Here is a 57,671-nt window from a genome sequence, read left to right as displayed (position 1 = left end):
GATCTGTTACTGATACAGGTCCGAATGACGGTAAACCGTGCCGTGCTGGAGCAACTGGAGCAATTTGATCTGGGACGCTTGCGCGGTCTGGCCGCAACAAATAGCTTTCGCAGTCACTACGCGCGGCCGCGTGACTATACTCCTGAGCCGCATTAATTTCCCACCACATTCATTCATCAACTCATGCGCATCAATATTCAGTTTCGTGACCGGGTTGGCATCGCACATGAAATTCTCGCTGTGTTGGCCAGGCGCGGCCTGAATGTCATTGCGGTGGAGGTTGATCCGCCGCATATCTATATCGACAGCCCGGAGCTGCTCGAATATATGCTTCCTGATTTACAGGAAGATTGCCAGAAGGTGGATGGTGTTGGTCAGATTGAGGTGATTGATGTGCTGCCGGGAATACGTCGGCGCTTGCATCTGGACACCATGATGGCGGTCATGGAGGACCCGGTGCTGGCAGTTGATGGCAGCGGTAATCTGGTCATTGCCAATGTTGCTGCGGCGGCTGTTGCGGGCATGGATGAAGCGGCGCTGTGCAGGCTGACCCTGAGTCAGGTGCTGGATGATGCGGCGCTGCAAGAGGAGCTGATTGCGAACGGTTTTCGTATTCCCAGCCGCGAAGTGACTTTGTATGGCGAACCTTTCTTTATGGATGTGACGCCGGTATCGGAACCCTTGCTTCCTGAGCTGGCACCTTTATCGCGCTCCGTTGGTGCCGTGCTGACGTTTCATGCACCGACCCGCATCGGCGGCAGAATTCATGCCTTGCAGAATTCCGCCGGCAGTGGCTTTGACTTATTGATCGGCGAGTCCGAGCAGATGCGCGTTTTGAAAAAGCGTGCAGCCCGAATGGCGGTGGTGGATGCGCCATTGCTGATTACAGGTGAAACCGGCACGGGTAAGGAGTTACTTGCGCAAGCTTGTCATGGCGTCAGCAACAGAAGTAATGCTCCTTTTCTTGAGTTAAATTGCGCAGCCTTGCCTGAGAGTCTCGCCGAAAGCGAGTTGTTCGGCTACATGTCCGGTGCATTCACCGGTGCGCAGCGTGGAGGCAAACCTGGTTTGTTTGAAATGGCCGATGGTGGCACCGTTTTTCTGGATGAAATCGGTGAGATGTCATTGTATCTGCAAGCGAAATTATTACGCTTTTTAAATGATGGTAAGTTTCGTCGTATTGGCGGCGATAAAGAAGTCAGAGTGGACGTGCGTATCATCAGTGCGACACACAGGAATTTACCCAAGATGGTACAAGAAGGCTTGTTTCGTGAGGATTTGTTTTACCGCCTGAATGTTCTTCATCTGGAGATGCCAGCGTTACGTGACCGGCCTGATGATATTTTGCTGCTGGCCGGGCATTTTATTGAGCGAGCCTGCACACAGTCACAAAAACCGGTTTGTCGCCTGAATTCGTCTGCCTGTGCGGCGCTGGTATCGAATCGCTGGCCGGGCAACGTCCGCCAGTTGCAAAACGTCGTGTTCAGGGCAATTACGATGTCGGATCAGCGGGTGCTTGGCGCTGCGGATGTGGATTGGGCTGAGGGCAGCATCAGTGCTGATGAGGTCAATCTGGAGACGGCGGAGAACTGGGATTTGTCGGTGTCCGCGTTTGAACGGGCGCTGCTTGAACGGCTTTACCCGCAATATCCTTCGAGCCGTAAGTTGGCCGCCCGACTGGCGACTTCCCATTCCATGATTGCGACAAAATTACGCAAATACGGCATACCGCAAAAGCGTTAATTTAAAGCGTTTTCTTCGGGGTCTTCCGGCAAGTTGACAGCGGGAATGGAGTATTTTTCTTCAGCCCAGGCGCCAAGGTCGATTTGCTTGCAGCGTTCTGAGCAAAATGGACGCCAGAGGTTGCTTTCTTTCCATTCCACCTTGTTGCTGCAGGTGGGGCAATTAACAAACGTAGCCATATTCAGAAATTAAAAATTACAGAGTGTGAGATCGAAGGCAATATCGCCCTCAAACGCTTTGGGTTTCATATCGCCGTCTTGTGACATGAAGCGTATCCAGAGCATATATTTGTTGGCTGAAATTTCAGGAATGGCACCAGTCTCACGAGCCACGTTGACGCGCAGGAGTTGATACACTTTTCCCTGTAACATCTGCTGATAACTACCAGTTTGCGCAATGACTTTGCTTGTTGTGCCGGACTCACGTAACAGGCGCAAAACCACATTGATCGCATCAAATAGCGGGGCAATCGGTGCAAACCAGGCTGTGATGTCGGCAAATCGCTTTTCAGTCGTGTTTTTTTGCCACGCGTGATAGCTGGGTAAATCGAACTCACATGCGCCACCGGGAATGATGGTGCGGCCACGTATGCTCATCAGCCATTCATTGTCACGAATATTTTGTCCGGTCTTACCGGTACAGGCAATAAGAGCGCTGCTGACGCGATCGACATCGTCGAGCACTTTATCCAGCATTTCTGCCTGCACATTGGGATTGGACTTGAAACCGATCAGCGTGTGTTTTTGTCGCTCAAGTTCTTGTAATAAGTCGGATTTGAGATCGGCACGACCTGCCACTTCCAGCATTTCAAAAATGGTTGCAAGCGCGATGTGATGTTGCAGAGGGTCTGGCTGATGCAGAAAAAAAGTAAATTTTTCGTACAGGTCTTCCAAACGCAATAGCGTTCGAATACGCTCGTTGAAAGGGTATTCGTAAACAATCAAAATAGTTTCCCTGTTTAAATTTATGCCAACTCTAGCCTCACGTGATTCTGAACCATACTGTCAGAAAATACAAATGCCACGTGAATTTTTTTTGTTCTTAACGGGAATTATCTGATGGCGCTATTTTGTGATGATTGTTTGTTGATAATTTTGCCAGAGATGCATAGTGCTCATGCAGTGCACGGACTTCGGCTTTTACTGAACTCAGATCACCGTCATTAAAGATAAGATCATCCGCGGCTTCTTGTCGTTGCTGGCGACTTGCCTGGGCTCGCATGATGGCGCGTACTTGTTCTTCACTTAAATTATTTCGCGTCATCACTCGCTGAATCTGGGTTTGTTCTTCGCAGTCAACAACCAAAATACGACTCACCTTGTTGCGCCAGGTTGCTGATTCGATGAGTAAAGGGACGACAAAAATAAGATAAAGACCAGTTGCCGCGCCGGCAGCTTTTTCGGTTTCCTGATGTATCAGCGGATGAAGGATATTTTCCAGCTTTTGTTTTGCGTTGCTATCGGCAAAGACCAGCTCACGCATGCGCGTCCGGTTCATGGCGCCATCGTCAGTCAGATAGGCTACGCCAAACTGTTCGCGTATCACTGGCATGGCGATGCCACCTGATTGGGTCAGTTGATGTGCAATGACATCGGTATCAATAATACTCGCACCGAAGTCGGCAAACATATTGGCAATGGTTGTTTTTCCACTGCCGATGCCACCTGTCAGACCAACAGTAAATCTCTCAGACATCAGAAGGTATTCAGGTACATGGCTGATAGCTGTTTCCCCCAGAATAAAGCAATCAATCCGGCACCCGCGAGGTAAGGTCCGAAGGGAAGTGGGGTATTTTTCCCCATTTTTGACATGATGATGAGAGCAATGCCAACAACGGCACCGACAACGGATGACAGTAATATGATGACAGGCAGCATACCCCAACCCATCCAGGCTCCCAGGGCTGCCAGCAGCTTGAAGTCGCCATAGCCCATGCCTTCTTTTCCAGTCGCCAATTTAAATACCCAGTAAATTGACCACAGAGATAAATAGCCTGCCACTGCGCCTATCACCGCTGAAGGCAATGAGGTGAACGTGCCATTCAGATTGACCAGCAAGCCCAGCCAGAGCAATGGCAGCGTCAGATCATCCGGTAGCAATTGCGTATCCGCATCGATCAATGTCATCGCAATCAGGAAGTAAGTAAAAAACATCGCAGATAAACCCGCAATGCCGCTGCCAAAGTGCCAGATCATGCCTGCGCTCAGCAAGCAAGTGATCAGTTCAACGAGTGGATAGCGAATAGAAATCGGCGCTTTACAACCTGTACATTTCCCGCCGATGACCAGATAGCTGATGATGGGAATATTTTCAAGCGCAGTGATTTTATGTCCGCAATGAGGGCACGCCGAGCGCGGTATGGTCAGGTTATAAGGTTCTTGATGGGGTAATTCCTGCCCGGTTTCGTTCGCAACATAGTTATCTGACTCTCGCTGCATCATTTTTGGCAGACGATAAATCACCACATTCAGAAAGCTGCCAACTAACAACCCGAAGATGCCTAATATGACCGTACTCAGTACATTTCCGGGTTGTGCAAAAAAAATTTCTTCTAACATTAGACGACTGCACCCAGTTTGAAAATAGGCAAATACATCGCAACGACCAGACCACCGATAATGACACCCAGAATTACCATAATAATTGGCTCCATTAAGCTGGATAAAGATGCAACAGCTTCATCCACTTCTTCTTCATAAAAATCGGCAACTTTCCCCAGCATGCTATCGAGTGCACCAGATTCTTCGCCGATAGCAACCATCTGCGTCACCATAGAAGGAAATACATTTGCATTTTGCATTGCGACAGTCAGACTGGTACCGGTGCTGACTTCCGTCTGAATTTTTATCGTAGCGTCGAGATACACAGCATTACCGGCAGCGCCGCCGACGGAGTCTAGGGACTCGACTAATGGAACGCCGGCCGCAAACATGGTTGCCAGAGTACGGGTCCAGCGAGCGATCGTCGCTTTTCTGATCACGTCACCGAAAATTGGGGCTTGCAACAGCAGTCTGTCCATGGTGCGTTGCATTTGTAAGGAGCGTTGCCAAGTTTGGAAGAAAAAGTAAATGGAGCCAAATAATCCGCCAAAAATAATATACCAGTACTTCACAAAGAAGTCAGATATCGCCATCACGACTAGTGTTGGCCCAGGGAGATCGGCACCGAAACTTGTAAACACTTCTTTAAATGCAGGAACTACCCAAATCATAATTACTGCCGTAACTATAAACGCGATAGAAAGAATGGCAATCGGGTAGGTCAGAGCAGACTTAATTTTTTTCTTTATTGCCTGGGTTTTTTCTTTGTAAATAGCCAAACGGGTCAGCAAATCCTCCAGAATACCGGCTTGCTCACCAGCACCAACCAGATTGCAGAACAGCGGATCAAAATACAAAGGAAATTTTCTGAATGCCTGATTCAGACTGGTCCCTGTTTCTACGTCGCCACGTATATCCTGTAACAGCTTGGATACTGATGGGTTTACATTTCCTTTGGCGACGATATCAAATGACTGCAATAGTGGTACACCTGCCTTCATCATAGTCGCAAGCTGGCGTGTGAATAAGGTGATGTCCGCATCCGTAATTTTTTTACCAGAGCTGTAAGTTTTTTTCTTTAGCTTGGTAACCAGAATACCCTGACGCCTGAGAGTTGCATTAACGATCGCTTCTCCACCAGCACGTATTTCTCCCTGCACTGTTTTTCCAAATTTATCTTTACCTTCCCAGGCATAGAGAACGTCTTTGGTTTTTTTTATAGGTTTGGCGGAATTAGTTGCCATGTAACTGCTCTCCGATTATTCGTTAGTACATCCAAGTACTTCTTCCAGACTGGTTAATCCTTGCCGCACTTTCATCAATCCAGATTGGCGCAAATTGCGTATACCTTCAAGCTGTGCTTGCTCTTCAATTTCCATGGCGCTGCCATTGTTCAAAATAATGCGCTCAATCGACTCGGAAATTGGCATGAGCTGATAGATACCGACGCGTCCTTTGTAACCGTTCCCATTGCAGCGATCACATCCAACGGGTTCGTAAGGTTTCCAGGTCCCATCCAGATCTTCTTCTTTAAAGCCCGCGGCAAGCAGTACTTCATCCAGTACTTCTGCTGGGCGTTTGCAAGTGCAGAGGCGGCGCGCCAGACGCTGTGCCGTAATGAGAATGACAGACGATGCGATATTGAACGGCGCTACGCCCATGTTCATCAGACGTGTCAGCGTAGATGGAGCATCATTGGTATGCAGTGTTGAAAATACCATGTGACCGGTTTGCGCAGCCTTAATCGCAATATCGGCAGTTTCCAGATCGCGGATCTCACCGACCATGATGACGTCAGGATCCTGACGAAGGAAAGATTTTAGTGCTGCAGCAAAAGTGAGGCCTGCTTTATCATTCACATTGACCTGATTCACGCCGGGTAAGTTAATCTCAGCCGGATCTTCGGCCGTGGAGATGTTGATGCCCGGTTTGTTAATCACGTTCAGACAAGTATACAAAGATACCGTTTTACCTGAACCGGTCGGACCGGTCACCAACACCATACCGTAAGGACGCTGAATCGCATTCATCAGCGTTTCTTTTTGGTCTGGATCGTAACCGAGTGCATCGATCCCCATTTGCGCTTGCGATCCGTCGAGAATACGCATAACGATCTTCTCGCCGAACAGTGTTGGCAATGTGCTTACACGAAAATCGATGGATTTATTGGCGTTCAGAACCAATTTCATCCGGCCATCCTGAGGTATCCTTTTCTCAGAGATATCGAGTTTGGAAATAACTTTAATGCGGGACGACAGCTTATCCTTGATCGCCAGTGGCGGCTGGGCAATTTCCCTTAGCTCACCGTCAACCCTGAAACGAATCCGGTAGAATTTTTCAAAAGGCTCAAAATGCAAATCGGATGCACCCATGTTGATGGCGTCAACCAGCATTTTCTGCAGAAATTTGACGATAGGTGCGTCATCAACCTCATTCGCCTGCGCATCTGCCGCTGCTGCGGCGGCTTGACCTAAATCCTCTTCTTTAAAATCCAGATCGAATTCATCACCAGACAGATCGTTCAGACTCTGTTCTGACGTTTTACTGATTTTTTCCAACATTTTTAGCAACGCATCATGCTGCACCATGATGAGTTCTATACCCAGGCTGGTCTGGAATTTAACCTGGTCGAACGCGGAGTTGTTGGTTGGGTCTGAAACTGCCAGTGCCAGTTTGTTTCCTTTTTTTGCAATAGGAACAAGGCGCTGCGTTTGCATGAGCTTGGGATCAACCAATTTGTCTGGAATCAGACTCTCATTGATTACCGATAAATCCAGTAGCGGGTAGCCAAAGGTTTCAGAGCAAAACGTGGCAAGGTCACGCGAACTGATAATGTTGCTTTGCAATAGCCCATCGATAAAACGTGTTTTATCTATCTGTGTTTTTTTTACTATGGTGTCGGTTTGTGCTGCCGTCAGCAAATTGCCTTGCATTAAAGCTCGGGCAAGTCCTGGGGTTGTTACTTGCGGTGCAGTGTTTGGTGGAGCGGCAGACATAGTGACTTATGGGTTAGGTTTGCAAAAAGAATGAATTGCTTTGCGATGATGCAACTGAAGCCCTTTTTTGTAAAGGCATGCTACTTTTTTTTACATCTGAGCTGCGTTCAGCCAACGGAACTGTTGTCTTTGTGTGAAAGTATGCGACAAAAATACTGCCGAACTCAGGGGAGTCTACTAATAAATCGAGGCAAGCACATTTCTGTGATTGCCTCGATTGAAATTCTGTTTGAATGAGATTTTTTACGTTCAGTGATTGCGTTGAACTGCAAACTGACTCAAGGTAAGAAGCGCCTCTTTAAATGGAGAGGCTGGTAAGTGTGTGACCGCTGCCGATGCTTGACGCGCTGCCTCCACCGCTTTTTCTTTAGTGTAATCCAGTGCGCCGGATTGCGTAATCGCATGTAAGATTTTATCGAACTGTGACTCGTCACCTTGTTCTATACATGTGCGAACCAGTTCTTTTTCTTCGGCCGTACCATTTTTCATGAGATAAATCAGAGGCAAAGTCGGTTTGCCTTCGCGCAAATCATCACCGACATTTTTCCCGATCTCTTCTGCGTTCCCCGTGTAGTCGAGCACGTCGTCGATTAATTGAAATGCTGTACCGATGCTGCGACCATATTCTGCCGCCGCTTCTACCTGTTCTTCATTTGCCCCAGCGATAAGAGCGCCTACTTTTGCAGATGCTTCAAATAATTTGGCTGTCTTTGAGCGTATGACTTGTAAGTAACGATCTTCCGTCACATCCGGGTCGTGCATATTCAGTAGTTGCAGCACTTCTCCTTCAGCGATGACGTTGGTGGCGTCGGCAACAACTTGCATAATCGGAACGCTGCCAACAGAGACCATCATCTGGAAGGCACGTGAATGTAAAAAATCGCCGACAAGCACGGATGCCGCGTTACCAAACAGTGCGTTCGCAGTCTGGCGACCACGGCGCAGTGATGACTCATCAACAACGTCGTCATGCAGCAAAGTTGCTGTATGAATAAACTCAATAGTTGCTGCTAAGTCGTGGTGGTTTTTCCCTTGGTAGCCGTAAGCGTTCGCAATGAGTAGTACGAGAACGGGACGTAAGCGTTTTCCACCTGCGCTGATAATGTACTCAGCAACCTGATTTACCAGAGGAACGTCAGAATAGAGCTGTCGGCGAATAACATCGTTAACCGCAGACATATCCGCAGTAATCACGTCGGTAATAGGGTTTGGGTTTGCAGTGGCAGACAAGGGGGAATCCTGCTAATTAATTCAAGACCGCGAGATTATACGACGACAAGATTAAATTTGCGCTGTAACCCGGTACGCAATCCATCTGTTTTCTCGTTTCTTATTGAAATTCCTCAAACCGCTTTCATTCGCGAGGGTTTCTCTGCTGAAAAAATATGCAAATTGTTTTTGACGCCAGATCTAAGTCTATGTATAATTTGGGGTTTTCCCGAATTCCTAGGTCGTTTTTGAAGTGCGGGAGAAAATCCCTTTTATTTATTTGATGAGGTTTCACATGTACGCGGTCATAAAAACCGGCGGCAAACAATATAAAGTTGTCGCTGGTGAAAAACTTAAAGTAGAACAGATACCTGCAGACATTGGCTCCGAAATCACCATTGATCAAGTGCTCGCATTGGGTGCTGGAGAAACAATTAAATTTGGTACTCCATTGGTCGCAGGTGCTACGGTGCTGGCTAAGGTAGTAGATCACGGTCGTCACGACAAAGTACGTATTTTCAAAATGCGTCGTCGTAAGCATTACCAGAAGCGTCAAGGCCACCGCCAAAACTACACTGAATTGCAAATCGTATCTATCAACGGCTAATCTCTCGATTACCTGTTCATTACCTGTATCAAGGAGCTATTAAATGGCACATAAAAAAGGCGGCGGCACCACGCGCAACGGCCGTGACTCAGAGTCAAAACGCTTAGGCGTTAAAGTTTACGGCGGTCAGGCTATCAATGCTGGCGGTATCATTGTTCGTCAACGCGGTACACGTGTTCACCCAGGTGAAAACGTTGGTATGGGCAAAGATCACACTTTGTTCGCGCTGGTTAACGGTAAAGTACAGTTCGCTGTTAAAGGTGCTTCCAAGCATCAATACGCAATTGTTGTTGCAGCTTAAGTTTTGAAGTAATTCAAGCTAAGGCGCAAGCCAGTATGATAAAAAGGCTCTGCCATTGGTAGAGCCTTTTTAGTTTCGAGAAATCCTGTATAAATCGTTTGTTCCATCTGGGTAGCAAAGATTTATACAAGCTTTTTTAGGTGGTAAAAATGAAATTTATTGACGAAGCCAGAATTGAAGTGATCGCCGGCGATGGCGGTAATGGGGTTGCCTCTTTCTGTCGCGAAAAATTCCGCCCATTTGGCGGTCCCGATGGTGGTGATGGCGGTCGTGGCGGTAGTATCTGGGCGGTTGCTGATCGTAATATCAACACTTTGGTTGATTATCGCTATTCGAAACTGCACAAAGCGAAAGACGGTGAAAATGGCCGTGGTGCGGATTGCTATGGCAAAGGCGCAGATGACATTTTCTTGCGCATGCCGGTAGGAACCTTAATTGCTGACCGCAATACAGATGAAGTGATCGCTGACTTGACCGAACATGGTCAGCAGGTGGAGCTGGTGAAAGGCGGTGAAGGTGGATGGGGAAATATCCATTTCAAAACCTCGACTAATCGTGCTCCACGTCAGCGTACCGAAGGTAAAGAGGGCGAGCGACGTGAATTGCGTCTCGAACTGAAAGTGCTGGCAGACGTTGGTTTGTTGGGATTGCCAAATGCGGGTAAATCCACATTCATCACTGCGGTATCTAATGCGCGCCCTAAAATCGCCGACTATCCATTTACGACTCTGCATCCGAATCTGGGTATGGTGCGCGTCAGCCATGAAAAGAGTTTCGTGATTGCCGATATTCCAGGTTTGATCGAAGGTGCTGCGGATGGCGTCGGTCTGGGTGTGCAATTTCTGAAGCATTTGCAGCGTACCGGCTTGTTGTTGCACATTGTTGATCTGGCGCCATTTGACGATAACGTTGATCCTGTTAAAGATGCGAAGGCCCTGATCAAGGAACTGCGTAAATATGATGAGAGCCTGTACGACAAGCCACGCTGGCTGGTATTGAATAAGCTCGATGTCCTCAGTGAAGAAGAGCGTCAGAAAAAAGTTAAAGACTTCGTCAAACGTTTTGGCTGGAAAGGCCCGGTATTTGAGATTTCTGCATTGAACCGCGAAGGTTGCGAAGATCTGGTGATGGCGATTTACAAAGACATCGAAGAGAAACGGACACAAGAGCAGCGTTCGCAAGAAACACAGATGAAAGAAGAAGCGCAGGGCATTTTATCCATTGATCCGGATGATCCTCGCTTTAAAGTCTGGGAAGACTGATAAGACTCATCAAAAAAGCCTGAAATTCAGGCTTTTTTTTCGCCTGATACTTTGTCAGTCATTTAAAAAGTGATTTCATGATTCGTATTGAAATAATATTTTCTCAGGATATTGATATGAAAATAAAAGCTAAGTCTGAATTTAATTTAGTTTAATGTGATTAAGTCCACATAAAGTATAATTTAAGACTTTCCTCCCCATCGACTGTGGTTTTACTCTTTATGCATTCTGTGATCCAAGACGCCAAGCGGCTGATAATTAAAGTGGGTTCTTCGTTAGTAACAAATGACGGCAAAGGCATTGATAAGGTCGCGATAGAACGATGGGCGGTGCAGATCGCCGCATTGCGACAAATGGGGAAGGAAGTTGTTCTGGTCAGCTCTGGTGCTATTGCTGAGGGGCGCCAGCGGCTGGGCTTTGAAAAACGTCCGACCGGCATACATGAGCTGCAGGCTTGCGCTGCCGTCGGGCAAATGGGTCTTGCGCAAATATACGAAAGCAGCTTTCGGGCGCATGACATTGGTACCGCGCAGATTTTACTGACTCACGCGGATCTGGCCGATCGCGAACGTTATCTGAACGCGCGCTCGACCTTATTCACTTTGTTGCAGTTCGGTATCGTTCCTATCATCAATGAAAATGATACTGTTGTCACTGATGAAATCAAGTTTGGCGACAACGACACCTTGGGTGCGCTGGTGGCGAATTTAATCGAAGCCGATGCCTTAATTATTCTGACGGATCAAAAAGGCTTGTACACCGCGGATCCCCGGAAAAATCCCGCTGCAAAATTTGTGCATGAAGCGAAAGCAGGGGATTTAACACTGGAGGCGATGGCTGGTGGAGCCGGTTCCAGCCTCGGCAGCGGCGGGATGCTGACCAAAGTTCTGGCCGCCAAACGTGCGGCGAGTTCCGGGGCGCATACTGTGATTGCCTGGGGGCGCGAAGAGAATGTGCTGGCCAGGCTCGCGAACGGCGAGGCCATTGGCACGCAGCTGGTTTCCGATATGGCACCGATTGCGGCGCGCAAACAATGGCTGGCGGATCATTTACAAACTGCAGGTACTATTGTGCTCGATGCCGGCGCCGTACAGAAATTAACACGGGAAGGCAAATCCTTGTTACCGATCGGCGTGCTGGACGTGAGCGGTGAGTTTGGCCGCGGCGAGGTGGTGACGTGTGTTGATGAAGCGGGTCGGGTGATTGCGAGAGGGTTATCGAATTATGCCAGCGCAGACGCGCGGCGGATTAAGCGCCATCCTTCGGCGGAAATTGCAGCGATTCTAGGTTTTGTTGAAGAGCAGGAACTGATACACCGCGACAATTTGGTCGTTTTGTAAAAAAGGTGCCTGAGCACCTTTTTTTGTATAAGCCACGCGTTTTTTAGCGATTAAACGGCGAGCGTTTACCATTTAATCGGTCCGTGATCATTGCTGCTTTTCCGGCAACCGTATTGCCATCACACAAATACTCGGTGTATAAAACATGGTGCTGCTTGTTGGCGCCAGCATTCGAAATTCTGTCCCACTCTTTACGTCGAGATGTTGACCAGGTGCCGTCGCTGCGACCAAATGCGTACAGCTTTTTTTCATAGCTTTCACAACGTATCGCTTCATAACTGACGTTTTTTGCGCCACTGGCGCTAGTCGATACCAGGGTGTAACGCACAGAACCATCTTTTTCGACAGAAACCGATGGCTTATCAATCGAGAAAGTCTGCGTGCCGCTGTTATAAAAAGGCAGCAGATTTTCCGATTTTGGAGCAGCCGGTAATTGCAGCGCCGTTTCCTGCCACGCTGTGTTCACGTCATCGTCTTCCTGATCTGCTGCGTGCGTCAGCGGCAGATGCAATCCGGCTGCAATCAGCAGCAGTCCGAACAAGCCTTTGGCATAGCGGTGTTGATTGTCATTTGCCATAAATTATTTCGATTCTTCTTGTTCAGGTTTGTCCGGATTCATCAATTTCTCCGTGACCTTCGTCGTTTGTCGTGGCGAGCGCTGGCGCTGGGCTCCGGGGTGATCATTTCTGTGCAGATAACGGGATAACTCCTGTAATGCCAGTTGATAAACGCCTCGTTTAAATTCAATCACCACATCCAGCGGCACCCAGTATTCATGCCAGCGCCACGCATCGAACTCTGGGTGGTTGCTGGCACGCAGGTTGATATCGCAATCGCGACCAACCATGCGTAGCAAAAACCAGATCTGTTTTTGCCCACGGTAATGCCCACGAATTTCACGTTTGATAAAATGATCTGGCACCTCATAACGGAGCCAGTCACGGGTGCGGCCGATAATTTTGACATGTTCCCGCAGCAAACCTGTTTCTTCTTCCAACTCACGAAACATTGCCTGCTCAGGAGATTCGCCATATTTAATGCCGCCTTGCGGGAATTGCCATGAGTGCTCGCGCACGCGCTTTCCCCACCAGACTTGATTGTTGGCGTTAAGCAAAATTATGCCAACGTTAGGGCGGAAGCCTTCACGATCTAGCATGTCTAACCTCAAAACTTTCTGTGGCTAAACGGCTTGTCCCTGCAATTGAAAGCGTCGGTTACGTCAAAAAGCGAGCCCATTTAGTTCCGGGCAGCAGCCAGTCTGGCGAACAAAACGCGGTTTCCTTCATCAAATATGCAAAGAGTGGGCGCATTAGCCAGCTAATCCTTTAAAATTGAGTTGATTATAACCTTCCATTTAAAAAGAATCACTGTCATGCGAGCTACCCGATTTTTTATTTCTACACTTAAAGAAGCCCCTGCCGATGCTGAGATCGTCAGCCACAAACTGATGATGCGTGCCGGCATGATTAAACGTCTGGGATCCGGCATTTACAACTACATGCCTATGGGTTTGCGCGTGATTCGTAAAGTCGAAAATATCGTCCGCGAGGAGATGAATCGCGCCGGAGCGATCGAAATGCTGATGCCGGTTGTCCAGCCTGCGGAACTCTGGCAGGAAACCGGTCGCTGGGACAAAATGGGCCCGGAACTGATGCGCGTCAAAGACCGTCACGGCCGCGATTACATCATTCAGCCAACGTCGGAAGAAGCGATTACCGATGTCGTGCGTTCCGATATCCGCTCATATCGCCAACTGCCTGTGAACTTCTATCATATTCAGACCAAATTCCGCGACGAGCGTCGTCCGCGTTTCGGTCTGATGCGTGGCCGTGAATTTACGATGAAAGATGCCTATTCTTTCGATCGCGACGTTGAAGGTCTGAAAAAATCGTATCAGATTATGTTTGATGCTTACACCCGGATTTTCCAGCGTTTTGGCCTGCAATTCCGCGCTGTCGCGGCGGATAACGGCGCGATTGGTGGCTCCGGTTCGCATGAGTTCCATGTGATTGCCGAAACCGGTGAAGATGCGCTGGTATATTGCCCGACATCGGATTACGCGGCCAATATGGAAGCGGCCGAGGCGGTGGCATTGTCGGCAACGCGTCCTGCCGCGAACGCAGCACTGACCAAAACAGCGACACCCGGTAAAGCGAAATGCGAAGACGTTGCCGCATTCCTGAATATTCCTTTAGAAAGCACGGTGAAATCTATCGTACTCGCGGTGGATGATGAAGAAAAAGGCGAAGCCGGCAAACAAATCTGGCTGCTGCTGCTGCGTGGCGATCATGAGCTGAATGAAGTGAAGGCCAACAAAATACCGGGTCTGGCGAATTACCGTTTCGCCACCGAAGCAGAAATCGTCGAATGGTTTGGCACCATGCCTGGTTACCTCGGCCCTATCAATACCAAAAAGCCTGTCCACGTCGTCGCTGATCGTACGGTCGCGAATATGGCTGATTTTGTTTGCGGCGCGAATGAGGCCGATTTCCATTTCACCGGTGCGAACTGGGGACGTGATTTGCCAGAGCCGCTGGTGCTCGATATTCGTAACGTGGTTGATGGTGATCCTTCACCTGATGGTAAAGGTGTGCTGGCGATACAGCGCGGTATTGAAGTTGGCCATGTATTCCAGCTCGGCACCCGCTATTCGCAAGACATGAAAGCGACCTTCCTCGACGAAAATGGCAAACCGCAATTGCTGCAAATGGGGTGCTACGGTATCGGCGTGACCCGTATTCTCGGCGCGGCGATAGAACAGAATTTCGACGAAAAAGGCATCATCTGGCCAACAGCGATTGCCCCGTTTGAAGTCGTGATCTGCCCTATGGGTATGGATCGCAGCGAAGCTGTCAAAGCGGAAACCGAAAAGCTGTACACGGCAATGCTGGCGGCAGGCATCGATGTGATTCTGGATGATCGCGGTGAACGCCCAGGTGCGATGTTTGCCGATTGGGAGTTGATCGGCGTACCGCATCGCGTGGTGATCGGCGACCGTGGTCTGAAGGAAGGCAAGCTCGAATACGTTGGCCGTCGCGATACTGAAGCGACCAACGTTCCGGTTGCTGAGATGCTGGCTTTTGTTCAGAGCAAGCTGGTTGCGGCTTAAAGCGGCTAAATATACTGGGGGGAGTATCTTCAAACCACCTTTTGTTTATTCAGACAATTGGCATGAAATGACAGATACTCCCCTTAAATCTTAATTTTTGAGAAGTTGAAAGCGATTTTGCTGTTGCCCCGATGGATGATCTTGCTGTTCAGTTTATGGACAGCATTGCTGTATGCCTTACCGGCGCAGGCCGGTAATCAGAAAGAAGAAGCGATGGCGGATTCGGTTCGTCTCGCCTTGTCGAAAGCGATTTCTGATCCGCGTCCGCCCAAACCCAGTTTCAATACGATAGAAGAACGCATCAGCTATTTGCACTGGCTGGGCGAAATGTCGTCGCGCCTGAAAAAGCGGATACCCGATTATCAGACACGCATCGAATTGCTCGAAACAATATGGTATGAATCCAAACGCGCCGGGTTGGATCCTGCGATGGTCATGGGTTTGATGCAGGTCGAATCGGCCTTCCGCAAATATGCAACCTCAGTGGTCGGTGCGCGCGGTTATATGCAGGTGATGCCGTTCTGGTCGCGCAGCATCGGCGATGGCGATGCGACTAAGTTATTTCACATGCAAACCAATCTGCGTTATGGCTGCTCTATCCTGCGGTTGTATATGGATATGGAAAAGGGCGATTTATATCTGGCACTGGGCCGTTATAACGGCAGCCGTGGCAAGCCGGAATACCCGAATGCCGTGCTGGCAAATTGGAAGAACTGGGAATTTAAGAAATAAGCAGATATTCAATAAGTAGATATTTTTAGGTCAGAAAAATAAAGTCGGAAGAATAAAACCAGAAAACAAAAATGCCCGCGCGATGCGGGCATTTTTGTTTGGGATGGGACATTATCTTCCCATAAAGTTTCCCAACGCAACTGCGGTTGCTATTCCTGATGAATCAGGACAGGTGACCGGAAATGAGTTTTGTCATTTCAAACATGGAGACTTGCGCTTTACCACCGAACACGGCTTTCAGCTTGTCATCTGCATTGATGTTGCGTTTGTTAGCAGCGTCTTGCAGGTTATGCTTTTTGATGTATTCCCATACTTTTTTCGTCACTTCAGTACGTGGAATCGGTGCGGCACCGATCACTGCTGCCAGCGTTGGGGAAATCGTCATTGGCTTCATGAACGCTGCGTTTGGCTTGCGTTCTGCTGCCGGTTTAGCTGCTGCCTTTTTTGGTGCCGCGGCTGGTTTCGCTGCTGGTTTTTTTGCTGCTGTTGCCATAAATAGCCTCCTTCACAATTTTGTGGACGGAGCTTTGATCGTTTTGAAAAGCTCCTGCATTGCGTCACTTCACGCATCGCCCATAGTGGTGCGGTTTCCACGGTGATGCAAGTGTTTTTTGTGCGTTTTTTAAGAAAAAATGCAGTAAATGCTGCTTCGTTGGATTTCTATCCAAAAAAAAAGCCGTATCAGCAGGGTTTTACCTCTGATACGGCCATTTTTGTAACCTCAGGGTGACGGTGGAAAATCAGCGTTTTCCTGGCATCATGCCCTTCATTCCGCGCAGCATTTTCATCATGCCGCCGCCACGCAATTTTTTCATCATGGACTGCATTTGTTCAAATTGCGCCAGCATGCGGTTGACTTCTTGTATTTGCACACCGGCACCGGTCGCAATGCGGCGTTTGCGCGAGGCTTTAATCAGCTCTGGTTTCGCGCGTTCTAGCGGCGTCATGGAATTGATGATCCCTTCCATGCGGCGCACGGATTTTTCTGCCTGATCCATATTCGCACCGGCGGCGGCCTGTTGCATTTGTGCTGGCAATTTATCCATCAGTCCGGATAGTCCGCCCATATTCTTCATTTGCGATATTTGCATTTTGAAGTCGTTCATGTCGAACTTGCCGCCGTCTTTGATTTTGTGCGCCAGATTCTGCGCAGCGGCGACGTCCATCCCTTTTTGTGCCGATTCGACCAGCGCCATGATGTCGCCCATGCCGAGCACGCGGCTGGCCATGCGGGTCGCATCAAAGGCTTCAAGGCCATCCAGTTTTTCTGCAACACCGACAAATTTAATCGGCTTGCCCGTCACATAACGTACCGATAACGCGGCACCACCGCGTGAATCACCATCGAGCTTGGTCAGCACGACACCTGTCAGCGGCAACGCGTCATTAAATGCTTTGGCGGTATTGACGGCATCCTGTCCCAGCATTGCATCAACGACGAATAAAGTTTCGATAGGTTTGACTGCGGCATGTACCGCGGCAATTTCCTGCATCATCGCTTCATCAATACCAAGACGACCGGCGGTATCGATGATCAACACATCGTGATAATGTTTTTTTGCGTAATCGAGAGCGGCTAAGGAGATATCGACAGGCTTTTGATCTGGCGTGGACGGGAAAAAGTCGGCACCGACTTGCCCGGTCACAGTTTGCAACTGGCCAATCGCGGCCGGACGATAAACGTCGGCTGAAACGGTCAGCACTTTTTTCTTTTTCTGTTCGCGCAGATATTTGGCAAGCTTACCGACGGTGGTCGTTTTACCGGCACCTTGCAAACCCGCCATCAGAATAATTGCTGGTGGTTGGCAGGCGAAACTGAGTTGCGAGGCTTCTTCGCCGAGGTCAGCTCCCATCAATACAGCAAGTTCTTTCTGAACGATGCCGACCAATGCCTGGCCTGGAGTCAGTGAAGAGATTACTTCTTCGCCCATCGCTTTTTCTTTAACGCGGGCGATCAGTTCGCGTACTGCAGGCAAGGCAACGTCCGCTTCCAGCAATGCCATGCGTACTTCGCGCAGCATGTCGGCAGTGTTGGATTCGGTCAGTCTGGCTTCGCCACGCATAGTCTTCACGACTTTGGCGAGGCGCTGGGTAAGGTTATCAAGCATAGCGAACGAGTAGAATTTCTTGGGTAAAAAGCAAATTGAAAGCGATTGCCCGGTGACGGTCAGTCGCTCGGAGCAAAACAATCCGCCATTTTACCTGATCACCGCAGTGGCTCTGCGAATTCATAGAAAAGCTTGTGGCTGAAATGCAGATGTTCCGTAAAATCAGAATGTTTACATGAACTATTCTGTAAAATCGGAACGGATTCATTTCTGTTGGGGATATTTCTTTGCTGACACAGATCAGTGTCACCGGTTTTTACTTACATTTTTCCTGGGAATAAAATCTGCTTTGGCCTGATAATTATATTTCTTTACGGTAATTATTTTATTGTCTTTGCTGCGAAATTGTAAAACCCCCAAGTCCATTGAAAAGCTGGAAATCAAATGAAAAAAAATCTATCGCGCCGTTTGTTTGTTGTCGGTTTGCTCGCCGTCGGCACGTTCTTCTCTACTTTGCATGCAAACGCAGAGGAGGGCGTGACGGATTCCACTATTTTGCTGGGGCAGACGATAGGCGTGACCGGGCAAATTGCAGGCCCTGTTAAAGAAATGATGGCAGGCGCCGCCGCCTATTTTGCCTACGTTAATAAAAACGGTGGGGTGCATGGCCGCAAAATTGAAGTAAAGACGCTTGATGATAAATTTGATCCGGCGCTGGCGCTGAGCAATGCAGATACGCTGATCAAGAAAGAGCACGTATTTGCATTGTTCCAGAGTCGTGGTACACCGCATACGCAAGCGATACTGCCTTTGCTGGCAGAACATAAAATTCCGCTGATTGCCCCTTCAACTGGTGCGGTGACATTTCATACGCCTGTCAATCATTACGTGTTTAATGTCCGAGCCAAATATCAGGATGAAGTGAAAAAGGCCGTCGAGCAATTTGCCACCATCGGCCTGAAAGATATTGTTTTAGTTCACGTTGATGACAGTTTTGGGAAAGATGGACTGGAAGGGTTTCAAAGCGCGATGCAGCAATTCAAGCTGAAACCGGTCTCCATCATTTCTTACGACAGAGCCAAACCGGATATTAAAGCGGTCGCTGCCAGCGTCGTTCAAAGCGCGGGCAAGGCCTTAATTCTGGTGACGTCTGGAACGACGACAGCGGAGTTGATCAATGCCATACGTGATGCCGGCAGTGCGATACAGATCATGGCGGTATCGAATAATTCATCGCAGTCTTTTATTGATTCTCTGGGTAAACATGCCACTGGCATTATGGTGTCGCAGATCGTACCTGCACCGCATCTGTTGTCCAGCCAGTTGGGGCAAGAGTTCCGGCAAGTTACGAAAGAGCATCATGTAACAGAATCGTATGCGGCAATGGAAGGATTTGTCTCTGCCAAAGTGATGGTCGAAGGTTTGCGTCGTGCCGGTAAAAACCCGACAAGAGAGGGATTGATCCGGGCGTTAGAATCAATTAAACGCTTAGACCTCGGCGGGCTGACACTGACGTATTCAGAAAAAGACCACACTGGCAGCGAATTTGTGGAGCTGACCATGATTGGACGTGACAAGCGTTTCTTACGCTGATTCTTTTATGATCCATCAGGATTTTGCCCTGATTGTGATTTGGTTTTTATATTTTTTGTTATGAGTTATGGAGCGCTGACGTCATAACCTGTTATTTTTTTCGGAGACTATTATGCGCAAAAAAAATTTGAATCATCTGATTGCCGGGCTCAGTCTGAGCGTGGTCGCCCTCTTCACCAGTGCGATCGCTTTGGCTGAAGATGGTGTGACAGATTCAACGATATTGTTAGGACAAACCGTCGGTGTCACCGGCCCGATTGCCGGAGCTGTCAAAGAAATGCAGGCCGGTGCAAATGCCTACTTTGCTTATGTGAATAAAAACGGTGGTGTGAATGGCCGGAAAATTGAACTCATCACTCTGGATGATAAATTTGATCCGACCCAGGCCTATAAAAATGCGGAAACGCTGATTAAAAAAGACCACGTGTTTGCATTGTTCCAAAGCCGTGGCACACCGACATCTGAGATTTTATTTCCGCTGTTGAACGAACATAAAATTCCGCTGATTGCCCCGAGTACCGGCGCGGTAGTGATGCATCAGCCTTTGCATCGTTACGTATTCAATGTGCGGGCGAAATATCAGGACGAGGTCAGAAAGGCGGTCGAGCAGTTTTCCACGATAGGCTTGAAAGAAGTTGGCATCATTCATATTGACGACAGTTTCGGACATGATGCCTTAGAAGGTTTTCTGGCAGCGGAAAACAGCTTTAAGCTGAAACCGGCAGCAACGATTAAGTTTGACCGTTTAAAACCCGATGTGGCTGCGGTGGTTCATGCGGTAAAGGCGTCGAATGCAAAAGCCCTGATCATTGTCGGTGCAGCTCCCGTTACTGCGGATATCATCAAATCCTTGCGTACCGGTGGCAACACCGCGCAGATCATGACTTTATCGAATAACGCGACACAAGGATTTATTGACAGTCTGGGCCCGCACGCTGTGGGCATTATGGTGTCACAAGTGATGCCAGCGCCGAATCTGGCGACGCAACTGGGTCAGGAATTCAAGCAGGTGACGAAGGGAACGACGGTACCAGAGTCTTATTCCGCAATGGAAGGCTTCGTGTCTGCGAAAGTGCTGGTCGAGGGCTTGAAGAAAAGCGGTCGCGGCCTGACGCGCGATGGCTTTGTGCGGGCGCTGGAATCGATGCATAAAAATGATATCGGCGGCATTTTGTTGACCTATGGTGAGAAAGATCATAGCGGCAGTGAATTCGTTGAATTGACGATTATCAATCGCGACAAGAAATTTTTGCGCTGATCTTCAGCGAAACTACCTTCGTTTCTGCTACGTCTCGGACGGGCTGGAAAGCGAAGGTACAAGTGAAGCAACGCCGATGCAATGCTGGAGTCTCAGAAGATTCCGGCATTTTTTTCTGAATATTCAGACTGTCTGCAGCCAATTATTGACGGAGGTCTAATGGAATCAATTATTTACGTGAGTTGCGTTACTGGCACGATCTGTGCTGATAGATCCGTGTTGACATCAACGTTATCGAAAAAATCATAAGGAGATAGTATGCTGAAGAAAGTATTGACGATGGCCGCCGTGATCCCTCTGGCATTGGCTGGCAGTGCTCAGGCACAGGAAGTTGTCCGTCTCGGTAACCTCAAATTCGCCCATTATGGTGCGGTATCCTACATCAAAGAAATCGCACCGAAATGCGGTCTGAAAGTGGAAGAGCGCGTCTTTTCCAAAGGCCTCGATGCGATGCAGGCAGTGATTGCCGGTGAGCTGGACGTTGGTGCAGTCTCTTCTGAAGCGGCGATTTCTGGTCGCGCCAGCGGTACACCAATTTATGTGGTGGCTGGTTTTGCTAAAGGCGGAGCGCGCCTTGTGGCGCGTGCCGATCTCAGCGTAAAAACGGTCAAGGATCTGAAGGGCAAAAAAGTGGGTGTCACGCGCGGTGGTATTCAGGATATTTTGCTGGCTGCTGAGTTGTCGCAGAATGGGCTCACATATTCCGATCAGCCGGGTAAAGATGTGCAGATCATTTACCTCGGTTTTCCTGATCTGAATCAGGCTTTGCTGGGTAAAAATATCGATGCGATGATGCAGTCTGAACCTTACTCTTCACAGTCGATTGGCAAGGGCTTTGGTAAAGAAGTCATCAAGCCTTACGATACACCGCTGGGTGAACCGGTACGTGCGATGGTGATGACAGAGAAATTCTACAAAGAGCGTCGCCCTGTCGCGGAAAAATTCATGCGTTGTTTTGTTGAGGCGACAAAAGCCTTTATCGACAACAAAGATCTGGCAGAAAAATATGTGCGTGAAAGTATGTTCAAAGGTCAGGTCAGCCATGAAGACTTTGTGAATGCGATAGGCAATTCACCTTACTCTTACGATATGTCTGTCGAGCATATTCAGGTCACCACAGATCTGATGCAAAAATACGGCATCGGTAAAATGAGTAAGCCGCCAGTAGCAAAAGAATGGGTCAAAACAGATTTGCTTGAGCAAGCGAAGAAAAGTCTGAACATTAAATAAGTACCGGTAAACCATGGTACTCCTGGCACAGCATCAGCCTGTAACATCCAGAACAGAAGCAAGTCTTTGGCCCGTCCCTGACGCTGCTTCTGTTTCTCTTTTCTAAGGACAACAAATGAAATTCAAATGGCGTGAAATTGGCGCGGGTCTGATTGTGCCCGCCATCCTCATCGCGATCTGGCAAATCGTCACCAGCAATGGCTGGGTCAATCCGCAAGTATTACCTTCACCGGTCGCCGTGGTGAAAAAATGGATAGAGTATGCATTGCCGCTGGAAGCCTACGACCCGGCAACCATGAGTCGTTTGTCATGGGCATTTTCCGGTGAACTGGTTCGTGACACCATCGGTAGTATGTATCGTGTGCTGGTTGGTTTTGTTGTCGGTGCCGGGCTTGCATTACCGCTGGGGCTGGCGATGGGATCTAGCCAGCGCGTCTATGCCTGGATGAATCCTTTGATGCAGATCCTGCGCCCGATTCCGCCGATTGCATATATTCCTTTGTCTATTCTGTGGTTCGGACTCGGTAATCCACCGGCCATTTTCCTGATTGCGATCGGCGCGTTTTTTCCGGTATTGATGAATACGATTGCCGGTGTGCGTCATGTTGATGGGATTTATATCCGCGCGGCCCGCAATCTCGGTGCCAGTCAGACCACGATGTTTGTGCGGGTGATGTTGCCTGCCGCTGTGCCGTATATTTTATCGGGGGTGCGTATCGGTATCGGTACCGCTTTCATTGTCGTGATCGTTTCTGAAATGATTGCGGTGAATAATGGTCTGGGTTTCCGGATTCTCGAAGCGCGTGAGTATTTCTGGTCGGACAAAATTATCGCTGGCATGATCAGTATCGGTATGCTGGGTCTGGCAATTGATCTGGCGATGAATAAATTAAATAACTATTTGCTGCGCTGGCACCGTGGATTGGAGAACTGAGATGAATCCTACACATATCAAAGTGAATGCGGTCAATAAAATCTTCAAGACTGCAGACAAAGAAGTCGTCGCCCTGCGCGACATTAATCTGGAAATTCCCGAAGGGCAGTTTGTTTGTCTGCTTGGTCCTTCCGGTTGCGGTAAATCAACTTTGCTGAATGCGATTGCCGGTTTTTCTTTACCGTCGTCCGGCAGCATAATTGCGAATGGAAAAAATGTCACAGAACCCGGCCCTGATCGCGGCATGGTGTTTCAGGAATACGCGTTATTTCCCTGGATGACAGTCGAGCAGAACATCGCTTTCGGACTGGAAATTAAAGGCATGGGAAAAGCCGATATTGCCTCACGCGTCAGTAAGTTACTTGAGATGCTGGGTCTGGCTGATTTCAAACATCGCTTTCCGAAAGATTTGTCCGGTGGGATGCGTCAGCGGGTTGCGATTGCGCGTGTGCTGGCGCTGGATTCACCGATCATGTTGATGGATGAACCGTTCGGTGCACTTGATGCACTGACCCGCCGTAATCTGCAGGATGAATTGCTGCGTCTCTGGGCTGAGTTGAAAAAGACCATTATTTTTGTGACGCACAGTATCGAAGAAGCGATTTATCTTGCTGACCGGATTATCGTCATGACTTATCGTCCGGGCACCGTGAAGAAAGATATTCTGATCGACCTGCCACGTTTGCGCGACCCGTCTGCGGCTGAATTCAACGCCTTGAAACGTGAACTCGGACAGCTCGTCATGGAAGAGCAGCAACGTCATCATAATGATGAACTGAAAATGGCTGCCGTCGATTAAACATGCCCGTCATCCCATCACTGCGATGGCAAAAGCAGGTTATTGAATAACATATGAACTCTCATCAGCGCATCATTACTATGTGTCTCAGTGCGGCATGTAGTGTGGCGCTGATTTTTTTTGCGTATTTATTTTTCGCACAAAAAGAAAAAAGTGAAATCCGTCTGGCCGGTGACAGACAGCTGCAGATTATTGCACTGGATCTGGAATCGGTGCTTGAGCGCTACGAGACTTTGCCATACTCAATTTCGTATCTGCCGTTAGCTGCACAGGTACTGGCGAACCCTGCTGATAAAGCGCTGGTGCAGCAATTAAATCTGACGCTGCAGGATATGCAGCAGCAGGCAAAAATTGCCGCGATTTACCTGATGGATGCGCAGGGAATGACGATCGCTGCCAGCAATTGGAACAGTGCGCAAAGTTACATAGGAAAAAATTTCAGCTTCCGTCCTTATTATCAGGATGCGATGGCGAAGAGTGGCTCGTCAGGCCACTTTTATGCGGTCGGTAACACCACCAGTATTCCCGGCTATTTTATTTCCCAACCGGTGTATGCGTCGGCTGCGCAACGCGGGCACAGTGCGCCTGTCGGTGTGATTACGGTCAAGATCAGTCTGGATGAATTTCAGAAATCCTGGCGCAGCAATAATGAACCTATTGCGCTGACTGATCGCAATGGCGTGATATTTTTAAGTAACCGCGACGAGTGGCGTTATCGCAGTCTGCGTTTGCTGGATAAAGATGTGTTGAGTGATATTCAGGCGACTTTGCAATATTCCGGTAAGCCGGTTACGGCCATCAGTAGCCTGCCCAAAAAAGATCAGGCTGGCTTTGGTGATTATCTGACTCGTCCGATAGGTCGCCTTGGCTGGCAACTGATGTTGTTTCCTGATGAAAGTAAAGTGGTGCAGGCAGGTGTGCAGGCAGCGGTGATTTCTATGTTGTTGCTGGTGCTCGCAGCGACCGTTGCCGGTGTTTATTATCAGCGCCGGCGCCGTATCGAGGAACGACAAGCGGCGGCAATTGCTTTACAGCGCGCCGCCGATGAACTCGAATTAAAAATTGCGCAGCGCACTGGTGATTTAATGCTTGCCAATACACAACTCGAAGAGCAGTTCTATAAATTGCAGACGACAGAGCAAGTGCTGCGTTCGACGCAGAATGAAATGGTGCAGACCGGAAAGCTGGCGATGCTGGGGCAAATGGCAGCAGGAATCACCCACGAACTGAATCAACCGCTGACCGCCATCCGCGCGTTTGCCGACAACGCGGCGACCTATCTGCAGCGCGGCAAAACCGATGAGGCGGTAGCGAACTTGCAGCATATCAGTGATGCCAGCGCACGCATGGGTTCCATCATCGCTCAGCTCAAAGGATTTGCCAGAAAGAGCAGCGGGCAACTGGGCGCGGTCGATGTGTGTTCTGCGGTGCATGCATCCATCGCGATGTTGCAGAGCGATATTGAGCGACTTCAGGTGGAGGTACAACTGGCGATGCCAGAGAAGGTGCTGGTGCTGGGCGACAGTGTGCGGATAGAACAGGTCTTGATCAATCTGCTCAGAAATGCGCTGGATGCAGTGGAAACAGCGCCGGTAAAAAAAATTGAGGTGCTGCTGGAATTAAATGAGGCGCACATCAGTCTGCAGATTATCGACAGCGGCGCCGGTTTGCCAGAAGACGTGATTACCCATTTGTTTGAACCGTTTTTCACCACCAAGCCCAGCGGTAAAGGCTTGGGATTAGGTCTGGCGATTTCGTCTTCTATTGTGCAGGCGATGAATGGCAGCCTGCATGCAGGCAATCATAGTCAGGGCGGTGCCCAGTTCGTGATTCGCTTGCCCGTTTTGCCGGAATAATTTTGCCGAAATAATACTGGGGGGAGTATATTTTTACCCCCTTTGTTTTCCTTGAGATTAGGCTGAAAAAGTTAAAATGATGGGGGAGTATCTGATTTTCCTGGCATTTGCAGCCAGAATCATCAGCGTCATAGAGAGATAGAAGAGGAAATCATTGTGTCTGTTTTGTCGGTCGTATTAATTGAAGATGAACAAGCCGTGCGTCTGGCGACCACGCAGACGCTGGAACTGGGTGGCTTCAGTGTCGCGGCTTTTGCCAGCGCCGAAGCGGCACAGACGCATTTGTCCGCAGGCTTTAGTGGGATCGTGGTGACGGATGTGCGTTTACCGGGAAAATCCGGGCTGGATTTACTGGGCGAGTTGGTCGCTGCCGATAAAGATTTACCGGTGATCGTGATTACCGGACATGGCGACGTCAGCATGGCGGTAGAGGCGATGCGCGCCGGTGCGTATGATTTCATAGAAAAGCCATTCTCTGCCGAGCGCTTGCTCAATACCTGTTTGCGCGCGCAGGAAAAACGCCGTCTGGTGCTGGAAAATCAGCAACTGAAACAAACGCTGGCAAATCGCCCAGCGATGCCCGAGCTGATCGGGCAATCAGCGGCAATCGAAAAAATCCGCCATTTCATCCGTAATATCGGGCCGACACCAGCCGACGTGCTGATTCACGGCGCGACCGGTACCGGTAAAGAAGTGGTGGCGCGCCAGTTGCATCTGGCGAGTGGACGGGCGGGCGCATTTGTCGCGATCAATTGCGGCGCACTGCCTGAATCCGTATTTGAAAGTGAAATTTTCGGGCATGAGGCGGGCGCTTTTACTGGCGCGCAAAAACGTCGTATCGGTAAGCTTGAATACGCTAACGGTGGTACGGTCTTCCTCGACGAAATTGAAAGCATGCCATTGGCGATGCAGGTCAAACTGCTGCGAGTGTTGCAGGAACGCCGACTGGAACGCTTAGGTGGCAACCATCTGATCGAACTCGATTGCCGGATTATCGCCGCAACCAAAACTGATTTGCTGGCGCTGAGCGCAGAAAATAAATTCCGTGAAGATCTGTATTTCCGCCTGGCGATCGTGCATGTCTATCTGCCGCGCCTGAATGACAGACGCGAAGATATTCCGCTGTTGCTGGCGCATTTTTTACAAGGAGCGGCACAGCGTTTTCAACGCTCGCTGCCGGAATGGAGTGCGACCGAAATGCAGCTCTGGCAGCAACGTGATTGGGTTGGTAATGTGCGTGAACTGCGCAATTTTGCAGACAAGCTGGTGCTCGGTGTGGCTGATATGGAGAGTCCGAACGAGAGTGAACATGTAAGCGAAAATGCGACTGATAAACAGCCACTGCCGGATGCGAACAGTTTGCCAAAAAAACTGGAGGCGATCGAAGCCTCGCTGATCGCACAGGCGCTGCGTACACATCAGTCGAATGTCGCGCTGGCAGCCGACAGTCTTGGTATTCCAAAAAAAACTCTGTACGACAAGCTCAAAAAATATCAGCTTAATTAAGTGAGTGGCGCGGATAACAAAACCGTGCGCGCGTAGTATTTAGCTGAGTTGCTGATACAGGCCGGTGACTTTATCCATTTGTTCCAGAATGCGATCACTGCTGGTGGCAACATTGATGGCAGACTGATGTCGGGTTTTAGCATCATCCGCTTGTTGCAGGGCAAGGTCGAAAAATAGCCATTGTTGCTGCGCCAGTTCCAGCTCATCTTTAATTTTTGCGGTGTTGACGGGGGCGTTCTTCAACGCGTTCTGGGCCGCGACGAATTCTCTGCGGGCGCTGTCGAGCAGCGTGCTGGCGTCGGCTGGCGCAACATTCCATTGCCGGCCTAAATAAAGCTTGGCCATTTTCTGCGACAACATCCTTTGCCGACCGGCGAGGTTGACCCATTTTCCGCTGCTGTTTCCGGCAAGTTTTTCCAGCTGCAGTGTGCTGTCATCGGCCAGTTGCATCAGCTTGTCGCTCGATACGAGGATGCTTTTGCCATCAGTCTTGTTGGGCGCTTTTCCTACCAATAATTGCTTGTAATCGAGCCAGATTTTTTCGGCTTCGCTCAGGCGCGATTTGATATCCGGATTCGGCGCGAAGGTCCGTAATTCCACCAGTTGACGATCAAATACGGATAAGGACTGATCCAGAATTTTTCTGGCGTGATCGGCATCGATATCCATGCCTAATTGCAGATAGGCTTTCGCCAATCGCTGCGCCAGCATGCGCTGTCGCCCGGCTTTATTGATCGCATCACTGATGTTATTCACTTGTGCCGACGCCGGCAATACCAGTCCGCTGCTGAGGACCAGGCTGGTGAAGATGAAGGTTCTGCGTTTCATGATTGCTCTCCCGAATGACCCTGAGGATGCTAAGGGGTGGGGGAGTGTGCGTCTATTCGTCATTGGAACTAGACGCGGCAAGGCAAATGCCGGAGGCGTGGCAGCTTTTGGCTTATCAAGATACTCCGGGGGAGTATCTGAGCAGGCCTTTATTGATGCTGACAATCAGGCGGTTTGAGAATAAAGAGGGGGGAGTATCCGGTAATACGAAACCGGACACGCTGGCTGAGATGCAGCATGTCCGGCTTCAGGAGAAGACGCTGACGAGCTAACGCGTGTTAGCCCGCGTGGTGGCAGGTTTTACCACATCAGTGGCAATGCAACGAAACTGCAGAGCATGATCCAGACGATGCCACCGAAAGAGAAAATTTTGTAGCCCATGACTTGCGCATCAACGGTATCTTCTAATTTTAAAATCGCATACAGGCCGTGATATAGCACGCTGGCCGCCAATATCAGACCCATAATCACGCAGGCGATCACCAGCCAGAGATCGGCGGATAACAAGCCCAGACTGGATAACCACATCGGCACTGCAGTAATGCTGGCCAGAAGAAAACTATCCTGAAAGTCCATCGTCACCTGATGATCGCTCGCCAGCTTACGAATCAGCCAGCCCATCAGCGGTACCGTCAGTAATTCCATGACCAGAAACACGGCAGCCACATCAAGCCAGCGCAGGTAAGGCGCATCAACCCAGTATAAGGCCGCATGATGGCTGCCCGCATACAGCAACGCCAGCGGCGGTATCAATGAGCATGGCAACACCAGCAACAGAAAACTACGGATGACAGAAGGGTGAATTTTACTCACCGTATCCCAGCCGCCATGAAATGAAAATGGCATTTTTCCCAGATTCAGCAGATTCATAATGTCTCGTCCTTATCCTTATTGTGCTTTGATGGATATCGGTGTCAGTCTGACTGCTCACCAATCAGTGAACTCGTGCAGCGGGCATCCGCGAGGGGAATGACTGTTGCACAGAATTTATATCAATGTATGAAATAAGCAGAGAAAGTCAAGGAAACGATAGGCTGTGCTGTATGCAGGATAGGTCTTTGCGGGGCATCGTCGGCAATCATGTGCAACAAAAAAAAGCCACGCTGATTGCGTGGCTTTTGGTGAGGAGCAAGGCGTATTATTCCGCGCCCATTTCCTTAATCAGTTTGTCTGCTTTATCGACATGTTTCATTTGCCATAACATGTAGCGCAGATCGACCTGAATCGAGCGTGTATTGGCTTTGTTGTAATCCCAGTCAGAGATGATGGAATCGAGCGTGCCGTCAAAGGCCAGTCCGATGAATTCACCTTTTGCATTCAGCGCAGCAGAACCGGAATTGCCACCAGTGATATCGAGTGTTGCCAGATAGGCGAGTGGCACTGCTTTCAACTTAGGATCAACATATTTTCCGAAGTCTTTGGCTTTGATTGCGGCTAACTGAGCAGCAGGCGCATTGAATTCTCCCTGGCCTGTGGCTTTTGGAGGAATACCGTTGACTGTCGTGAATGCAGACCATGCCAGGCCATCGGCTGTGCCGTGATCGCGACCAGCCACTTTACCGAACGTGACACGCAATGTGCTGTTCGCATCAGGGTAAACCGCTTGTCCTTTGCTCTTCATGAAGGCGATTTTTGCTTTCATGTAGTTGGCATAGGCTTGCTGGATTTTACCTGCCAGCTCTTCGTCTTCCGCTTCGTGTTTCAGGCCGCCTTCATACATTGCTACCGCAGCTTTGATGAAGCTGTCGTTGCTGGTTTTGAAGTCTTCAGGTTTGGCATTCAGCCAGGCTGCACGTGTCGCTTTATCGCCCAGTTTGCTGCCAGCATACAAATTATCCAGCAAGGTTTTCAGGTCAGCTTCGCTCATGCCGTCTTTGATGCCAATTGCCGCATCGAAGTTGGCGCTGCGCTGATCTTTTGACAGTGCAGCGTATTGGCTCAGACTGTTCAGTACCAGTGCTTTATCGACCTTCTCTACATAGTTGCGCTCAACTGCTTCTACACCTGCTTTAAAGCGTGGCAGGTCGCGAACCTGGAAACCAGCTTTGCGCTCAGCATCCGGTTTCGTCGTTTCATTTGCCAGACGATACAGACTGCGGGCAGTGCTCAGCAGACGTGGATACGAACGGTCGAGGAAAAATTCACGTTTGCCTTGTGCATCGCGCTGAGCGATCAGTTTTTCTACATCCGCAATGTCGCTGGCAAATTCTTTTGCTCGAGCCGGATTGCTATTAACCCATGCTTTCAACTCTTCATGCTCTTTGGTTTTGCGGGCAAGAAAATCGCTGCCAGCATAACTGTCGAGCATGCCCTGACGGTTTTTGTAGTAGTTGTTGATACCGGCAACCTGGCTCGCATATTTCAGCTTGGCGTCAGGATCATTGGCGGTCTCTTTCGCGATGATCGCGAGTGACTCACCGGAAGCTTTGACGAATGCCGGATAGCTCCAGTCAAATGTGTACGCGACTTCAGATGGCAGACGGTGACGGTTGGTGCGGCCAGGGTAGCCCAGTACCATGACGAAATCGCCTTCAGATAAGCCGTCTTTTGCCAGTTTCAGGTAATGTTTAGGAACGTAAGGAACGTTATCTTTGCTGTAGTCAGCGGCTTTGCCATCTTTGCTGACATACGCGCGGTAGAAACCGTAGTCGCCGGTGTGACGTGGCCACATCCAATTATCAGTGTCGCCACCGAATTTGCCTACGCCTTCGGCAGGTGCATGCACCAGACGGACGTCGCGGATTTCCATCTGTTTGATCATGTAAAACTCAAGACCGCCATAGTATGGATAGACATTGCAACGATGGCCGGCATCTTTTTCACATTCGGCAACCAGGGCTTTGGAATTTTTCTCTATCGCGTCAACACGCTTTTTGCCTTCCAGTTTGGCAACATCCTTGCTGATGATTTTGTCAGAAACGTTAGTGACTTCTTTAGTAACAAAAATACGTGAGCCAGGTGCAGCCGGTAATTCTTCTGCCAGCGTATTGGCCAGGAAACCATTCGCCAGCAGATTGCGCTCAGGCTTGGAGTTGTACGCCACGCTGCCATAGACGCAATGGTGGTTGGTTGCAACCAGGCCTTGCGGCGAAACAAAAGAAGCTGAACAACCGCCCAGGCTGACGATGGCACCCATAGGGAATTCTGTCAGTTTGGTTAAAGTTGCCGGATCCAATTTTAAACCGGCGGCTTTCAGCTCTTTAGCTACTTGTGGCAGCTGTTGTGGCATCCACATGCCTTCGTCGGCGTAGGCGACTGAGGCTGTGCTCAGAACTGCCAGCGTAATGAGTGTCTTTTTCATAGTTTTATTATTGAAAAGTGAGAAAACGAAGTGAGTCTATCCCTTGGCTCAGTATATGAATACTGGACCCAGCGAGTTTAGTCGCGAAAAAATCTGAAAAGTTCAAATTAACGTCTAATTTCTGCAATTTTCTGCAAATAAACCTGATGCAATCGCTTGTTCCGGGATTATTCAGGTATTTCAATTTCCCGTTGGCGTCGGAAATACAGTCAGTATGCAAGCGAACGTCAATTTTTAAGGCGACATGGTGTAAACTTAGCTGATGCAAATCTATTTATCTTTTCTGGTGGTCGTTCTCTATCTGGCCGCTGTTTTTGTTCCGTTCCCACAGCGCATCGTTGGTGCCGGGGTCAGCGTCCTTGCGTGGTTGCTGCATGCCGCCTCATTATGGCTGGCAGTGTTTGCGGATGATGCTTTACGTATCGGTTTTGCGACCATGTTATCGGCGGCGCTATGGGTGACCGTTTCTGTGTATCTGATAGAGAATCGTAATTTTTCACTCGATGGCTTGAAGTTTTTGTTATTTCCGCCTGCCGCAGGATTTTCTATCCTGCCTGTATTTTTCCCGGGTGCAGTGATTGCACTGACGGGGAAAACAGCGATGTTTCCTTGGCATGTCAGCATCGCATTGCTGGCCTACAGCACATTGACTATCGCGGCGTTTCATGCGGCGATCATGAGTCTGCAAGATAAACATTTGCATAAATTGCGTTCACGCACTTTGCAACCATGGCTGAGCGCGGTGATTGATAAATTGCCAGCTTTGCTGACGATGGAAAAGGTTTTGTTCAGACTGATTTCTGTCGGATTTGTATTACTCAGCCTGACCGTATTATCTGGCATTGTGTTTTCCGAGCAGGTGCTGGGCGTGGCATTTAAGTGGGATCACAAAACCATCCTGTCATTATTGTCGTGGCTGTTGTTTGCCATCTTGCTGGTGGGGCGCAGGTGGCGCGGCTGGCGTGGAAAAACTGTATTGAACTTCACCTTGTCCGGTTTCCTGACCTTATTGCTGGCGTATGTCGGCAGTCGTTTCGTGCTGGAAGTGGTGTTGCACAGGAGTATGGTATGAAATTGCTGATGTGGCTGGTATTGGCGGTGTTGGTCATTCTGGCGATACGTAAAAAAGCCAGACCTATGACGCAGGACAGCATGCGCAGCCGGAATGCGGAGACGGCATCCGACGCTTCTTCATTTGATATGCCGGCGACAGCCACTACGCCGGCAGAAACCATGGTTTGCTGTGCGCATTGTCAGATTTATTTACCCGCTTCTGAAGCCGTTATCCGGGGCCAACAAACCTATTGTTCTTCAGCGCACGCTGATTTGCATTAGTTCAGAAATAAGCTGAGCCCATGGCAGCGACTTTTTCTGTTTTTCCTGAGCCGACGCCCTCGTTCTGGCGATCTCTGCAAACCCTGAATATTTCCCGGGTCATCATTGCCATCAGTCTTTTGTTGCTGCTCAATTTACGCAGCAACAAAGACATCTGGGTATTTTCCCATGTGTTTGCCATTGATATTTGTACCGCCTACTTAATTTCCAGTCTGGGCTTTACGATACTCAAAGTCGTGCACACGCGGCATTTTATTTTGCAACTGCTGTCGCAGATTACGCTCGACATCATCATTATTTCCTTGCTTTATCTCGGCTCCGGCGGCGGGCGTGGTGGCTTTAATATCTTATTTTTGTTTCCTCTGGCGGGCGTTTCGATTCTGGCGCCGTTATTGTGGGCTTTCTTTTTCTGCTCGCTTGTCAGTTTGTTGTTGTTGAGCGAAGGAATGTACCGTTCCCTTGAGTTAGATGATGGTAGTCTGGTTTCGCAGGCGGGTCTGTTCGGTGCCTCCTATTTTGCTGTTGTGTATGTGGTGAATCGTCTCGCGAGTAATCTTATCCGCCAGGAACAACTCGCAGCATTGCGTGGAAATGAATTAGCAATGCAGCAGGCGATCAATCGTCTGGTGATCGCGGATATGGATGACGGAATACTGGTGCTTGATCATTCCGGGCGCATGTTTGAAATGAATCCGGCCGCAGAACGTATGCTTGGCGGAAATCTCAAAAAAGACATGATTGGTATCAAATTGGCAGATGTCATCGCTTTGCGTCCTATGGCGGACACTTTGGCGGATATCCAGATCCGAAATGCGGGTAAGGCACCCAGAGAATTAGAAGATGAGATTTCATTTGTGTCTATTCCCTGCTACCTGGATGAAAGTAAAGGAAGTGTTTCCGGCTCCGCGATACCGCGCTCAGGTTTTGAACACAGTAGTTTTGGTTTCAGATCAGAGCGACCGCATTTTGTCACGCATCTAAAATTGCGGATGATTATCGTCAAAGATGCGAATGAAACTGGTCTGCAGGCGTCAGCGAATGATTACACCGTTATTTTTATGCAGGATGTGTCGGATATTGAGAATCATGCGCAGCAATTGAAACTAGCCTCGATGGGGCGTCTGACCGCCAGTATTGCGCACGAAGTCAGAAATCCGCTGTCGTCCATTTCTTATGCGGCCTCTTTGTTAAACGAAGATATTGCTCACATAGAAGACAATAAAGAGCAGGCAAAACGTCTCTTAAAAATTGTTGACGATAATGTCGGACGTTTAAATCAGTTGATCGAAGATATTCTGAAACTCTCACGTAAGGCACGCAATGATGTCGAGCCTTATTTCCTGATGCCGCTGGTGAGCCAGTGCGTACAGGATTTTGTCGAGATAAAAAAAGTCGCCCCCGATCTGATCGCCGTTGCTCATGATGTTGATTTCAAAGTCAGTTTCGATCCTGGCCATTTGACTGAAATTGTTTCAAACTTGCTGTCGAATGCAGTCCGGTATGCAAGCGGTCGCTCTGGCAGCATTCGTTTGTATGCAATGATAAATCCTGGTGGTCGGCAGGAGTTGCATATTCAGGATGATGGTCCTGCTATCAGTTTTGAAGTCCGTGCACATTTATTCGAACCTTTTTATACGACATCCCGGATGGGAACTGGTCTGGGCTTGTATATGGCGCGGGAATTATGTCTGAATAACAAAGCCTTGCTAGATTATGAATATCGTGTCGATCACAGCGATGCTGAAGACAGTGAGCCTAAGGGGCGTTTCGTGATTAATTTTTCTGGATTGAACGCATGAGCAACATTGGCGGCAACACTTGTCCACGCATTCTGGTGGTTGATGATGAGGCGCATTTGCGCGAGTTGTTAGAGATCACGCTGATTAAAATGGGGCTGGATGTTGATAGCGCCGAAAATCTGGATATTGCGAGAACGCTGCTGGCTAAAAACTGCTACTCCTTGGTGTTGACTGACATGCGTTTGCCTGATGGATCGGGAATGGAGTTAGTGGAAGAGGTTAATCTTCATTATAAAAACACCCCCATCGCGGTGATTACGGCCTTTGGCAGCACTGATAATGCGGTGATTGCTCTGAAGGCCGGGGCGTTTGATTATGTATCAAAGCCCGTTGCTCTCGATCATTTACGCAAACTGGTGCGTTCGGCGCTGGAAATAAATCTGGTCAATGCCGAACCAGAAGTCGCGTCCGATGTGTGTGCAATGACGCCAACCTCGTTTCTGATTGGTTCATCGTCAGGTATGCAGGAAGTCCGTGCGCAAATCAGCTGTCTGGCGCGTAGCATGGCACCGGTCATCATTACCGGGGAATCCGGTAGCGGTAAGGAGCTGGCCGCACGAGAAATTCATACATCCAGTTCGCGCGCTGGCAAGCCGTTTATTGCGGTTAATTGTGGGGCAATTCCTGAGACATTGATGGAAGCGGAATTTTTCGGTTATCGCAAAGGCGCTTTTACCGGGGCGGCAGATGATCGCGAAGGATTTTTTCAGGCGGCGAATGGTGGCACGCTGATGCTGGATGAGGTCGCAGATTTACCGCTGGCGATGCAGGTGAAGTTGTTGCGTGCAATACAGGAACGCCGTATTCGCAAAGTTGGCGCGACGCTGGAAGAGGCTGTTGATGTCAGGATTATCAGTGCCACCCACCAGAATCTGAGTACCTGCGTAGACGAAGGTCGATTCCGGCAGGACTTGTATTACCGCTTAAATGTCATTGAGCTGCACTTGCCACCGTTGCGTGAGCGTCTTGATGATATTGCTGATTTATCTGCTGCGATATTACGTAAGCTCGCTGGTGGTGATGTCACCTTGTCGCCAGCGGCATTGCAGGCTTTACGTGCTTATGATTTCCCTGGCAATGTCCGTGAACTGGAAAACATACTCGAGCGTGCACTCGCGTTTGCCAATGATGGTTGTATACAATTGGTCGATCTGGCGTTGCGCAATAATAAAAAAACGCCAATGGAACAGCATGTTGATGATGTTGTACAGTCTGAGCAGCTGGTTACTGAGACTATATCCCCGAAAGATGAAGATGTTTTTTCTCCTCCGAAGCTTCCTTGTTCCTTGCCTGAATATCTTGAGAATATCGAACGCGAACTGATTATGCGGGCTTTGGAGCAGACCCGACATAACCGGACTCAGGCGGCAGAGCTGCTCGGTGTCAGCTTCAGACAATTGCGTTACCAAATACAGAAATTAAAAATTCAGGATTAGTTTTTCCGGAAATTCAAGCTGCGTTTTTGCCCCCGCTTTCATGCGGACGACGGTATGGTCAGCATGCGGCCATTTTCACTTCGCTTCCTCCCTAAGATCTGCTTCGCCCTGTTGCAGGATTGGCGACACTGATGCTGAAAACCGATAGATAAATATCCTTTAAGTAGTGTGACTATTTTCTGTTAGCACTCACTTACTCAGCTTGCTGCAGATTTCTGATCATCTGCGAAAGTCAATCGCTGCACAAAAAAAATTACTGAAAAATTAGCAAATAAAGCGGTTGCACACCTTAGCGTCGGGTACTAGAATTAGGGCTATAAATTATTTGTGCACTATATATAGTAGTTTTTCTTGTTTTACCTTTCTTGCTTCACATTCCCCTTTTTAGCAGCAATTGATTTAAAAATGAAGAAATAACACGGCCATTTGCCGTGTAAAGCTAGTTTGTAATAAGGCGCAACATTCAGTTAACCCGAGCGTTTCATGATCGTCTGAAGTCATGAGCGACTCAAGATATCACCGACTCTGGAGGTTCAATGCACTCTTCAATGGAAACATCAACACCATCTCATTCCGACCTAAGCTCCGCAGGCGGTAACGCCGTTCAGGCGAGTGCTGGCAGCGGATTCAGCGAGCACCGGGTAATTCGTCGTAATGGTGCCGTAGTTGGTTTTGAACCGCAAAAAATTGCGATCGCAATGACGAAGGCGTTTTTGGCCGTTAACGGTGGTCAGGGCGCCGCCTCTGCCCGTATCCGTGAACTCGTTGAGCAATTGACTTCGACGGTTGTCGCAGCATTGTTGCGCAGACAGCCAACTGGTGGCACATTTCATATTGAAGATATTCAGGATCAGGTTGAGCTGGCGCTGATGCGGTCCGGTGAGCATGATGTTGCCCGTTCTTATGTTTTGTATCGTGCCAAACATCAGGAAGAACGCCGCCTGCAACGCGAAGCGCAACAAGCTTCACAGGCAAAACTGCCGCAAATCCATGTGATTATTGACGGTGAAAAAGTCATTCTCGACATTGAAAAAGTTCGTGCCCTCATTACTGCTGCCTGCGTTGGTCTCGACAAACTGGCGGATGCAGAAGCGATCCTGACTGAAACATTGAAGAACCTGTACGACGGCGTGCCTGTCGAGGAATTGCATAAATCAGCGATTCTGGCTGCGCGTGCTTTGATGGAAAAAGAACCAGCCTACAGTCAGGTGACTTCCCGTTTGCTGTTACACACTGTACGTAAAGAAGTCTTTGGTAAAGAGGTGGCTCAGCAGGATGCTGCCGCTGAATACATTCGCTATTTCCCGCAATTTATCCAGAAAGGCATTGCTGCCGAATTACTGGATACAAAATTAGCGGAATTTGATCTGGACCGCCTGGCAAAAGCATTGGTCGCTGACCGCGATCTGCAATTCAGCTATATTGGTTTGCAGACTTTGTATGACCGTTATTTCCTGCATGTCCGCGGCACCCGTATTGAAATGCCACAGGCTTTTTATATGCGCGTGGCGATGGGCCTGGCGTTGGAAGAAAAAGACCGTAATGCTCGGGCAATCGAGTTCTATCACCTGTTGTCCAGCTTTGATTTCATGAGCTCGACACCGACGCTGTTTAACTCCGGCACACAACGTTCGCAATTGTCATCCTGCTACCTGACTACTGTCTCTGATGATTTGGCCGGTATTTATGATGCGTTGAAAGAAAATGCTTTGCTGGCAAAATATGCAGGTGGTCTGGGGAATGACTGGACACCAGTGCGTTCACTCGGTGCGCACATCAAAGGCACGAATGGTAAATCTCAGGGCGTGGTGCCTTTCCTGAAAGTCGTCAACGATACTGCGGTTGCGGTCAATCAGGGTGGTAAGCGTAAAGGTGCAGTCTGCGCCTACCTCGAAACCTGGCATATGGATATCGAGGAATTCCTCGATCTGCGCAAAAATACCGGTGATGACCGTCGCCGTACGCATGACATGAATACGGCCAACTGGATTCCGGATCTGTTCATGAAGCGTGTGATGGAAAAGGGTGACTGGACGCTGTTCTCCCCATCCGATGTACCGGATCTGCATGATAAATTTGGTAAAGCATTTGAAAGCGCTTACCTCGCTTACGAAGCCAAAGCCGCCAGCGGTGAGATCGAACTGTCTAAAAAAATACCGGCGCTCGACCTGTGGCGCAAGATGCTGTCTATGTTGTTTGAAACAGGACACCCTTGGATCACGTTCAAAGATCCTTGCAATATCCGTAGTCCGCAGCAGCATGTAGGCGTAGTGCACTCGTCGAATCTGTGTACCGAGATCACGCTCAATACGAACGAAAGCGAAATCGCCGTATGTAATCTGGGCTCGGTCAACCTGCCAGCACACATGAAAAATGGCAAACTGGATCACGTCAAATTGCAAAAAACGATCCGTACTGCGATGCGTATGTTGGATAACGTGATCGATATTAACTACTACGCAGTGCAAAAAGCGCGCGATTCGAATCTGCGCCACCGTCCGGTTGGCATGGGTATCATGGGCTTCCAGGATTGCCTGCACATGATGCGTGTGCCATATGCATCGAATGAAGCGGTGCAGTTTGCTGACACATCGATGGAAGCCGTTTGCTATTACGCTTACCTGGCATCGACAGAGTTGGCCGAAGAGCGTGGCACTTACAGCTCTTATAAAGGTTCGTTGTGGGATCGCGGTATTCTGCCGCAAGACTCATTGAAGTTATTGGCGGAAGAGCGTGGCGGTTATCTGGAAGCGGATTTCTCTGAAACCATGGACTGGACTGTGGTACGTGATCGCATCAAGCAATTTGGTATGCGCAATTCCAATTGCGTCGCGATCGCGCCGACTGCAACGATTTCTAACATCATCGGTGTCTCAGCTTGTATCGAACCGACTTATCAGAATCTGTATGTGAAATCGAATTTATCGGGCGAGTTTACTGAGATTAATGAACACTTAGTACGCGATCTGAAATTGCGTGGCTTGTGGGATGAAGTGATGATCGCCGATCTGAAATATTTCGACGGCAGCCTGGCGCGTATTGATCGTATTCCACAAGATTTACGCGAACTGTATGCGACTGCGTTTGAGATTAGCCCATCGTGGTTGGTGGAAGCGGCGTCGCGTCGTCAGAAATGGATAGATCAGGCGCAATCCCTGAATATCTATATGGCGGGCGCATCCGGTAAAAAACTGGACGAGACCTATAAACTGGCGTGGTTACGTGGTCTGAAAACGACGTATTACCTGCGTACGATAGGTGCGACACATACAGAAAAATCTACATCCAAAACCGGTGCGTTGAATGCGGTTGCGGTCGATGGTGGTGCTGGAGCATTCAGTGCTGCGCCGGCGGTGGCTGCGCCAGCAGTTGCCCCTGAAGCTGAGGGGGCTGCTTGCTACCTCCGCCCAGGAGATCCTGGTTTCGAAGAGTGCGAAGCTTGTCAGTAATGCGGTCGGTGTTCAGGCAGTAACTGACATAAATAAAGAACTAATCAATTGAACTTTCAGCGAACGATGTGAGCTATCCATCGTTCGCAATGTCCGGCACATTTTTGCTTATGCGCAAAGATAAAGTGTCATCTTGTAAGGAATAAAAATGTTATCTTGGGACGATGAAGCCACACCAGCAGCGCCATCAACTGTGCGGCCAACAGGTAGTGATGCACAAGCTGGTTTGCAATTGCAGGAAGTTGCGCTGAATCCAGCGTTGGTCAAAAAGACCGAATCTGCGAGCGCAGAAGATATTGCGCGTCGTGTGAATGCTGCCGACAAACGGATTATTAATGGACAGACAGACGTTAACCAGCTGGTACCATTCAAGTACAAGTGGGCATGGGATAAATATCTGGCTGGTTGCGCGAATCACTGGATGCCGCAAGAAATCAATATGCAGCGCGATATTGAATTGTGGAAAAATCCAAATGGTCTGACTGACGATGAACGTCGCTTGGTGACACGTAATCTCGGGTTCTTCGTGACGGCAGATTCTCTGGCGGCAAACAATATTGTGCTGGGTACTTATCGTCACATCACCGCGCCGGAATGCCGTCAGTATCTGTTGCGTCAGGCATTTGAAGAAGCGATTCATACTCATGCGTATCAATATATTGTTGAATCACTGGGTTTGGATGAAGGCGAAATTTTTAACGCTTATAACGAAATCGAATCGATCCGTGATAAAGATCAGTTTCTGATTCCATTCATCGATGTGTTGACGAATCCTGAATTTAAAACTGGCACGACCGAAGCGGATCAGACTTTGCTGCGTTCGCTGATTGTCTTTGCGTGTCTGATGGAAGGACTGTTCTTCTACGTTGGATTTACGCAGATTCTGGCGCTTGGTCGTCAGAATAAAATGATGGGTGCGGCGGAACAGTATCAATACATTTTGCGTGACGAATCGATGCACTGCAATTTCGGGATTGATCTGATTAATACGATTAAGATGGAAAATCCGCATTTGTGGACGGCGGAATTCAGAGATGAAATTAAATCGTTGTTTTTGCGCGCGGTGGAGTTGGAATATCGCTACGCAGAGGATACAATGCCGCGTGGAGTGCTTGGATTAAATGCGCCGATGTTCAAAGGATATTTACGCTTCATCGCAAATCGCAGAGCACAACAAATTGGTCTTGATGTTTTGTTCCCTCAGGAAGAAAATCCTTTCCCGTGGATGAGCGAAATGATAGACCTGAAAAAAGAGCGCAACTTTTTTGAAACGCGCGTGATTGAGTATCAAACCGGTGGAGCCCTCAATTGGGAGTAGCAGCTGAATAAGCGCCCCGGTCTCCTGAAAAGGAATGCTCAAGGTTTGCACGAGATGTAAAACTCGAGAGGCCTCACCAAACTGAATGGACAGTCACAGATTAAATTGCTTGTACTGTTAGTGCCGCAATACCTGGCGAAATCGGGTATTGCGGTTTTTGGCTTTGTGCCTTGAGTTCTGTAACTATTATTGACGTACGCAGGGAACGCGGGCGTTGCAGATTGATCGTTTCAGACGACGATCACAGAGCGAAAATTTTATGGCTGAAGTGCTGCATCATTGAGGGCATGCAGCAGTTCAGCCGATGCCGAATTCATTAGCACAAACATCGTTTATGTTTGTGCCCATGAATAATCCGCTTGAAAGGATAGAGCGGATTTAATTTTTATCCGATTTTTTCCATCTCTATCGAAGGAGAAACAAAATGGCAACAGCACCAAAAACGGCAGCGGGCGATTCCGCCGCTGCGAAAAAGACGACTGCTAAAAAAGCTGTCGCAAAAAAAGTAGCAGCTAAACCGGCAGTAAAAGCAGCTGCAAAGCCAGCAGCAAAAGCAGCGGCTAAACCAGCAGCGAAAAAAGTCGTTGCTAAAGCGGCAGCGAAGCCAGCAGCGAAAAAAGTAGCAGCGAAGCCAGCAGCAAAAGCAGCGGCCAAACCAGCAGCGAAGAAAGCCGTCGCTAAAGTGGCAGCGAAGCCAGCAGCGAAAAAAGTAGCAGCGAAACCAGCAGCAAAAGCAGCGGCCAAACCAGTAGCGAAGAAAGCCGTCGCTAAAGTGGCAGCAAAGCCAGCAGCGAAAAAAGTAGCAGCGAAACCAGCAGCAAAAGCAGCGGCCAAACCAGCAGTGAAAAAAGTCGTCGCTAAAGCGGCAGCGAAGCCAGCAGCGAAAAAAGTAGCAGCGAAACCAGCAGCAAAAGCAGCGGCCAAACCAGCAGCGAAGAAAGCCGTCGCTAAAGTGGCAGCGAAGCCAGCAGCGAAAAAAGTAGCAGCGAAACCAGCAGCAAAAGCAGCGGCCAAACCAGCAGCGAAGAAAGCCGTCGCTAAAGCGGCAGCGAAGCCAGCAGCGAAAAAAGTAGCAGCGAAGCCAGCAGCAAAAGCAGCGGCTAAACCAGCCGCTAAACCAGCTGCAAAAAAAGTAGCGGCGAAAAAAGCTGCACCAGCGAAGCCAGCGACTCCTGATGCAAAAACAGTCGTCAGCCCGAATGCTGCGTGGCCATTCCCGACTGGCAATCGTCCAGCGTAATTTTACGCTACTTGGTTGCCTGACCTTATTCAGGCACAATACCCACTATGTGATGATTCACCTGGTGGGTTTTTTTTGAGGATAACTTGTGCTGCATGGAATTTTTACCTTCGTCATCGATATCGTGACTGGCTTTTTTGCCGGATTCTTGCTGTTACGTTTCTGGATGCAAGTACAACGCGTCCGTCCTCCTGCTGGTTTGGCACAGGCGATTTTTCAAATCACAGATTGGTTGGTACATCCGATACGACGTGTCGTGCCGGGATTTCGTGGCTACGATTGGGCAACGATGGTCGGCGTTTTTCTGACTGCGTTGTTGTCGATGGTATTGGATTTCTGGTTGTTATCTGAAGTCTCATTCAGCACAATTTTGCTGCTTGCAGTATTTCGCGTGTTGCAGTGGGTACTGTATGGTTTGATGGCTCTGCTGGTGCTTGAAGCAATTTTCAGCTGGGTGAATCCACATGCGCCACTGGCACCCTTTATCCGTGCATTGAATGAGCCCTTGCTGTCACCGTTCCGCAAGGTATTACCTTCGCTGGGAGGCCTGGACTTCTCTCCGTTGCTGGTGTTAATCTTATTGCAAATATTGAGCCGGGTGCTCAATGAGTTGATGCCACGCTTGCTGATGCTGTAACCGGAAATCTTAGTTTTCCGGTTTTGCTGTCGATTGACGGACGATCAGCTGAGACCTCAGCATTTCACGTCGTAACGGAAGGGCTGGATTCGTAATTCTGGCCACGAGAACTTGCGCAGTGAGTTGCCCTATATCGTGTTTAGGTTGTGCGATGGTCGTCAATGGTGGCGTGCTGAATGAGGCCAGTGCAATATCGTCGTAACCGATGACGGAGAGCTGTTGCGGTATTTTTACGCCAGCTTCATTTGCTGCGCAGATGCCACCGATCGCCATCAGATCATTGCTGACAAAAATCGCCGTTGGTTTTTCAGGTAAGGCCAGTAACTGTTTAAATGCATTAAATCCGCCCTGGCTGGTAAAGTCACTATGGATCAGATATTCCGTACGGAATTCCAGCTTTGCTTCGGCTAACGCGCGTAAATAACCGGTGACCCGACCACCGCTCGGTAGCAGCGTGTCTGGTCCGGCAACACAGGCGATCCGGCGATGTCCTAACCCTATCAGATAGCGGGTCGCATCATAGCCGCCCTGTACGTGATCGGCTTCAATTAAATCTGCCGCAACGCCTGCCACTTCACGGTCAACCAGCACTTTCGGGATGCCTTCATCGGCCAGCAATTTTGTTAATTCTTCGTCAGATCCTGATGGCACCAGAATCAGACCGTCAATCCGTTTTTCCATCAGTACCCGGATATACGCAGCCTGCTTTTTCGGATCATCATCAGAATTACACAAAATAATGTTATAGCCGAGTTTGAATGACGCATCTTCTATGCCCTGGATTACTTCGGCGAAATACGGATTCGAATTATTAGGAATCATCATACCGAGGGTATGGGTCCGGTCATTTTTTAAACTGCGTGCAACGGCGCTGGGAATGTAGCGTAATTCCTTGATGACAGAGAGAACACGCTCACGGGCATCATCGCTGACAACCCGGGTATTATTGATCACATGCGAAACGGTAGTCGTTGATACGCGCGCTTTTTCCGCGACCTGCTTCATTGTTGCCATAAAAATTCCTGCTTTTCGATGATGAGATTATGACGCAGGATATCGCTAGCGGTTAAAATTTTTGCAAACATCCAGAAAGGATTTCACATGCATGATCTGATGATCCGTAATGCGCATTTGCCCGATGGCCGCAGCGGTGTCGATATTCTCGTGCGGCAGGGCAGGATAGAAGTGATAGCGGAACGCTTACCGAAGATAAGTATTCCTGAAATTGATGCGAACGGGGATTTGCTCAGCACACCGTTTGTTGACGCGCATTTCCATATGGATGCCGTGCTTTCATACGGTTTGCCACGCGTGAATCAGTCAGGAACGCTGTTGGAGGGAATCGCGCTATGGGGTGAACTCAAACCAATGCTGACGCAGGAAGCACTGGTTGCCAGAGCGATCGACTATTGCGACTGGGCGATTGCCAAAGGTTTGCTGGCAATACGTACCCATGTCGATATTTGTGATGACCGTTTGCTGGCTGCAGAGGCTTTGCTGGACGTGAAGCGGCAGGTGGCACCGTATATTGATTTGCAGTTGGTGGCATTTCCGCAGGACGGCTTATTACGCAGTCCGACAGCATTCGATAATCTGAAACGCGCGATTGCGATGGGCGTGGATGTAGTTGGCGGCATTCCGCATTTTGAACGGACGATGGCAGAAGGTGCCGAATCAGTGCGTCTGTTATGTGAGTTTGCTGCAGAAAAAGGTTTGCGCGTTGATATGCATTGCGATGAATCCGATGATCCTCTGTCACGTCATATAGAAACGCTGGCCTTTCATACGCAGCGTCTCGGTTTGCATCATCGGGTGACGGGATCGCATCTGACATCCATGCATTCGATGGATAACTACTACGTCAGTAAGTTGTTGCCGCTGATGCGTGAAGCAGGGGTTGCTGCCATTGCCAATCCCTTGATTAACATTACTTTGCAAGGCCGTCACGATACTTACCCTAAACGTCGTGGCATGACACGCGTTCCAGAAATGCTGGCAGCGGGAATCGACGTGGCTTTCGGACATGATTGCGTAATGGATCCCTGGTATAGCCTGGGGTCGGGTGACATGCTGGAAGTAGCGAGCATGGGTTTGCATGTTGCCCAAATGACCGGGCAGCAGGCGATGCGACAGTGTTTCGATGCCGTGACTAAAACACCCGCCAAAATCATGGGGCTGGAAGGCTATGGTTTGCAGCCGGGCTGCTTTGCGGATTTCGTTATTCTTGATGCTGCCAGCAGTATTGAGGCATTACGTTTGCGCCCGGTGCGACGCTACGTGATTAAGCGCGGTCAGATCATCAGTGAAACCCCAAAACAGGAGGCTAGCCTGCATTTGTCTGGCAGAGAAACACGGGTGAGTTTCAGACGGTAAGGAGATGGAAAAAGCGCATAAAAAAGGAAGGGTAAAACAGGACTCTGAGTATTCACGCGGCTGACAGGCTATTTTTGCTCTGGCAACCGCGTGAATATTAGGAGTTACAGTGTTGAGAATGCTTGTTTGGCTGCTGCTATCGTCGTATCAATAATCGCATCGTCATGCGCGATCGAAACGAAGCCTGCTTCAAAAGCCGATGGTGCGAGATAAACGCCAGCATCGAGCATCAGATGGAAGAAACGATTAAATTTACCTTTGTCCGTCGCCATCATCGCGGCATAGGAATCGGGAATCTGTGCCGCGAAATACAGACCAAACATGCCACCGACCGCGTCTGCACAGAAATCAAAGCCTGCTTGTTGTCCTACCGCAGTCAGGCCATCCGCGAGTTTGCGGGTTTGTGCCGTCAATTGCTCGTAAAAACCTGGTTGCTGAATAATTTTTAATGTTGTCATGCCTGCCGCGACGGCGACCGGGTTGCCTGATAAAGTCCCCGCCTGATAGACGCCGCCGAGCGGTGCCATGTGCGCCATGAGATCGGCACGTCCACCAAATGCGGCCACTGGCAAGCCACCGCCGATGACTTTACCCATGCATACCAGATCGGCCTGTATTCCATACAAGGCCTGAGCCCCTTGCAGTCCGACGCGGAAACCGCACATCACTTCATCAAAAATCAGCACGCTGCCATGCTTAGTGCAAAGACGGCGCATGGTTTGCAGGAATTCTGGCGTGGCACGAATCAGATTCATATTGCCCGCAACTGGCTCAACAATTATGCAGGCGATCTGATCCCCGATCGATTGGAATACATCTTCCAGTTGCTGACTGTTGTTATAGTCGAGCACCAGTGTATGTTTGCTGAAATCTTCCGGCACACCTGCCGATGTCGGGTTGCCGAAAGTCAGCAAGCCGCTGCCAGCTTTCACTAACAACGCGTCGGCGTGGCCGTGGTAGCAACCCTCGAATTTAATAATTTTGTCGCGTTTAGTCGCTCCGCGGGCGAGGCGCAACGCACTCATCGTCGCTTCAGTTCCGCTCGATACCAGGCGGATTTGCTCTACGCCTGGAACGATGTTGCAGATTTCTTCCGCCATCAACACTTCGCCTTCGGTCGGCGCACCAAAGCTCAATCCGCGGGCGGCAGCTTCCTGAACGGCTTTCACAACATCAGGGTGTGCATGGCCGACAATGGCGGGACCCCAAGAGCCGATATAGTCGATGTAACGCTGATCTTCTGCATCCCAGAAGTAGGCGCCCTCAGCACGGGTGATAAAGCGAGGCGTACCGCCGACGGAGCGAAAAGCTCTGACCGGAGAATTGACGCCGCCGGGAGTCGTTTTTTGCGCACGTGCAAACAGGATTTCGTTTTTATTCGTCATGATAGAAAGGATAATTGGTTCGAATGGTGTTGCCGCTGGATGATGCGTTTATACAGCGTGTACAGACAGTGTGTATTCAGTGTTCAGGTTCTCTCGCCCAGAAATAGCGGTCAGGAATCAGTTTCCCCATCCCTAACTGCTGCGCGTGGCTCACGGCCGCCATGGTAAATTCCTGTGCTTCCATTACCGCCTCTGGAATCTCAAGACCCGTTGCCAGTAAGGCTGTAATTGCAGCGGAGAGCGTTGACCCTGCTCCGGCATGAGAGCCAGGCACGCGTTGCCAGACGTCTCGTCTGACGATACCAGATTCGCTGAACAGCGTATTTGCGACCTCTCCGCTGTTGCACGGTGTTCCGGTGACAAAAACATATTCGCAACCGGAATCAATTAACGCCATCGCATCTGCCGTTAAGTCTTCCGGTTCTGCATTTTCCTTCCAGGTTTCTGCCAGGCGTGACAGTTCCACCGCTGAAATCAGTAATAACGTCGCTTGTGGGATTAGTAATTCCCGGATAGATAAGGTCAGGTCTTCTGCATCGGGAATGTGATCTGTGATTGCGGTATTAAATGGATCCAGAATCAAGGGCATTTCCGGATAATCCGAGACGATCTCGGCAATGGTCGTGACGTTATCCACGCTACCGACCTGGCCGACCTTAATCGTGAGCACGGGCATATCTTCCAGAACGGTTCTGGCTTGCTCGTCAATCAGATCCGCGTCTAATGGATGGATGCCATCAATTTGCGATGTATCGCCAGTAAGAATGGCGGTCACAACTGGCAGTCCGTGGCAGCCCATTGCGGCAAATGATGCCAGATCCGCAAACAGTCCCGTTGCTCCGACCGGGTCTGAAGCACCAAAACTAAGAATAATGGGAGAAATTTGGTTTTGCACGTTTGGTAGATTAATATAGGCAACCTTGACGAACCAAGGATGGTTCGAAAAAGAAAAATTACGCAGAAATGCAGGCTTTTGTAATTTTATGCAGGATATTTAATATTTTACTTGATTGAAGGATTTTAGTCGTGAGTGAGAGTGCTGGCGAAAAGCCACAGTATAAAACATGGATGTGTCTGATTTGTGGCTGGGTTTATGATGAAGAACAAGGTTCCCTCGAAGATGGTATTCCTGCCGGTACTTTATGGGATGATGTACCCATGAACTGGACTTGTCCTGAGTGTGGCGCCCGTAAAGAAGATTTTGAAATGACAGCAATTTGATAGGAATGTGTCTTTTAGACTATAAAAGTGTGTCTTTTTGGCGATACGGAATGTTTATTGCAGGGAAATAAACGCCAGATCGAAATTTTTTTTGTTAAAGTGGTAGCTTGCTATTTTTCTGTCGGGAAGATGATTTTATGTCAGCGTTGGCAAGCAATGAAAACTTGAAAATCATGGTGATTGACGATAGCAGCACGATACGTCGATCGGCAGAGATATTCCTCGGACAAGCTGGTTATACAATCGTCTTGGCTGAGGACGGCTTTGACGCACTCGCAAAGATTAACGATTCTCATCCTGACCTGATTTTTTGCGACATTCTGATGCCAAGGCTGGATGGTTATCAAACCTGCGCCTTGATAAAGAAAAGTGTCAAATTCAGGGATACACCTGTCATTATGTTATCTTCCAAGGATGGACTGTTTGACAGAGCGCGCGGCGCCATGGTCGGTTCTGATGAATATCTGACCAAACCTTTTACAAAAGATAGTCTTTTGAGAACTGTGCGGAATTACACGACCGATACACAGGAAAAATAATTCAGTTTTATGTGAGGAATTAGCGAATGGCTATTCAAAAAATATTAATAGTAGATGACTCTCCTACAGAGCGTTATTTTTTAACGGAAGTTTTGGTTAGAAATGGCTTCTCTGTATCTACCGCTGAAAATGGCGAGGAAGCCCTGACAAAAATTAAGGCAGATAAACCACAGTTGATTCTGATGGATGTAGTGATGCCTGGGCAAAACGGTTTTCAGATCACGCGTGCTATTGCCAAAGATCCGGAAACACAGGATGTGCCAATTATCATCTGTACCAGCAAGAATCAGGAGACAGATCGTATCTGGGGTTTGCGTCAAGGCGCCAAGGATTACCTGGTAAAGCCAATTGACCCACAAGAGTTGTTGGCAAAAATTGCCGCTCTTAGTTAATGATCCGCAGATCGCCTGCTTGTCTCTATTTAAAAGAAATACCCGGATAGCCTCATGACTAAGACTTTGAGTGACTCTGCTGCTAACCTTGAAATTACCAAGTCAGACAGTGGTGTGCGACGTACGCGTTTGCGTGAGTTTCAGGCGCAGTTGGTTGAGCGTATGCAGGCTGCGCAGCGTGGCGGCTTCTCCAAGCTTAGTCAATTGGGGATCATTATCGGGCAGCAGCGTTATTTGCTTGATCTGCGGGAAGCTGGTGAAATTGTCAGTGCCACACTACTGACCAACGTACCATTAACTAAGGATTGGTACGTGGGATTGTCAAACATCCGCGGTAACCTGACCAGTGTGGTTGATTTGTCGCGGTTTCAGGGATTTGAACTGACCAAACTCGACAATTCTTGCCGTATTGTCGGTTTTGCACCCGCGTTGGGGTTCAATAGTGGTTTGCTGGTCTCGCAGGTTCTGGGTTTGCGTAACCTTGCTGAGATGGAAGAGATTGCATCTGGTGAGACTGACGGGAATAGTCAGGAGTGGTTGCAAAGACGGTTTCGTGACCGTGATGGAAATGTGTGGCATGAACTTAGCCTGGCTGCGTTGGTGCAGAATCAGGATTTTCTGCATATAGGTTTATAGTCAGTGCTTCATTTGAAGCAACGCTGACAGATATTCAATCGTTTAGGAGATTCAGTAATGGCATTGAAACTACCGTTCTTGTCCAAGGGAAAAGAAAATCCGGAAATTGACGGAGCAGAAGTTGCGGCAAGGTCATTCGGTAATGCTGGCTCGGTTGAAGTTGAGGAGGCCAGTAACGTGAAAATGTTAACGCCAGAATCATCTCAGGAAGGCGAGCACAAGCAAGCTGAAACTGACTTCGATACGACTCATAATCGCGCTGATGCGACATTCATCGGTGACGCTTTGGAAAAAGGCGGCGACATTTATTTACCGATCATCGGCAAAATGTCATTGCAAAGGCAAATGCGCATTCTGTCCACAACCATGGTCGGTGCGTTAGTGGCTGGTGCATTTTTCGTTTGGCTCAATGCGAATCATTCTGCGCTGATCTCCACGCAGGTGCAGATTTCCGGTGACGTGCTGATGCATTCCCAGCGTATTGGTAAGGCGGCACCAAACTCGATTCAGGGTAACGTTCAGGCGTTTAAACAGCTGGAAGACAGTCGTAAAGAAATTAATAACGATCTGAAAGTCCTGCTGGATGGTGGTACTTATCAAGGTCGTGATGTTAAATCTGCCGACTCCACTCTTGAGCCCGTTTTAAAAGAAACCATCAAAGCGTGGCAGAATTCTAATAAAGCATCTGAAACCATTTTAGCTCGTCGTCAGGAACTGACCGGTTTTGGTCAGACGCTGCAAAAGCTGAATTCGCTGTCTCCGGTTCTGCTGGAATTGACTGAGCAGATTTCTACGCTGAAAGTACAAGGCGGTGGATCCGCTCGTGAGATTTCTGCTTCCGGTCAGTTGGTCATGTTGACCCAGCGTCTGGGTCGTAGCGCGAATGAATTCTTGACTTCTGAGGGTGTTAATCCAGAGACTGCTTTCCTGCTAGGTAAAGATACGAATACTTTCCGCGATCTGGTGGAAGGTTTTCTTAACGGTAGTGAGGTTCTTCGGCTGACGCCGACGAAAGACGCGGATACTCGCGAAAAACTGGAAGAATTGAAAAAGGCTTTTGCTGAATATCAGGCTTCGGTTTCCACTATTCTGGGTAACTTGCAAAACTTCATTGCCGCCAAACAATCTGAACAGTTATTGTTTAACGAAAACGAAGAGCTGAAGTCGAAACTGACTAAGTTACAAAAGACATATACGGATCAGCAGGATTCCACCAGTTTTTCCTTCTGGCTGATGTTGATTTCCGCGGCCGTTGCGTTAGCATCTGCGGTTGGTATTGCTTTGGTTCTGTTGCAGGATAGCCGTAATCGCGCTAAAGAAGCGAATGAACGCCGTCAGGAAGCTGCGGAGCAAATGTTGCAAGCGCAAAAACAAGAGGAAGAAGCGAAAGCTGCAAACGATCAGAATCAGGCCGCGATTTTGCGACTGATGAATGAATTGCAGGAAGTTGCGGATGGTGACTTGACTATTCAGGCGACGGTTTCCGAAGATATTACAGGCGCGATTGCCGACTCGGTTAACTACACAGTGGAAGAGTTGCGTGGTCTGGTCGGCCGGGTTACGACGACAGCTGAACAAGTTACGTCTGCGTCGAATCAGGCGCAAGGTATTTCAGATAACTTGTTGGAAGCGTCAGAGCAACAGTCGCGTGAAATTTCCGATGCCGGTCAGGTAGTTCTGACGATGGCGCAGGATATTACCGACGTTTCGCGCTCTGCGAATGAGTCTGCAGAAGTTGCGCGTCAATCGGTTGCTGCGGCGGAACAGGGCGCGCATGCGGTGGAAGATGCGATCAAGGGTATGAACGAGATCCGCGAACAAATTCAGGAAACGTCTAAACGGATTAAACGTCTGGGTGAATCGTCCCAGGAAATTGGTGAAATCACTGAACTGATTTCTGACATTACCGAACAGACCAACGTACTGGCGCTGAATGCGGCGATTCAGGCGGCATCTGCAGGTGAAGCAGGTCGAGGCTTCTCGGTGGTTGCGGAAGAGGTGCAGCGTCTGGCGGAACGTTCAGCTGAAGCGACAAAGCAGATTGGTGCGCTGGTGCGTACGATTCAAACGGATACTCATGACGCGGTTGCCGCGATGGAAAAATCGACACAGGGTGTGGTTGAGGGAGCAAAACTGTCAGATGCGGCAGGTACCGCTTTGTCTGAGATCCGTAGCGTTTCTAACCGTCTGGCCGAACTGATTCAAGGCATTTCTCTGGCGACTGAACAGCAAGCGACGTCAGCAAACGGTGTTGCACAAAATATTCAGCACATTCTGACTATTACCGAACAGACCCAGAACGGTACACAGCAAACATCCGAGTCGATTAAGCAATTGTCTCTGTTGGCTGAGGAATTGAAAAACTCAGTATCCCGTTTCCGTGTAACTGCCTGATTTTCCAGTCTATGGGTTGCTTAAAACGACCCTATCATATTTGCAGACGATGAACCGCGGTTCATCGTCTCTTGAGTTTGCGGAGCGCGCATGACATCCGATTTTTCAAATTCGTCACATCTGCCTCAGGAACAGTTTGATACTGGACCACTCTCCTGGGTTATGCCCGAGGTGCGGGAAGCGATGACCAACGCTGGCAAAGTGCTGACTGAAGCGCTTGCACAGGATGTTGACGCAAGATCTACCACTTTATTGCATGCGAAAAGTTATTTGCATCAGGCACATGGTGCTTTGCAAATCGTTGATATTGACGGCGTTTCTATCGTCACTGAAACCATTGAGGAATTGATAGAACGCTTGCAAAGCAGTCAGTTGGAAATGACACAGGCAAATATTGATGTCATTCTCGACGCTTTTCATGCTGTATTACGTTACCTTGAGGATTTACTTTCCGGGGCACCGCACCAGCCAGTCCGATTGTTCCCTTATTACCGTGCACTCCTTGAGCTCAAGGGGGCGGAGCGGATACATCCGGCAGACTTATTTTTCCCAGCGTTATCTGTCAGCGAAAGAATTCCTGAACTCGCTGTAACGCCAAATGGCAAACCTGCGAATTACAGTGGCTTACGTCAGCGTTTTGAGAAATTGCTGCTGACGGTACTGACGAGCAAAGATCAGCAAAAGCGACGCGAAGCAGCCGAGAACATGCACGGCCTGATTCATGAAATCGATCAGATGCAGACCAATTCTCAGGCGAAAGCTTTCTGGGTTGTGATGAGGGCATTTGTTGAGGCGGTCGCCGATGGTGGGATCGACGATCAGCAATACGTCAAACAAATTTTCGGGCGTATTAATTTACAAATCCGTCGTCTTGTCGATGGTGTCAACACGATTCCTGAGCGTCTGCTCAGAGATGCCTTGTTCTTTTTAGCTCAGGTAGAAAAACCGTCTGCGTTTGTGTCCAGTATTCGTCGCGCATATCAACTGGATAACAAAGTACCGACTGACTATAACGAAAAAAATTATGGTCAGATTGCGGCAGGCGTATTAAGTACTGCAAAAGAACAGCTGACCGCTGTTAAAAATTTATGGGGCCGGATTGCGAACGGCGATGCCAGTCTGGCTGATAAATTTTCGCAAAAAATGAAGGATCTGGCAGAGACGGGCACGGGTTTAAATGTGCCCTCGCTATCTAAGCTTTTACGCGAATTAAGCGGTATTGCCAGACATGTCGCACATTCTGCAGATGGCAGTAAGCTGGCTCTGGAATTGGCGACAAGCTTGTTATTCGTTGAAAATGCACTGGATCAGATTACCCGTTTACCAGCACATTTTTCCGAGCGCGCGGATGAAATTACTGCACGCTTATTATCGGTTGTATCCGGCGATGAGCCGCAGTCGCAAGCAGCCTGGATGGGTGAAATTTCGCGCGAGGCACAGCAGCGTCAGACCATGACGGTTCTTGTTTCTGAAATTCAGACGAGTTTGCGTCAGGTTGAAAAAACACTGGACGAATACTTCCGTGATCCTGCGCAAAGTGAATCTCTGCATTCGATCGATAACATGCTGCATCAGGTCAGTGGCGCGATGGCGATTCTGGATCAGGATGCGGCGATGCAAGCCTTGGAAACGACCAGACAGACGGTTGCTACGTTGGCGGACTCCAAAGAGTTGTCTGAATCTGATCGTGAAGCTGAGCATCAAAAACTGGCGCAAAATATTGGCGCTCTGAGTTTTTTCATTGAAACTTTGCAGACACAGCCAGAAACAGCGAAAAAGAAATTTGTGTTTGACGCTGAAGCGGGTCTTTTCCGTCCTAATCTGTTGGATGCACCGGCGCAGAAAGAGTTATTACCTGTCAGCGAGGATGTGATTTTCTCAGCTGATCAGTTACAAGCTTCCACTGAAGAGTCCTCTTCCGTTTTAACCGCAGAAAAAGAATTACTCAACCAACAGCACGAATCGGCACGTCTCGCTGTGTCTCTTGCTGAAAATCCTGACGATAAAACACTGAAGGCGCAGTTGAAAGATTCGCTGGAGTCTGAACGCTCGGTGGCGACTTTATTGGATGACTCAGCTGCAAGTGGTCGTGCAAAAGCAGCGATTGAATTGCTTGGGTCAGGTGAAGAGTCACATTCAACGGAGAGTTTGCAGGATATCGTTGCCGCCACCTCACCGGTTGCTGTGGCGGAAGTGAAAGCGACGACTGTTGCTGCTGTTTTGCCGCAAAGTGACGAGGCAATTGATGCTGAGTTGCTCGAAATTTTCCTGACAGAGGCAGATGAAGTTTTGCATTTTGTCCAGGACACCTTGCCGCGTTCACGTGCTGATGTTGACAACCAGGAATATCTGACCAGCTTGCGCCGCTCCTTCCATACATTGAAGGGCAGTAGCCGCATGGTTGGACTGAATGTGTTCGGTGAAACTGCCTGGAGCATTGAGCAGGTGATGAACTTATGGTTGTCGGAATCGCGTCGTGGTGATGACAATCTGTATGCACTACTCGATCGTACAGCGAGTGAGATGAATGCCTGGGTTGATGAGCTCAAGCAATCAGGCCAGTCGGCAAGAACCGGCGCTGCGATTATCGCTGCAGCAGAACGAATCAAAGCCGGTCTTGATTTTCAGGACGCTGACGAGTTACCAGCTGTAGTGTCAGAAATGCCAGAGCAGCCTGTGGCAATTGAGCCTGAAGATGAATTGTTGCCAGAACCTGTAGCACATGATGTATCTGAAGTGGAAGAATCCGCGATTGCCGGGGCGCTTGATGAGCCCCTTATTGCAACTTCGCTTACTGTGGACGGTGATGCATTCGCGATTCTTGATGACGGTGCAGAAACGATAGAAGCGTTGCCGTTAGTGGATGTGGCTGCGGATGTAGCGACAGACGAGCTGACATCTGGATTTGAGCTCAGTGCATTCGACGATTTGCCAAGTGCGGCGAACATATTGGCTGAGACGGCAGCAACGCTTGATGACGTCACGACGGCGCATCCTTTACCTGCGTCAGATGACATCTTTATTGCCGCTGATACTGCAACAACTGAATCGATTGAATCAATCAGTTTTTCTACTCCCGATGCGGTTGCTGCGGACATTCAAAATCCGGTAACTGAACCTGAAGAAGTTGTTGATTTGCTGAGTCCGGTGGAAGAGCAGATCGTAGCAACTGTCATGACGTCTGAGGATACTGTTGACGAAGTTTCTTCTGTTGCCGATATTGAAGACTCAGTACCACAGATAGTTGAGGCGCCGGTTGCAGTGGCTGAGCCAGCTTCTGATTCTGCTGGCGCAAAAATTATCGAATTTCCGGAGTTGAATAAGCCGGTCGTGACGATCGATGACAATGTCAAACGTATCGGTGATCTTGAAATCAGTCTGCCGCTGTACTCAATATACATGGCAGAAACCGACGAAATCGTTCGCTTCCTGACGCAGGATTTATCTGAGTGGCGCCACGAACCTGAGCGTCATGTTTCTACACACGCGATTCATGCGAGTCATTCTCTTGCCGGCAGTTCTGCAACTGTTGGTCTGATTCCGTTGAAAGAGTTGGCGCATAGTCTGGAATCTGTTTTACAGCGCCTTGAGCGTCATCCGGTTATGTTGACCTCTGCTGAATTCGACATGCTGGATCATGCGTTGGAGTCTGCAAAACGGATGCTGCAGAAATTTGCGTTGTCTGAAATGGCAGAGTTTGCCCCTGATGATGTCAGACAGTTAGATCAGTTGTTGGCGGCGGTTATCGCTCGTTCCAGCTCTGGTGCAGATGAGGAATTCATTACCTCAACAAACGAAAAACTTAATCCGGCAGATTTGTCAGGAATTGACGTTGCAGAAGAGCTGTCCGGTGATGGACTTGCGGAAACACCAACTGAAGAATCTGACAAACTGAATCTGGCGGATGAGACTGTCGTGCAGCAACTGAATGTTGCATTGCCCGAAAGCGCACCGCAACAAGCAACACAGGTCAAAGATGACCTCGATCTTGATTTGTTGCCCGTCTTCCTCGAAGAAGGAAACGACTTATTACCGATGGTAGGTCAGTTGCTGCGCAGCTGGCAGGCACAGCCTGATGACACGGCAATACCGCAGTCGATTGCACGTCTGATGCATACGATTAAAGGTAGTGCCCGGATGGCAGGTGCGATGGGCTTAGGGCAGCACATCCATGACATGGAAACGCGTATTGAAAGTCTGATGCACACCAGTGGTGCGGTACGTGCGCCGTTGATGGATGATTTAATGGCGCGCCATGATTACAGCATGCAGTTGTTTGATCGTTTGCAAAACCCTGAGACTCACGTTGAACCATTGCTGCCTGAGCCATTAACCGCAGCACAAGAACTGGATCAATTCCAGGAAGCATTGGTCGCGAGTGAAGCAGGTATCGCTCCTGCGGAGACCGTCGAAACGCCGCGTGAAATGGTCAGCCTGACACCTTTGATGCCGATTGCCGATAGTCAGTCTGCGGTCAGGACGACGGCTATTCCACATGCTCCTGTCAGTGCGCCAGCAACTGCAGGTGCGCCTGTACCTTTGGTGCGTGTACGCGCCGACGTGCTGGATCGCTTGGTCAATCAGGCCGGTGAAGTGTCTATTTCTCGCTCACGTTTAGAGAATGAAGTCAGTACTTTGCGCTCGTCATTAGGCGAACTGACCGCTAACGTCAGTCGCTTGCGTGATCAGTTGCGTGAAGTAGAGATTCAGGCTGAAACGCAGATTACATCACGTATGGCGCTGTCTGGTGATCGTGAATTTGATCCGCTGGAGTTTGACCGTTTTACCCGTTTGCAAGAGCTGACCCGCATGATGGCGGAAAGCGTGAGCGACGTGGCAACCGTGCAGACGAATCTGACGCGGACGATAGATGGCGCTTCCGGTAATTTGCATGTGCAGGCGCGTCTGACCCGTGAGTTGCAACAGGATCTGATGCGTGTGCGTATGATCCCGTTTGCGAGTGTTTCCGAGCGTTTGTATCGTGTGACCCGTCAGACTTCGAAAGAAGTTGATAAGCGCGTCAATCTGGATATCCGTGGGTCCGGCGTTGAAATGGATCGTGGCGTTCTGGAAAAAATGGTCGGCCCGTTTGAGCATCTGTTGCGTAACGCGATTGTGCACGGTATCGAAACACGTGACGTACGCCGTCTTAATGGCAAACAAGAAACCGGTGAGTTACTGATCGAGATTCGTCAGGAAGGTAACGAAGTTGTTATCCGTTTCAACGATGATGGTCAGGGACTGGATTTGCAAAACATCCGTCAGAAAGCGCTCAGCGTTGGTCTGATCGGTACAGATGAAACGCCGGGTGATGCTGAAACTGCCAGCCTGATTTTTGAACCTGGATTCTCAACGGCGAATGAAGTAACAGAGCTGGCTGGACGCGGTGTCGGTATGGACGTTGTCCGTTCTGAGGCGGCCTCGCTGGGTGGTCGTGTTGAGGTTTCTACGGTAGAAGGTAAGGGCGCGGAATTCACTATCCGCCTGCCGCTCACGCTTGCCGTAACACAGGTCGTGTTGCTGAGTGCTGGTGGGCGTACTTATGCGGTGCCATCGGTTCTGGTCGAACAAGTGCAGCATCTGAAGTCGAATGCATTGGCCAATGCCTACAATGACGGTGCTTTGATGTGGCAGGGACAACGTGTTGCGATGCATTATTTGTCTGCCCTGTTAGGTCAGCGTGACGCCGTGCCTGTGACCCAGCAATACACACCGTTGCTGATCATGAAGAGCGGTACTGATCGCGTAGCGATCCACGTCGATGATATCGTCGGTAATCGTGAGGTCGTTGTTAAAAACATTGGCCCGCAACTGGCACGTATGGTGGGTATTGCCGGTGCGACTGTACTGGGTTCCGGTGAAGTCGTTTTGATTCTGAATCCTGTTCCTTTAGCGCAGCGGGCTGAACACGAACATGCTCGTTTGCCGCAATCCGGTTCTGAAGTGGTTTCTGATTTAGGGGCCGTCGCTGATTTGCATCAGGAAAATACTACAGCGCAGGTGAATGCCGAGCCGGTGCAGGGTTTGCGAACCCAGCATATCGTGATGGTCGTTGATGATTCTCTGACGGTGCGTCGCGTTACTCAGCGTTTGCTGACACGTGAAGGCTATCAGGTCGTGCTGGCGAAAGACGGTATTGATGCGTTGGAACAGCTGCAATCTGTGACGCCTGACGTGATGCTGGTCGATATTGAAATGCCGCGCATGGATGGTTTCGATTTGACGCGTAACGTTCGCAGTGATGCTCGTACTGCACATATTCCTATCATCATGATTACGTCGCGTACTGCCGATAAACATCGCAACTACGCACGCGAACTTGGCG

47 protein-coding genes (2 of these 47 only partly in view) are annotated in these 57,671 nt (G+C 49.2%); 30 read left to right on the top strand and 17 right to left on the bottom strand.

All coding sequences use genetic code 11. The features are described 5' to 3' along the window. Together KDM87_RS11440 and KDM87_RS11435 are read left to right on the top strand one after the other, a co-directional pair. Positions 1-156: the final stretch of a hypothetical protein gene (locus KDM87_RS11440; RefSeq protein WP_212679177.1), read on the top strand. 396 nt of this gene lie to the left of the window's left edge; 156 of the gene's 552 nt are visible here — the last part of the coding sequence; its start codon lies beyond the left edge, outside the window; its stop codon occupies positions 154-156. 27 nt (positions 157-183) lie between these two features. Further along, positions 184-1,743, top strand: a complete 1,560-nt coding sequence (locus KDM87_RS11435) for a sigma-54-dependent transcriptional regulator (RefSeq protein ID WP_212679176.1) — start codon at positions 184-186, stop codon at positions 1,741-1,743. Here KDM87_RS11435 and KDM87_RS11430 read toward each other — a convergent pair. The 7 genes from KDM87_RS11430 to ispB form a co-directional block, all read right to left on the bottom strand. Then, on the bottom strand, positions 1,740-1,922 hold the full coding sequence (locus tag KDM87_RS11430; protein WP_212679175.1) for a DNA gyrase inhibitor YacG: 183 nt from the start codon (positions 1,920-1,922) through the stop codon (positions 1,740-1,742). The genes KDM87_RS11435 and KDM87_RS11430 overlap by 4 nt on opposite strands. 9 nt (positions 1,923-1,931) lie before the next feature. Beyond that, entirely contained in the window at positions 1,932-2,687 is a 756-nt protein-coding gene (gene zapD / locus KDM87_RS11425) for a cell division protein ZapD (RefSeq protein ID WP_212679174.1), read from the bottom strand. Positions 2,688-2,784: 97 nt separating this feature from the next. Continuing rightward, positions 2,785-3,438: a dephospho-CoA kinase gene (gene coaE / locus KDM87_RS11420; protein WP_212679173.1), complete on the bottom strand. Its 654-nt coding sequence runs from the start codon at positions 3,436-3,438 to the stop codon at positions 2,785-2,787. Next, positions 3,438-4,301, bottom strand: coding sequence for a prepilin peptidase (locus KDM87_RS11415; RefSeq protein ID WP_212679172.1), 864 nt, complete (start codon positions 4,299-4,301; stop codon positions 3,438-3,440). The genes coaE and KDM87_RS11415 overlap by 1 nt, the downstream gene beginning before the upstream one ends. Continuing rightward, complete coding sequence (locus KDM87_RS11410) at positions 4,301-5,527, bottom strand: type II secretion system F family protein (RefSeq protein ID WP_212679171.1); 1,227 nt, start codon at positions 5,525-5,527, stop codon at positions 4,301-4,303. The genes KDM87_RS11415 and KDM87_RS11410 overlap by 1 nt, the downstream gene beginning before the upstream one ends. A 15-nt stretch (positions 5,528-5,542) precedes the next feature. Further along, positions 5,543-7,279, bottom strand: a complete 1,737-nt coding sequence (pilB, locus tag KDM87_RS11405) for a type IV-A pilus assembly ATPase PilB (RefSeq protein ID WP_212679170.1) — start codon at positions 7,277-7,279, stop codon at positions 5,543-5,545. 249 nt (positions 7,280-7,528) lie between these two features. Then, a complete protein-coding gene (gene ispB / locus KDM87_RS11400) occupies positions 7,529-8,509 on the bottom strand; it encodes an octaprenyl diphosphate synthase (RefSeq protein WP_268977590.1) in 981 nt (326 codons plus the stop codon). 274 nt (positions 8,510-8,783) lie between these two features. On the opposite strand from ispB, the gene rplU reads away from it, so the two are divergent. The 4 genes from rplU to proB all read left to right on the top strand — a co-directional run bounded on the left by rplU (position 8,784) and on the right by proB (position 11,998). Then, positions 8,784-9,095 (top strand): 50S ribosomal protein L21, encoded by a 312-nt coding sequence (gene rplU / locus KDM87_RS11395; protein WP_186882810.1) that lies wholly within the window; start codon positions 8,784-8,786, stop codon positions 9,093-9,095. Between the two features lie 43 nt (positions 9,096-9,138). Continuing rightward, positions 9,139-9,396 carry a 50S ribosomal protein L27 gene (gene rpmA, locus KDM87_RS11390; protein ID WP_212679169.1) on the top strand — a complete coding sequence of 86 codons (258 nt, stop codon included), beginning with the start codon at positions 9,139-9,141 and terminating at the stop codon, positions 9,394-9,396. Positions 9,397-9,545: 149 nt separating this feature from the next. Further along, positions 9,546-10,658, top strand: coding sequence for a GTPase ObgE (gene obgE / locus KDM87_RS11385; RefSeq protein WP_212679168.1), 1,113 nt, complete (start codon positions 9,546-9,548; stop codon positions 10,656-10,658). Between the two features lie 221 nt (positions 10,659-10,879). Then, the gene (gene proB, locus KDM87_RS11380) at positions 10,880-11,998 is read left to right on the top strand and encodes a glutamate 5-kinase (RefSeq protein WP_212679167.1); all 1,119 of its coding nucleotides are present in this window, start codon (positions 10,880-10,882) and stop codon (positions 11,996-11,998) included. 43 nt (positions 11,999-12,041) lie between these two features. Here proB and KDM87_RS11375 read toward each other — a convergent pair whose 3' ends face one another. Both KDM87_RS11375 and KDM87_RS11370 read right to left on the bottom strand, forming a co-directional pair. After that, positions 12,042-12,575 carry a CNP1-like family protein gene (locus KDM87_RS11375; protein ID WP_212679166.1) on the bottom strand — a complete coding sequence of 178 codons (534 nt, stop codon included), beginning with the start codon at positions 12,573-12,575 and terminating at the stop codon, positions 12,042-12,044. A gap of 3 nt (positions 12,576-12,578) precedes the next feature. Further along, positions 12,579-13,154 (bottom strand): RNA pyrophosphohydrolase, encoded by a 576-nt coding sequence (locus KDM87_RS11370; protein WP_212679165.1) that lies wholly within the window; start codon positions 13,152-13,154, stop codon positions 12,579-12,581. A gap of 216 nt (positions 13,155-13,370) precedes the next feature. Between KDM87_RS11370 and KDM87_RS11365 the strand changes: the two genes are divergently transcribed. Both KDM87_RS11365 and KDM87_RS11360 read left to right on the top strand, forming a co-directional pair. Next, positions 13,371-15,107 (top strand): proline--tRNA ligase, encoded by a 1,737-nt coding sequence (locus KDM87_RS11365; RefSeq protein ID WP_212679164.1) that lies wholly within the window; start codon positions 13,371-13,373, stop codon positions 15,105-15,107. A 135-nt stretch (positions 15,108-15,242) separates the two neighbouring features. Next, positions 15,243-15,839: a lytic transglycosylase domain-containing protein gene (locus tag KDM87_RS11360; protein WP_230407736.1), complete on the top strand. Its 597-nt coding sequence runs from the start codon at positions 15,243-15,245 to the stop codon at positions 15,837-15,839. Between the two features lie 163 nt (positions 15,840-16,002). Here the strand turns inward: KDM87_RS11360 and KDM87_RS11355 are convergent, their stop codons facing one another. Together KDM87_RS11355 and ffh are read right to left on the bottom strand one after the other, a co-directional pair. Continuing rightward, entirely contained in the window at positions 16,003-16,332 is a 330-nt protein-coding gene (locus KDM87_RS11355; RefSeq protein WP_212679163.1) for an SWIB/MDM2 domain-containing protein, read from the bottom strand. Positions 16,333-16,579: 247 nt separating this feature from the next. Next, entirely contained in the window at positions 16,580-17,947 is a 1,368-nt protein-coding gene (gene ffh / locus KDM87_RS11350) for a signal recognition particle protein (RefSeq protein WP_212679162.1), read from the bottom strand. A 384-nt stretch (positions 17,948-18,331) separates the two neighbouring features. Between ffh and KDM87_RS11345 the strand changes: the two genes are divergently transcribed. The 7 genes from KDM87_RS11345 to KDM87_RS11315 all read left to right on the top strand — a co-directional run bounded on the left by KDM87_RS11345 (position 18,332) and on the right by KDM87_RS11315 (position 27,063). Beyond that, positions 18,332-19,480 carry an ABC transporter substrate-binding protein gene (locus KDM87_RS11345; RefSeq protein ID WP_212679161.1) on the top strand — a complete coding sequence of 383 codons (1,149 nt, stop codon included), beginning with the start codon at positions 18,332-18,334 and terminating at the stop codon, positions 19,478-19,480. Positions 19,481-19,592: 112 nt separating this feature from the next. Continuing rightward, positions 19,593-20,738 carry an ABC transporter substrate-binding protein gene (locus KDM87_RS11340; RefSeq protein WP_212679160.1) on the top strand — a complete coding sequence of 382 codons (1,146 nt, stop codon included), beginning with the start codon at positions 19,593-19,595 and terminating at the stop codon, positions 20,736-20,738. 258 nt (positions 20,739-20,996) lie between these two features. Next, on the top strand, positions 20,997-21,968 hold the full coding sequence (locus tag KDM87_RS11335; RefSeq protein ID WP_186897064.1) for an ABC transporter substrate-binding protein: 972 nt from the start codon (positions 20,997-20,999) through the stop codon (positions 21,966-21,968). 115 nt (positions 21,969-22,083) lie between these two features. Beyond that, positions 22,084-22,902: an ABC transporter permease gene (locus tag KDM87_RS11330; RefSeq protein ID WP_212679159.1), complete on the top strand. Its 819-nt coding sequence runs from the start codon at positions 22,084-22,086 to the stop codon at positions 22,900-22,902. A gap of 1 nt (position 22,903) precedes the next feature. Then, on the top strand, positions 22,904-23,701 hold the full coding sequence (locus KDM87_RS11325; RefSeq protein ID WP_212679158.1) for an ABC transporter ATP-binding protein: 798 nt from the start codon (positions 22,904-22,906) through the stop codon (positions 23,699-23,701). Between the two features lie 53 nt (positions 23,702-23,754). After that, the gene (locus tag KDM87_RS11320) at positions 23,755-25,557 is read left to right on the top strand and encodes a sensor histidine kinase (protein WP_212679157.1); all 1,803 of its coding nucleotides are present in this window, start codon (positions 23,755-23,757) and stop codon (positions 25,555-25,557) included. Between the two features lie 165 nt (positions 25,558-25,722). Next, entirely contained in the window at positions 25,723-27,063 is a 1,341-nt protein-coding gene (locus tag KDM87_RS11315) for a sigma-54-dependent transcriptional regulator (protein ID WP_230407735.1), read from the top strand. A 39-nt stretch (positions 27,064-27,102) separates the two neighbouring features. On the opposite strand, the gene KDM87_RS11310 is transcribed toward KDM87_RS11315, so the two are convergent. The 3 genes from KDM87_RS11310 to KDM87_RS11300 all read right to left on the bottom strand — a co-directional run bounded on the left by KDM87_RS11310 (position 27,103) and on the right by KDM87_RS11300 (position 31,192). Then, positions 27,103-27,891, bottom strand: a complete 789-nt coding sequence (locus tag KDM87_RS11310; protein WP_212679156.1) for a type IV pili methyl-accepting chemotaxis transducer N-terminal domain-containing protein — start codon at positions 27,889-27,891, stop codon at positions 27,103-27,105. A gap of 300 nt (positions 27,892-28,191) precedes the next feature. Further along, on the bottom strand, positions 28,192-28,761 hold the full coding sequence (locus KDM87_RS11305) for a YIP1 family protein (protein ID WP_212679155.1): 570 nt from the start codon (positions 28,759-28,761) through the stop codon (positions 28,192-28,194). Positions 28,762-29,029: 268 nt separating this feature from the next. After that, complete coding sequence (locus tag KDM87_RS11300) at positions 29,030-31,192, bottom strand: S46 family peptidase (RefSeq protein WP_212679154.1); 2,163 nt, start codon at positions 31,190-31,192, stop codon at positions 29,030-29,032. Positions 31,193-31,454: 262 nt separating this feature from the next. Between KDM87_RS11300 and KDM87_RS11295 the strand changes: the two genes are divergently transcribed. The 8 genes from KDM87_RS11295 (at position 31,455) to KDM87_RS11260 (ending at position 42,406) form a co-directional block, all read left to right on the top strand. After that, positions 31,455-32,264 (top strand): cytochrome C assembly family protein, encoded by an 810-nt coding sequence (locus tag KDM87_RS11295; protein ID WP_212679153.1) that lies wholly within the window; start codon positions 31,455-31,457, stop codon positions 32,262-32,264. Continuing rightward, on the top strand, positions 32,261-32,527 hold the full coding sequence (locus tag KDM87_RS11290) for a PP0621 family protein (RefSeq protein WP_212679152.1): 267 nt from the start codon (positions 32,261-32,263) through the stop codon (positions 32,525-32,527). The genes KDM87_RS11295 and KDM87_RS11290 overlap by 4 nt, the downstream gene beginning before the upstream one ends. A 20-nt stretch (positions 32,528-32,547) precedes the next feature. After that, a complete protein-coding gene (locus tag KDM87_RS11285) occupies positions 32,548-34,326 on the top strand; it encodes a sensor histidine kinase (RefSeq protein WP_212679151.1) in 1,779 nt (592 codons plus the stop codon). Then, complete coding sequence (locus KDM87_RS11280; RefSeq protein WP_212679150.1) at positions 34,323-35,762, top strand: sigma-54-dependent transcriptional regulator; 1,440 nt, start codon at positions 34,323-34,325, stop codon at positions 35,760-35,762. Before KDM87_RS11285 ends, KDM87_RS11280 begins: the two co-directional genes overlap by 4 nt. A 536-nt stretch (positions 35,763-36,298) precedes the next feature. After that, positions 36,299-39,211, top strand: coding sequence for a ribonucleoside-diphosphate reductase subunit alpha (locus KDM87_RS11275; RefSeq protein WP_212679149.1), 2,913 nt, complete (start codon positions 36,299-36,301; stop codon positions 39,209-39,211). Positions 39,212-39,359: 148 nt separating this feature from the next. After that, the gene (locus KDM87_RS11270) at positions 39,360-40,529 is read left to right on the top strand and encodes a ribonucleotide-diphosphate reductase subunit beta (RefSeq protein WP_212679148.1); all 1,170 of its coding nucleotides are present in this window, start codon (positions 39,360-39,362) and stop codon (positions 40,527-40,529) included. A 424-nt stretch (positions 40,530-40,953) separates the two neighbouring features. Beyond that, the gene (locus KDM87_RS11265; RefSeq protein WP_212679147.1) at positions 40,954-41,769 is read left to right on the top strand and encodes a histone; all 816 of its coding nucleotides are present in this window, start codon (positions 40,954-40,956) and stop codon (positions 41,767-41,769) included. Positions 41,770-41,857: 88 nt separating this feature from the next. Further along, positions 41,858-42,406 (top strand): YggT family protein, encoded by a 549-nt coding sequence (locus KDM87_RS11260; RefSeq protein WP_212679146.1) that lies wholly within the window; start codon positions 41,858-41,860, stop codon positions 42,404-42,406. Positions 42,407-42,415: 9 nt separating this feature from the next. Here the strand turns inward: KDM87_RS11260 and KDM87_RS11255 are convergent, their stop codons facing one another. Next, entirely contained in the window at positions 42,416-43,420 is a 1,005-nt protein-coding gene (locus KDM87_RS11255) for a LacI family DNA-binding transcriptional regulator (RefSeq protein WP_230407714.1), read from the bottom strand. A gap of 87 nt (positions 43,421-43,507) precedes the next feature. Between KDM87_RS11255 and KDM87_RS11250 the strand changes: the two genes are divergently transcribed. After that, the gene (locus tag KDM87_RS11250; RefSeq protein WP_212679145.1) at positions 43,508-44,779 is read left to right on the top strand and encodes an amidohydrolase family protein; all 1,272 of its coding nucleotides are present in this window, start codon (positions 43,508-43,510) and stop codon (positions 44,777-44,779) included. A gap of 104 nt (positions 44,780-44,883) precedes the next feature. Here the strand turns inward: KDM87_RS11250 and hemL are convergent, their stop codons facing one another. Together hemL and thiD are read right to left on the bottom strand one after the other, a co-directional pair. Next, positions 44,884-46,164 carry a glutamate-1-semialdehyde 2,1-aminomutase gene (gene hemL / locus KDM87_RS11245; protein WP_212679144.1) on the bottom strand — a complete coding sequence of 427 codons (1,281 nt, stop codon included), beginning with the start codon at positions 46,162-46,164 and terminating at the stop codon, positions 44,884-44,886. Between the two features lie 76 nt (positions 46,165-46,240). Then, positions 46,241-47,059, bottom strand: a complete 819-nt coding sequence (gene thiD / locus KDM87_RS11240) for a bifunctional hydroxymethylpyrimidine kinase/phosphomethylpyrimidine kinase (RefSeq protein ID WP_186897049.1) — start codon at positions 47,057-47,059, stop codon at positions 46,241-46,243. Positions 47,060-47,232: 173 nt separating this feature from the next. On the opposite strand from thiD, the gene KDM87_RS11235 reads away from it, so the two are divergent. The 6 genes from KDM87_RS11235 to KDM87_RS17740 all read left to right on the top strand — a co-directional run. Next, a complete protein-coding gene (locus KDM87_RS11235) occupies positions 47,233-47,385 on the top strand; it encodes a rubredoxin (RefSeq protein WP_200179279.1) in 153 nt (50 codons plus the stop codon). Between the two features lie 137 nt (positions 47,386-47,522). Next, on the top strand, positions 47,523-47,924 hold the full coding sequence (locus tag KDM87_RS11230) for a response regulator (protein ID WP_212679143.1): 402 nt from the start codon (positions 47,523-47,525) through the stop codon (positions 47,922-47,924). A 26-nt stretch (positions 47,925-47,950) separates the two neighbouring features. Next, positions 47,951-48,316 carry a response regulator transcription factor gene (locus tag KDM87_RS11225; RefSeq protein WP_186882842.1) on the top strand — a complete coding sequence of 122 codons (366 nt, stop codon included), beginning with the start codon at positions 47,951-47,953 and terminating at the stop codon, positions 48,314-48,316. A gap of 54 nt (positions 48,317-48,370) precedes the next feature. Next, entirely contained in the window at positions 48,371-48,952 is a 582-nt protein-coding gene (locus KDM87_RS11220) for a chemotaxis protein CheW (RefSeq protein ID WP_186897048.1), read from the top strand. A 57-nt stretch (positions 48,953-49,009) separates the two neighbouring features. Next, a complete protein-coding gene (locus KDM87_RS11215) occupies positions 49,010-51,346 on the top strand; it encodes a methyl-accepting chemotaxis protein (RefSeq protein ID WP_212679141.1) in 2,337 nt (778 codons plus the stop codon). 90 nt (positions 51,347-51,436) lie between these two features. Further along, positions 51,437-57,671: the 5' portion of an Hpt domain-containing protein gene (locus KDM87_RS17740; protein WP_230407713.1), read on the top strand. 92 nt of this gene lie beyond the right edge of the window; the window shows 6,235 of its 6,327 coding nt (coding positions 1-6,235); the start codon lies at positions 51,437-51,439; its stop codon lies beyond the right edge, outside the window.

Origin of the sequence: Cognatundibacterium rivi (genome assembly GCF_018139565.1) — a bacterium.
Classification (GTDB): domain Bacteria; phylum Pseudomonadota; class Gammaproteobacteria; order Burkholderiales; family Burkholderiaceae_D; genus Undibacterium; species Undibacterium rivi.
This window is presented reverse-complemented; position numbering and strand designations above follow the sequence as displayed.

Coding starts and splice junctions, on each gene's coding strand:
- KDM87_RS11355 (WP_212679163.1), bottom strand. CDS start 16,332: ATGGCAACAGCAGCAAAAAAACCAGCAGCGAAACCAGCCGCGGCACCA.
- KDM87_RS11310 (WP_212679156.1), bottom strand. CDS start 27,891: ATGAAACGCAGAACCTTCATCTTCACCAGCCTGGTCCTCAGCAGCGGA.
- KDM87_RS11235 (WP_200179279.1), top strand. CDS start 47,233: ATGTGTCTGATTTGTGGCTGGGTTTATGATGAAGAACAAGGTTCCCTC.
- KDM87_RS11285 (WP_212679151.1), top strand. CDS start 32,548: ATGGCAGCGACTTTTTCTGTTTTTCCTGAGCCGACGCCCTCGTTCTGG.
- KDM87_RS11325 (WP_212679158.1), top strand. CDS start 22,904: ATGAATCCTACACATATCAAAGTGAATGCGGTCAATAAAATCTTCAAG.
- KDM87_RS11290 (WP_212679152.1), top strand. CDS start 32,261: ATGAAATTGCTGATGTGGCTGGTATTGGCGGTGTTGGTCATTCTGGCG.
- KDM87_RS11215 (WP_212679141.1), top strand. CDS start 49,010: ATGGCATTGAAACTACCGTTCTTGTCCAAGGGAAAAGAAAATCCGGAA.
- obgE (WP_212679168.1), top strand. CDS start 9,546: ATGAAATTTATTGACGAAGCCAGAATTGAAGTGATCGCCGGCGATGGC.
- KDM87_RS11220 (WP_186897048.1), top strand. CDS start 48,371: ATGACTAAGACTTTGAGTGACTCTGCTGCTAACCTTGAAATTACCAAG.
- KDM87_RS11225 (WP_186882842.1), top strand. CDS start 47,951: ATGGCTATTCAAAAAATATTAATAGTAGATGACTCTCCTACAGAGCGT.
- KDM87_RS11305 (WP_212679155.1), bottom strand. CDS start 28,761: ATGAATCTGCTGAATCTGGGAAAAATGCCATTTTCATTTCATGGCGGC.
- KDM87_RS11345 (WP_212679161.1), top strand. CDS start 18,332: ATGAAAAAAAATCTATCGCGCCGTTTGTTTGTTGTCGGTTTGCTCGCC.
- KDM87_RS11300 (WP_212679154.1), bottom strand. CDS start 31,192: ATGAAAAAGACACTCATTACGCTGGCAGTTCTGAGCACAGCCTCAGTC.
- coaE (WP_212679173.1), bottom strand. CDS start 3,438: ATGTCTGAGAGATTTACTGTTGGTCTGACAGGTGGCATCGGCAGTGGA.
- KDM87_RS11250 (WP_212679145.1), top strand. CDS start 43,508: ATGCATGATCTGATGATCCGTAATGCGCATTTGCCCGATGGCCGCAGC.
- KDM87_RS11370 (WP_212679165.1), bottom strand. CDS start 13,154: ATGCTAGATCGTGAAGGCTTCCGCCCTAACGTTGGCATAATTTTGCTT.
- KDM87_RS11360 (WP_230407736.1), top strand. CDS start 15,243: ATGATCTTGCTGTTCAGTTTATGGACAGCATTGCTGTATGCCTTACCG.
- proB (WP_212679167.1), top strand. CDS start 10,880: ATGCATTCTGTGATCCAAGACGCCAAGCGGCTGATAATTAAAGTGGGT.
- rpmA (WP_212679169.1), top strand. CDS start 9,139: ATGGCACATAAAAAAGGCGGCGGCACCACGCGCAACGGCCGTGACTCA.
- KDM87_RS11435 (WP_212679176.1), top strand. CDS start 184: ATGCGCATCAATATTCAGTTTCGTGACCGGGTTGGCATCGCACATGAA.
- KDM87_RS11320 (WP_212679157.1), top strand. CDS start 23,755: ATGAACTCTCATCAGCGCATCATTACTATGTGTCTCAGTGCGGCATGT.
- KDM87_RS11255 (WP_230407714.1), bottom strand. CDS start 43,420: ATGGCAACAATGAAGCAGGTCGCGGAAAAAGCGCGCGTATCAACGACT.
- KDM87_RS11330 (WP_212679159.1), top strand. CDS start 22,084: ATGAAATTCAAATGGCGTGAAATTGGCGCGGGTCTGATTGTGCCCGCC.
- ffh (WP_212679162.1), bottom strand. CDS start 17,947: ATGCTTGATAACCTTACCCAGCGCCTCGCCAAAGTCGTGAAGACTATG.
- pilB (WP_212679170.1), bottom strand. CDS start 7,279: ATGTCTGCCGCTCCACCAAACACTGCACCGCAAGTAACAACCCCAGGA.
- KDM87_RS11365 (WP_212679164.1), top strand. CDS start 13,371: ATGCGAGCTACCCGATTTTTTATTTCTACACTTAAAGAAGCCCCTGCC.
- KDM87_RS11275 (WP_212679149.1), top strand. CDS start 36,299: ATGCACTCTTCAATGGAAACATCAACACCATCTCATTCCGACCTAAGC.
- rplU (WP_186882810.1), top strand. CDS start 8,784: ATGTACGCGGTCATAAAAACCGGCGGCAAACAATATAAAGTTGTCGCT.
- KDM87_RS11265 (WP_212679147.1), top strand. CDS start 40,954: ATGGCAACAGCACCAAAAACGGCAGCGGGCGATTCCGCCGCTGCGAAA.
- KDM87_RS11340 (WP_212679160.1), top strand. CDS start 19,593: ATGCGCAAAAAAAATTTGAATCATCTGATTGCCGGGCTCAGTCTGAGC.
- KDM87_RS11415 (WP_212679172.1), bottom strand. CDS start 4,301: ATGTTAGAAGAAATTTTTTTTGCACAACCCGGAAATGTACTGAGTACG.
- KDM87_RS11280 (WP_212679150.1), top strand. CDS start 34,323: ATGAGCAACATTGGCGGCAACACTTGTCCACGCATTCTGGTGGTTGAT.
- KDM87_RS11270 (WP_212679148.1), top strand. CDS start 39,360: ATGTTATCTTGGGACGATGAAGCCACACCAGCAGCGCCATCAACTGTG.
- hemL (WP_212679144.1), bottom strand. CDS start 46,164: ATGACGAATAAAAACGAAATCCTGTTTGCACGTGCGCAAAAAACGACT.
- KDM87_RS11335 (WP_186897064.1), top strand. CDS start 20,997: ATGCTGAAGAAAGTATTGACGATGGCCGCCGTGATCCCTCTGGCATTG.
- KDM87_RS11230 (WP_212679143.1), top strand. CDS start 47,523: ATGTCAGCGTTGGCAAGCAATGAAAACTTGAAAATCATGGTGATTGAC.
- KDM87_RS11410 (WP_212679171.1), bottom strand. CDS start 5,527: ATGGCAACTAATTCCGCCAAACCTATAAAAAAAACCAAAGACGTTCTC.
- KDM87_RS11295 (WP_212679153.1), top strand. CDS start 31,455: ATGCAAATCTATTTATCTTTTCTGGTGGTCGTTCTCTATCTGGCCGCT.
- KDM87_RS11430 (WP_212679175.1), bottom strand. CDS start 1,922: ATGGCTACGTTTGTTAATTGCCCCACCTGCAGCAACAAGGTGGAATGG.
- KDM87_RS11375 (WP_212679166.1), bottom strand. CDS start 12,575: ATGGCAAATGACAATCAACACCGCTATGCCAAAGGCTTGTTCGGACTG.